The following is a 57671-nucleotide window of genomic DNA, read 5'->3' on the forward strand; positions in this document are numbered from 1 at the left end:
TTGAACTTTTAGTAACTGTTCTTTTATAGTAAGGAATTCTCCAGCTTTCTCGTGATTATGCCGAGCTTTTTCTAAGGTGTTATTCAACTCTATTATACTCCCAACTCCTGAATTAACAATGCTTTCATTTATAGATTTTTTAAAAGCAGTAAACTGTGGCTTAAACTGCTCTGGATTATCTGCATTTGAAAGTGAAAAGCCTAATTGTTTTATATTGCGAATGTAGTTATTTAGCTGACTTTTATAGAGGTTGGATTCTCCATTTTTCTTTTCTTCTTCATTTTGTAAGGCAGCAATTTTTCCTCGGAATGCTTCCAGTTTACTATTAGCATTTTCTACATCAACCGCTTCAAAAATCAATTCTGATACTTTATGCAAATAAGTTTTCTGTAACGACTCTGCTTCTTCCTTAGATTGCTGTAGTCCTTTTATATACTCTTTAAGCTGATTTTCTTCTTTAACGATTAAATCAAACTCTCTTAAATTAACTGCGTATTTAGATAGTTTCTCGTGATTCTCTAATTCAACTTTATAAGGCTTAAAAATTTCACCATCCTTTTTAAGTTCGGCTTTATCAGCTTCAAGTTGTTTTTGTTCTTTTTGTGTATTTTGAAGTTCTTGCCTTGTTTTTATTTTTTCGGCTGCATCTTGGTAAGCCTTCTCAATTGCGGGTTTAGTTTTAATTAATGTTTTTAATTCATTTTTCTTCTCTGCAATAACTTCGGGACTTAATAATTCAATTCCTTCAAGACCAGCTTTTTTAAGTTCAATCTTTTTTTCAACTGACTTATACCGGAAATAAACAGCTTTTCCAATTTCACGATAGGATTTGGCTCCAGTTATATCTTCCAACAACTTGTTTCGCTCATTGCGCGGCGCTTGAAGCAATTTACTAAACTCCCCTTGCGATAATACCATAGCTTTAACAAACTGCTCGTAGCTTAAACCTATAATAACATTGTTTTTTTCAGGGGTTTTAGTGCCAGATTCTAGAATATGTCCAGTAGCAACCTCTACCAATTCCTGTTTTCGGGCATTTAAATTATTGTTTCTATTGCGTTCTATAGACCAATGACTACGATACTCTTTCCCATTTATTCGATATTCAACTTCGGCATAGCAACTCTTCATATTTCGAGTCATAATCCCGCCATCGTCTTCCAAAATAGAATTACTCACATTTTTATCAACGCGAGCAATTCGATTATAAAGAGCCAAAGTTATTACATCTAACAATGTTGACTTTCCAGACCCAGTAGGTCCGGTAATAGCAAAGAGTCCAGCATCGGCTAGTATCCCCTCCCCAAAGTTAATTTCGTGCTCCCCTTTGAGGGAATGTATATTTTCAAATCGTATTTTTAGAATTTTCATAGCCTATAGATTCAATTCTTCTAAAATTTCACGGAAAGCATTTTTTAATTCTGCCGTATTTTCCAAACCACTTTGTAATTCAAGTTTTTTTTCAAACATCTGCATTGGCGTTACATCAGCCACGTCTGTTCCTACTTCAAAGGCATCACTAGCACCTCTAATTTTGTTTCTGAAATTTAAACGGGATTTTACAACTTCTATATTCGAATTAAACTGAGAATTGATAAGTGCCTCAAAAGCTTGACGCCTTTCTAAACTTTCAACCTCTTCGTTTACGATAATTTCGGCTAATGAAGTTAAGGTGGTTTCTTCAGAGTATGCATTTAGTTTTTCTTCCACCTCCTGCAAACTACCTTCAAAAGTTACAAGGTTTCTGTGTTTCGGAATAGGAACAGTTTCAACGTTTTCTATCTCATTATTGACTACAGTAATCACGTTAATTTGCTTGCGATCTTCCTTTTCAGAAAAACTTAGCGGTACGGGAGAACCACAATAATAAATGTTTTGTTCGCGAGAAATTACCTGCGGCTTATGAATATGTCCTAATGCGACATAATCGGGTATTTCTTCAAACATATTTGCCTCTACTCCTGCTTGATTCCCTATTTGAATATCGCGTTCACTTTCCGAAAGTTCACTTCCTTGTACATATAAATGGCCCATTACAATAAACAATTCATCAGAATAGTTTTGTAGGTAAAAATTATTGACATTGGAAAAATAAACTCTTAGCCCAGATTTAATCTGTTCGATTTTAGTGGCATAGCTTTCCCCTGCAGCCGACTTTCGAATATCTCTATCTTTTAAAAACGGTATGGCAGCTACTACAACTTTTTCGTTGTTCTTTTCTACGGTTACAAACATGTCCTCTACTCTTTCTGTAGCACCGCCAACAACTGTAATATCGAATGCCTTTAGTAATTCGGCTGGAGCGTTTAAAACTGCTGAGGAATCGTGATTACCTCCTGTAATAATTATTTTACAATCTAGGTTGATTAACTTCTTTAGTAAATCATAATACTGTTTAAATGCTGCTTGTGAAGGATTAGCTTGGTCGAAAACATCACCTGAAACCAACAGCACATCTATATCTTCAGATTTTATATAATTTATTAACCATTCAAAAAACAGGTCTAAATCTGCAGTTAAATCAAATTTAAGTAGTTGTTTTCCGATATGCCAATCGGAAGTGTGGAGAATTTTCATGCCAATTTATTATTGTGAAATATCCAAAGATATGATTTTTAAAAAGTAGAATTTAAAGAAATCGATTTCATCTTTAAATGTTAAAAAATCATTTAAGAATAAATACTAATCCAAATTAAAAATGAAGAAAGAATTTTCCGAATATTATTATTCAGGACAGTTCAGTATTAACATGGTTGAATGTTTTAAACTAAAAATATATTAGCTATTATTTTGATAAATTGTCAAACTACCATTAACATTTCTTGTTAAACTACAATTAAAAAGTTTTAATAATTGATAATCTATTATAAATTAGAGCAATACTAACTCAAAAACTACAACTTATGTTACGATGGATTATTATTTTTCTAGTTATTGCAATTATAGCTGCGATCTTTGGATTCGGTGGAATTGCTGAAGGAGCAACTGATATTGCTCAAATCATTTTCTATATTTTTTTAGTGCTATTAGTATTATCGCTATTATCCAGGTTATTTAAAAAATAATTTAGGGAAAAGTTTTTACTAATAATTTAAAAAAATAAAGCTATGAGAATTGAAGCCTACTTAGCCTTTAGAGGCAGTTGCCAAGAAGCATTTAATTTCTATAAAGATATTTTTGGTGGCGAAATTAAGAATACTGAAACTTATGAAGATAAAGAAATCGACATTCCAGGAAATTATCGTTCTAAGTGGCAACACGCAGAACTTCGTGGGAAAAATTTTACGATTCTAGGATACGATGCAGCTCCAGACACTCCACTCACCGATGGTACTAACATACATCTTGGAGTTGATATGGATTCAGCAGAATCGGCAGAATCGGCATTCGATCAATTATCTAAAGGAGGAAGAGTACATACTTCGTTCCAAGAAACCTCTTGGGGCGCTCACTATGGAAGATGTACAGATAAATATGGAATTAGTTGGATGATAAATTTTAAAGAATAATACAACTAAGTTTTAAATTTATAAAAACCCTAACTTTAATAAGTTAGGGTTTTTTACTTAAAGCAATACTTCAATATAAAGTTTATGCTTTTAATGAAGCCATATCGATTACAAAACGATATTTTACATCTGCCTTAACAACACGATCATAAGCATCATTTATATCTTTTATATCAATCATTTCAATATCTGAAACAATATTATGCTCTCCACAAAAATCGAGCATTTCTTGGGTTTCTTTAATTCCACCAATCAATGATCCTGAAATTCGTTTTCTTCCTCTAATAAGCGCTCCTCCATGGAAAGGTTCTAAGGGCTCAATTGCACCAACCAAAACCATTGTAGCGTCATTCTTTAGCAAGGAAATATACGGATCCATTTTATGTCCAACAGGAATAGTGTTAAGAATAAAGTCAAATGATTGTTTTTGTGCTTTCATTGCTTCAGCATCTTTACTAATTAGCACCTCGTGAGCACCAAGTTTCTTTGCGTCTTCAATTTTAGATGGCGAAGTAGTTATCATCACCACATGAGCGCCTAATGCATTAGCAAACTTAACACCCATGTGACCTAAGCCACCCAAACCAATTACTCCTACCTTATCCCCTTTTTTAACATTCCAGTGCTTTAAAGGCGACCATGTAGTGATTCCAGCACATAAAAGTGGTGCAGCAGCAGCAGGATCTATATTTTCAGGAATATTTAAAACAAATTCCTTGTCCACAACTATCTCATTAGAATAACCTCCAAAAGTTCTTTGACCTTGAATATGTTTATCCTCACTATTGTATGTATATGTAGCCCCCTTTTCGCAGAATTGTTCTAAATCATTTTTACATTGATTGCATTCTTGGCAAGAATCTACCATACATCCAACACCTACCAAATCTCCAACTTTAAATTTCTTTACGTTTTTCCCTACAGCAGAAACGCGACCTATTATTTCGTGACCTGGAACTACTGGATATTTTGATCCACCCCATTCATTTCTAGCCGTATGTATATCACTATGGCAAACCCCACAGTAAGTAATATCTATCTTAACATCGCTATCACCTACTGGCCTACGCTGTATTTCAAGAGGTTCTAATGGTTTATTTTCTTCCTTTACACCGAAAGCTTTTGTTGCTAATGTCATTATATATTTAGATTTAAATGTAGAATAATACGCCAACAGATAGTTAACCGTAACAAGTGTAAAAGTACCTACAGAAACTTGAATTTTGGGTTAAGGTGGTGTTAATAATGTAACCAAGGATGACAGTAAGGGCAGTAAATATAAGAACTAATCTAACCAATCTACTTTCCCATTTTCATAAATAGCCAATAATTTTAATTTCGCCAGCTTCTTCCATTTCTTTTAAAATTGAGCTGTTTTTTTAATGTTATCGATAGTATTATTGATGTGACTTTCGCAGACTTTAGCAACATACTCGGCATTAGCAGAGGACTTATCACCATCGTAATCCACATTATCTACAGCTGGTTGAATTTTCTCTAACATAGATGTTATGTTTCCAAGTTTTACATTATCTACAGCCGCTCGAATAGCACCACAATGGTTATGACCTAACACAACAATTAATTTTGAACCTGATACTTTACACGCAAACTCCAAACTACCCAACATATCTTCATTAACAAAATTCCCAGCTACACGAGCTACAAAAAGATCGCCTATACCTCTATCAAATATTTCTTCTACTGGAATTCTACTATCCAAACACGATAGAATCACAGCTTCTGGATACTGACCTCCGGCACTGTTTTTAACTTGTTTAGAGTAGTCTCTAGCGGTAAGTTCATTGTTCACAAACCTTTCATTACCATCCATAAGAGAATTTATTATTACATCTGGTGTTAAGATATCTTGTTTTGCTTTACTCATTACATCACCTACTAACTCTACTGAAGATTCTTCAGCTTGTATATGAGAAACTAGTTCATTTGTTTTATTCTCTTAATATAACATGTAAAAGCCATAAAAAACTGCTATTATAAAAATTCTAAAAGTTACTTCCATAATAATTTGACTTTTGTTTATCTAATAAAATCAATGCAGAAAACGACTAAGTAAATATAATTTTTCTAATACTTTATAAACATGAAGAGATATGTTATTGACCAAATGCTAACTATATTATTGATTCACCATTTAAATCTGTGGTTAAAACATCACTCATATAATCAAAGAATGGACGAAGTAGTAAATAGTGGTTAAGGAGTTTATCTTTAAAGTCCTTAGCAAAAACTTCTTCATCAGTAAATTTATGCGTAACGAAAAAGCTTTTAAGCCTGATTAAATCTATATTTTCATCATCTTTATTAAAACCTTTTGGAGCTGTTTTAACTGCATTTTCTTGATTGAAACCACCAAATGCCTTTTTAAATTCTTTTCTGGTTAGTATTTCACGAATTTCCTGAGAATCTAATTCAAATTCCTTTCTAATTCTAAATAAATCTTCTTTTTCTGGAGAAAAGAATCCTCCAGCCATATAACTATTACCTGGTTCTAGCCTTAAATAGTAGCCACCTCTTCTATGAGCTCCTGCTCTACTAAAGCTAACACTGCGATGAACATTATAAGGGGTATTGTTATTACTAAACCGAACGTCTCGATTTATTCTGAACACTTTTACTCTTGCAATCTCGTCGGTTACATTCAAGTTGTTCTCTACTGCAGAATAAAATTCTTTTAATAGCTTTTCATTCGCTAAATATTCTTTTTTATTTTCCTGCATCCATTCGCGGTTGTTATTTTCTTTTAGCTTCAAAAGAAACTCAAATGCAGATTTCGGGATCGTTGGATTCATCAGTAAAAATATTTAAAAGATAAAGGTACTGGTGTAAAACAGAAAATCCACCCCTAGGAGTGGATTATTCATAAATATATAACTAAAATAACACTTATTATTTCTCACCCATAGCTTCAGCTACAGCAGCAGAAAGTCTTTTGTAAGTTCCATTCTCCAAACGCTCGCGAATTGAAGAGAAAGCTTCTAAAGTTTCATTAATATCTTCCATTGTATGTGAAGCCGTAGGAATCATTCTTAAAAGAATTAATCCTTTTGGAATTACAGGATACACAACAATAGAACAGAAAATTCCGTAGTTTTCGCGTAAGTCTTTTACTAAAGCCATCGCTTCTGGAATACTTCCTTTTAAATATACTGGAGTTACACAGCTTTGCGTTGTTCCAAGATCAAATCCTCTTTCACGAAGACCACCTTGTAATGCGTTTACATTCTCCCATAGCTTTTGTTTTAGCTCTGGCATAGAACGTAGCATATCTAAACGCTTTAAAGCTCCTTCTACAAGAACCATTTGCAATGATTTAGCAAACATCTGCGAACGAAGGTTATACTTTAAGTAATTGATTATTTCTTGATCACCTGCAATAAAAGCACCAGTACTAGCCATAGATTTTGCAAAAGTTGCAAAGTAAACATCTATACCATCCTGAACTCCTTGCTCCTCACCTGCTCCAGCTCCAGTTTTACCTAAAGTTCCAAAACCGTGAGCATCGTCTACGAAAAAGCGGAAGTTATATTTTTCTTTAAGCGCGATAATTTCTTTTAATTTACCTTGCTCACCACGCATACCGAATACACCTTCAGATATAAGAAGAATCCCTCCTCCAGTTTTTTCAGCAACCTTTGTAGCACGTTGTAAATTCTTTTCGATACTTTCCATATCGTTGTGCTTGTAAGTAAAACGCTGTCCTAAATGAAGACGAACTCCGTCAATAATACAAGCGTGAGCATCCACGTCGTAAACAATTACGTCGTCCTTAGACACTAATGCGTCAATGGTAGAAACCATACCTTGGTAACCAAAGTTTAATAAGTACGCAGCTTCTTTATTTACAAACTCAGCAAGTTCTCTTTGTAGTTGTTCGTGAAGATCGGTATGACCACTCATCATCCTTGCTCCCATTGGATATGCAGAACCCCATTTAGCAGCTGCTTCAGCATCTACTTTTCTCACTTCTGGATGGTTGGCAAGACCTAAGTAATCATTAATACTCCAAGTGATTACATCTTTGCCTTTAAATTTCATTCTATTAGAGATTGGACCTTCTAATTTTGGGAATACAAAATAGCCTTCTGCTTGATCAGCCCATTTTCCCAACGGACCTTTATCTTTATAGATTTTATCGAATAGATCTCTCATCAAAATTTCTGTTAAAATGCGGGACAAAATTAATTAAATTATAATAAGATTCTAAGATTTGGACCGGAGATTTTCAGTATTGAGAATAAAGGATATAAAAAATCCCAAATACGAATCGCATTTGGGACATTTAAAGGTTTATTTATAGAAATTAGAGGAGATTAATTTTAATTTCACTTATTATTTTACGTATTCTATTTGTTCAATTAACTTAGAATCTGTATCAAAGAACCCCTGCTGATTCATCCAGTCGTCATTATAAATTTTGCTCATATATCTTGAACCGTGATCAGGGAAAATAACTATAATATTACTATCCTCGTTAAATTCACCTTCTTCATCTAATTGTTTTAAGCCTTGCATTGCGGCTCCGCTTGTATATCCAACAAACAGACCTTCAGATTTAGCTAGTTCACGTGCTGTATGCGCACTGCTTTCATCGGTTACTTTTTCAAATTTATCAATTGTATCAAAATCTGTAGCTGTAGGAATTAAGTTTTTACCTAATCCTTCAATACGATATGGATAAATTTCATTCGAATCAAATTCTCTAGTTTCGTGGTATTTCTGTAACACTGAGCCATAAGCATCAATACCTATAACTTTAATTTCTGGGTTTTGTTCTTTTAAAAACTTTGCTGTTCCAGAAATTGTTCCACCGGTACCACTACAAGCAACCAAATGAGTAATTTTTCCTGCAGTCTGCTCCCAGATTTCTGGGCCAGTAGTTTTGTAATGTGCCTCAATATTTAACTTATTAAAATATTGGTTGATATATACAGAACCTTCAGTTTCTTTATGCAACCTCTTAGCAACTTCATAATATGATCGCGGGTCGTCTGCACTAACATTTGCTGGGCAAACATAGACCTTAGCACCCATTGTTTTAAGCATATCAATTTTATCGGCAGATGACTTTGAACTCACAGCCAAGATACACTTGTATCCCTTAATGATGCTCACCATTGCCAAGCTAAACCCCGTGTTACCACTAGTAGTTTCAATTATAGTGTTACCTGGTTTAAGTATTCCTTGCCTTTCTGCCTCCTCTATTATATGTAGTGCAATTCTATCTTTGCTAGAATGTCCTGGATTGAACGCTTCAACTTTAGCGAAATAATTACCCTTCATATTCTGGGTAATTTTTTTAAGCTTTATTAATGGTGTGTTACCTATTAAATCTAACACATTATCGTAAGCTTTTATTTCTTCTTTCATAAAAGGGATGTTCGTTATAAAACAACTTAGCTTAAAAAACTAAGTTTTAAAAACTTTGCAAAGTTAAGGAAATAATTTTACTACTCCTTAATTCCTTCTAAATCTAGTAAAAATGCATAGTCCATAGCCACTTCTTTTAAGGCTTCAAATCTTCCCGAAGCCCCACCATGACCGGCATCCATATTAGTTTGCATCAATAAGATATTGTTGTCTGTTTTCATTTCTCTAAGCTTAGCAACCCATTTTGCTGGTTCGTAATACTGAACTTGACTATCGTGTAATCCAGTTGTAACAAGCATATTTGGATAATTTTTAGCTTCAACATTATCGTAAGGAGAATAACTTTTTATGTAATTGTAGTACTCCTCTATATTAGGATTCCCCCATTCATCATACTCTCCTGTCGTTAGTGGAATTGAGTCGTCTAGCATAGTGGTTACAACATCAACAAAAGGTACCGAGGCTATAACACCATTGTATAAATCTGGGGCCATATTAACGATAGCTCCCATTAATAATCCTCCAGCAGAACCTCCTGAAGCATACAAGTGTTCTTTTGAAGTATATCCTTCTTCAATGAGATACTTAGATGCATCGATAAAATCTGTAAAAGTATTTTTCTTCTTTAGCAACTTTCCATCTTCATACCATTGTCTTCCCATATATTCACCACCGCGAACATGAGCGATTACATATATAAAACCTCTATCTAAAAGACTTAAACGCACTGTTGAAAAGTACGGGTCTATGGTTGCCCCATAAGAGCCATAGCCATAAATAAGCAATGGGTTTTTACCATCTTTTTTTATACCTTTTCTGTAAATAACAGACATCGGTATTTTGGCCCCATCCGCAGCAGTTGCCCATAGTCGTTCAGTGTGATAATTATCCTTATCAAACTTTCCTCCTAAAACTTCAGTTTCTTTTAATATAGTTTTTTCTTTAGTTTCCATATTAAAATCTATTATGGAAGCTGGGGTGTTTAAAGAATTGTATCCGTAACGTAGAATCTTGGTATCGAATTCGGGGTTTTGAGTCGTAAAGGCAGTGTAAGTTTCACTGCTAAATGGAAGGTAATAATCTACATCATCTTTCCATTTTTTAATTCTAATTTTTGTCAATCCATCACTACGCTCACTAATTACCAAGAAATCCTTAAAAATATCGATATCCTCAAGTAATACACCATCACGATGGGGAATCATATCTACCCAATTCTCTTTGGTAGTTTTGTTTTCCGAAGTCATCATCAATTTAAAGTTAAGCGCTTTGTCCTTATTTGTAAGCACATACCAGTTATTTCCATAATGAGAAATATTGTACTCTAAGCCTCTTTCTCTAGGTTGAAAAACTTTAAATTCTCCTAGAGGCTTATCTGCTTCTAAAATTCTATACTCTGAAGTTAATGTGCTATAAGACCCAATTACAATGTACTTTCTAGATTTAGTTTTATATACATAGGTTCCAAAAGTTTCATCTTCTTCCGTGTAAACAAGTTCATCTTTAATAGGATCATCACCTAAAGTATGCCGGTAGATTCTATCGGCACGTAGGGTGTTTTCGTCTTTTCTGGTATAAAAAAGTGTTTTATTATCACTTCCCCAAGTAGCACCTCCAGTGGTAAGAGGAATACGCTCGGTAAGAATTTCACCAGTTTCAAGGTTTTTTATAAAGATGTCGTATTTTCTTCTACTTAAGGTATCCACTCCAAAAGACACAAGTTTATTGTCTTCTGAAACATTTATTCCCGAAAGGTTGTAATAAGAATACCCCTTGGCCATTTCATTTACATCAAAAAGAATTTCCTCATCGGCATCCAACGAACCTTTTTTACGGGTGTAAATAGGATAATCCTTACCTGTTTCGTATTTAGTTATATAGTAGTATCCATTCAGTTTATAAGGAACAGACTCGTCGTCCTCCTTAATACGCGCTTTCATTTCTTCAAAAAGATCTTCTTTAAACTTTTTAGTATGTGCCGTCATTGCATCGTAATACTCGTTTTCTTTATTAAGATAGTCAATAACTTTTTCGTCTTCTGGATTGTTTAACCAATAGTAGTTATCTATTCGAGTATCGCCGTGAGCTGTTAATTCTTTGGCTATTTTTTCGGCTTTCGGGACTGTGATTTCCATATTTTTTTCTGAAGTTTCTTGGTTTTTACAAGCAACAGCAAAAGTAAGACAAGCGAATGAAACAATAATAGAATTTTTCATAATTGAAGGTTGTTGAATAAACTTACAATGTAGTAAATTTGCGGGAAACTAAAATACACAAATTATGTTTGGAGATTTAATGGGAATGATGGGTAAATTAAAAGAAACCCAGGCTAAAGTTGAAGAAACTAAAAAGAGATTAGACACAGTACTAATTGATGAAAAAAGTAACGACGGACTTCTAAAAATCACGCTTACTGCTAATAGAAAAATAAAATATATTGATTTAGATGACAGTTTGTTAGAGGATAAAGAGCAATTAGAAGACTATCTAATACTAACGCTTAATAAGGCGATTGAAAAAGCAACAAACGTTCACGAATCAGAAATTGCTGCAGTTGCTAAGGATGGAATGCCAAATATTCCTGGAATGGATATGTTTAAATAAATAATTTGCTAAACTTATTATAAAATAGCAATGTAACTTTTAAAATATTCCAATTTTACCGATATTGAAAGCTTAAACTTTAAACCTTAAACACCTAATTATGTTTGAACTTAAAAAAAGCGGTGATAAATATCACTTTGTTTTAAAAGCTGGTAACGGACAAGTTATACTTTCAAGCCAGATGTATGCTTCTAAAGCTTCTGCTATGAATGGAATTGAGTCTATTCAAAAAAATTGTCAGAATGAAGACAGTTTTGAAATGAAGACGGCTAAAAACGGAAAATTCCACTGGAATATAAAAGCTACTAACGGTCAGATAATTGGTTCTAGCCAAATGTATGCCTCTGAAAGTGGTGCAAAAAACGGAATAGAATCTGTTCAAAAAAATGCGCCTGGAGCAGAAATTAAGGAAATAGAATAACTTTCTTTATAGCGTAAAATTTAACTACGAAATCACGGATAATATTTAATTATTATCCGTGATTTCGTGTTTTTTGTTGTATTGAGGTGAAATTATTTTTCTTTTATTCAACTGAAAATATCACCTCCAGTAATTATTCGCTGCCGCGATTGTAGCAAATTCAGTAGCTACTACCTGCCCTACAGAAATTAACATAGCCGCATCTTCAGAATAGATTGGTCGTAATTTTTCTCGAATTGCCGAATCAGGTTGGGTGGCTTTAATTACCAATCTTGCCATTTTTACTGCAAGTTGTCTCCCCTCTTCTGGAGTTTTCGTAATAAGTGAGTTTCCTGGCACCATTTCAAATTGTTCTGACATTTTCAATAATTTTAATTAATTAATTTTTAAATTTAATTAGCGCTAATCATTTTTACTCCCAACTTTGTTAACTCTTTCTTTTGAATTTTAAAAGTGATGGTATCTAATGGTTGTGATGCGTCTTCAAGAAAAAAGCACTCAAACCCTTCCTCCATAGCATCCTTTACAGAATAATACACACAAATATCGGCAGCTAAGCCGCAGAAAAACAATTGGGTAGCTCCTTTTTCTTTTAAATACCCTGTGAGTCCAGTTGATTTTAAATGACCATTATCGTAGAATGCACTGTAACTATCGATATTCGGGTCGGTACCTTTTCTAAAAATGGTTTCCCAACTATCGGTTCTAAGATCTGGATGAAAATCTGCACCCACGGTGCCTTGAACACAGTGATCTGGCCATAAGGTTTGCTTTTTACCAAAAACTTCAATCTCCTCGAAAGTCTTTTTACCTTTGTGATTGGAAGCAAAACTTATATGATTTTGTGGATGCCAATCTTGTGAGGCAACAACTAAATCAAACTTATCCTGTATGCCATTGATAATCGAAACAATCTTATCTCCATCTGGAACTGATAATGAGCCTCCAGGTATAAAATCGTTTTGAACATCTATTATTATTAGTGTTTTCATAATTTAAGACTTATGTGCGGCAATTAACTTATCACGTTGGGATTTTAGCGCTTCACTCAAACCAACCTTATATATATGTGGGTTTTCAAAACGTTTGTATTCGGCTGGTAATAGCTTTAGACGTTCCTTTGTAAATGCAGCTATTTCAGTAATTGTGTTTTTGCCTATTGTACTTTTTCCATTTACCATTACAGGTTTTAATAAAGCTTCGTGCCTAAAATCTTGTAAATCCATGTCTTTGTTAAAATCAAATGGATGGTACATTCGTTTAATTTTATCTTCTGAAGCAATTCCAATAGCATCTGCTCCTAAAAACATTTCATTATCATCAATCATTCTATACACTTGTTTTTTACAAGGTAGAGATACTTTAATAATGTTTTCTGAAACCTTTAATCTTGGGTCACCGTTAAACTCCGAAAGCTTATATACACCACCTAAGGATGCGTCTGGTTTCCCTGTTACGAGATTCGTTCCCACCCCAAATATATCGATTGGAGCATCTTGCTCATTTAAACTTTTAATTACATATTCATCCAATTGATTTGAAGCAACAATTTTTACATAATCCAATCCTGCTTCATCAAGTTGCCTACGTGCTTTTTTAGCTAGATAAGCTAAATCTCCACTATCTAATCGCACTCCCATCAACCTATCTCCTCTCTCCTCCATTTCTTTCGCTACGGTTATAGCGTTTGGAATACCACTTCTTAATGTATTATATGTATCAACTAAAAGCACACAATTATTAGATCGAATTTTCCCGAAATCTCGAAACGCCTGAAGTTCATCTCCATAACTCTGAATAAAAGAATGGGCCATAGTCCCAGAAGCGGGAATATTGAAATCCTCAGCAGCTTTTACATTACTAGTACTATTAAAACCACCAATTGCAGCAGCACGTGTTGCAAAATACCCTCCTGTAGCGTGCGCACGACGTAATCCCATATCAAGTAACACCCTATCCCCAGCACTATGGCGAATTCTACTTGCTTTTGTTGCTATTAAGGTTTGAAAGTTTAATATGTTAAGCAATACAGTTTCAATAATCTGAATCTCTATAATATTACCTTCAACTTGTAAAATTGGACTGGTAGGAAAAACTATATCTCCTTCACTAATTGAATTTATATTTCCTTGAAATTTATAGTTTTTTAAATACTCGAGAAAATCATCTTCGAAATCGTGGGTCTTTAAATATGCAATATCTGCATCGGTAAAACGTAAATTTTCAAGAATTTCAAGGATATTTTGAAGTCCCGCAAAAATCGTGTATCCACCTTTAAAAGGGTTGTTTCTAAAGTAATAATCAAAAACAGCAGCACTATCTGGTTTGGTTTTGAAATAAACCTGAGCCATTGTCAGTTGATATAAGTCGGTATATGATGCTGAAATATTTAGCATAAGTTGAATTTAATTATGAATAATTATTTATCGTTTCTAAAAATTTTGAGTGCATTTGGTCGGTATAATCCAAATGAGTAACGATTCTAAGTTTCCCCTGCCCCATCGCACTTATTTTTATGTTCTTCTGAAGTAAATCGGTCATAAATTTTTCTTCTGAAATCGCTTCAGAAAGATAAAAGATAACAATATTTGTTTCAGTAGGCTCCACATTTTTTACAAATGATTGTTTTGAAAGAACTTCCGCTATTTCTAATGCCTTCTTATGATCTTCCCCTAAGCGTTCCAAATGATTGTCTAAAGCATATATCCCAGCGGCTGCCATAAATCCAATTTGCCTCATTCCTCCTCCTAAAACCTTGCGGACACGCATTGCTTTTTTCATTATTTTTTTATTACCGAGTAGCACACTTCCTAAAGGAGTTCCCAATCCTTTACTTAGACAAACAGAAATAGTATCAAACATTCTTCCATAAGCTTGAGGGTCTTCATTTTTGGCTATTAAAGCATTCCAAATTCGCGCACCATCCAAATGAAAACCTAAATTGTGCTTATCACATACTTGTTTAATCTTTTCTATTTCTGAAAAGTCATAGCAAGCACCACCACCTTTATTCGTCGTATTTTCTAAACACACTAATGAAGATAACGGACTGTGATAAAAATCTGGAGGATTTATATTTTCTTCTACCTGTTCAGCAGTAATCATCCCACGGTTTCCGTCTATCAATTTGCAAGAAACACCGCTATTAAATGATGCGCCACCACCTTCATAATTATATACATGAGCCCATTTATCTGCTATTAATTGCTCTCCTGGTTGCGTATGCATTTTAATAGCTGCTTGGTTTGCCATACTGCCTGTAGGAAAAAACAACGCAGTATCCATCCCGAACAATTCAGCTAGCTTTTGTTCCAATTTGTTAACTGTAGGATCCTCTTTATAAACATCGTCTCCAACTTCAGCATTAATTATGGCCTGCATCATTTCCTTTGTAGGCTTTGTTACGGTGTCACTTCTTAAATCTATTATCATATTATAATTGTGAAATTCATGGGTTCAATTAGCAATCTTCGGAAAAGTATAAAATTAGCCGAAATATATATCCTACTCACGAAGTTAATGGTATTTTTGTTGAAATTCTTAATTATTATATGACTTCAACAGACCAAATAAAAGACCTTAAGACACGGTTAGATGCCTTGAGGCGCTATCTTTGACATTGATGGCAAAAACATAGAAATTACAAACGACGAAGAAAAAACTTTTGACCCCAACTTTTGGAATAACTCTCAGGAAGCAGAAGCTTTTATGAAAGTACTACGAACCAAAAAGAAATGGGTTACCGATTACGAAACAGCAAAATCACTTACTGAAGAAGCTGAAATCCTCTTAGAGTTCTATAAAGTTGGTGAAGGCACTGCTGAAAATGTTGACGCTATTTTTGAAAAAGCCGAAAACGCCATTGAAGACCTTGAATTCCGTAATATGCTAAGCGAAGAAGGTGATGATATGAGCGCTGTACTTCAAATTACCGCAGGAGCAGGTGGGACAGAAAGTTGCGATTGGGCACAAATGCTTATGCGTATGTACTTAATGTGGGCAGAAAAGAATGGGTTTAAAGTAAAAGAGCTCAACTATCAATCTGGTGATGTTGCTGGAGTAAAAACTGTAACCCTAGAAATTGATGGTGAATATGCGTTTGGATGGTTAAAGAGTGAGAATGGTGTACATAGATTGGTTAGAATTTCACCTTTTGATAGTAATGCCAAGAGACATACTAGTTTTGTAAGTGTTTACGTATATCCACTGGTTGACGATAGCATCGAAATTGATATAAACCCAGCCGATATTTCTTGGGATTTCGCACGTAGTGGCGGAGCTGGAGGACAAAACGTTAACAAGGTTGAAACAAAAGCTATTCTTACTCACCACCCTAGTGGGATTATAATTCACAATAGCGAAACTCGTAGCCAATTAGAAAATCGTGAAAAGGCTATGCAAATGCTTCGATCGCAATTGTACGAAATTGAACTTCGTAAACAACAAGCTCAACGTGCCGAAATTGAGGATAGTAAAATGGCAATTGAATGGGGATCACAAATTCGCAATTACGTCCTACATCCTTATAAATTAGTAAAAGACGTTCGTACAGGGCATGAAACGGGAAATACAGACGCAATTCTGGATGGGGAAATTGACGGTTTTTTAAAAGCCTATTTAATGATGACTGGTCAAGAAGAAAAGTCGGATGAATTATAAAAAACAAAGGGAACAAGATTTAAATCTATGTTCCCTTTGCAAATCATATTCCTTCTGCTAGCGTTACCTATCTCGAAGTTTTACGGGTATAATCTCAGCTGTTATTAAAACTTTAAGCACCCCGATATGATGTTTAGTAAAAGTATGAAATTAATTTGATATTCATGCTATTTAATGAAACATTTAACACTTTAAATGTGTTATAATCTTCTTTTTCGCTTCTTTCCTACAAAATCAAAAACCCACAAAGACATTAAAAGAACCAAAAATATTGCGAAAACAAATTGTGCAGGTTCTATTGGTCCATTTCCAATGCCTATAAATCCTATTACGCCGAACACAATAGATAAAATTATAAATATTGCTTTCCAGTGAAGCATGATAAAAAAAGGAGATTAGATGTTAATACTAAATATGCTCCTTAAAGATAACAAAATATTAACACAAATACACAAAAATTTAACATTTGTTTTATTGAATTATCATAAAATTGTTTGTTAAACAGTATAATTCTCCATCAACACCATATCCCTCAATAGAAATTTGAAAGGTTCCAGGAATATCTGAAGTGTAAAAACTATCAATAAAGCCATCTTTTAAGCTTTTAATTTGAGAATTCCATATTAGTTGTACTCTATAATCTGGAATTCGAGAACGCTTATCCGCTCCTAATTGGTAATTAGGTTTATAATATTCCTTCTCTCCTACTGCTGGAATTAAATCGAATATTTTTATACCCTCATTTGTGCTATTGGGTATAAAATCACTTTTTATGGTTTCAACAGCTATAATCCCGCTGTAGATTTTTGGTCCATATCTATACGGTTCTGTAATCACTCGTACACTTTTAATTTGGCGTGGATTGTAGTTAATAAGATCTTCATTATTTATTATTTCAATTCCATCTAACAAAACCAAAGGTGGAATATCATTAAATTTTGCAATTCTATTAGGATCGTAAGCATTGTAAACAATAAACCTGCTGTTTGCTCCGGTTCCACGAATTGCTGCAAGTGTAATAACTTCTACAAAGGTTTCTCTTAAGGTAGAAAAGCGAGTATAATCTTCTAAATTATATACCGTTCCTAGGTTATCATAAAACCTTGAATTGATTTTATGTGGTTTAACACTATCCCTTTTGGTTTCGAAATAGGCGTTTTCAATTTGTAATTGCACACTTCTTTCTTGTAACCAATTCTTCAATTTAGGGTTTAAAACCAAAGCACTTTTTTTAAAGCCATTTAATTTTAAATGTTTTTTATCAATATCTATAGTGTAATTTTCTTTCCTTGAATCTTTAGAACTCAATTGGATTATTCCTTTATTAGAACTGTAGCCTTCTGAAACTGAAAAGAAAAATCGTCCGTTTGCATCAGTAGATGTACTTTTAAAAATAAAATCTTCTCCAGGTATCGTTAAAGAAACTATTTTATTTTTAGCAGGAACATTCTCATCATTGTCGAAAATAGTACCAGAAATCAACTCTCCCCTTACCTCGGGTATATGGAAAACATCGGAAGAGTTCTCTTTAACCGATTCAGATGTTTTTCCTAAAATTTCTATTGGATTCAGTTTTCTGACGGACAATACAAAATTGCCATCAATTTCATTCGGGATTCCTACTAGTTTTAAACTCACATTTTCACGAAGGCCATAAGTAGCTTTATCAGGAACAATCTTAATTTGTTGATTACTTTCATTCGAAAGAGAAACACTGCTGGATGTTGTAGATAAATTTAAGTGAATAGAATCTGAAACATGCTTCACTTTATCCATTTTTATAAATGTATTTATAACGTAAACCGTTTTTAAAGCAAAAGCATCCAATTTGTTGTTTTTAGAGGAATTTGTATAAGAAATAAGTCTGTAAATCCCAGATTTTAAAGTTGCAGGAATAAAGAAATCTCCATTAGCTCTTCCATTATTAAGTTTTAGTTTATGATGAAAAACAATGGAATCGTTTTCATTTCGCATAGAAACATACACTACTTTGCTCAGTTTACTTATCTTACCTGCTTCATCTAAATTTAAAGTGCTGTATTGCAATAATTCCCCAGCCAACAGTATGTTAGAGTTAATTGTAAGTGCTAATTTTTCTTTAGGAAATACATTAGGTTCTACCGACAGATCTTGGTTCGGGATTTGTGAAAAAGTGACGTTTCCTAGAAGAATAAGTAATATTATAAATATGCTCTTTTTCATAATTAATCTATCCAAAAATCAGGTCTTACATTAGATGAAAAATAAATACAAACACTACATTCAGGTTGTACAACTCTATATATGAAATTAGTACTCACTGAGAGGACTTGATAGTCATTATATGTAATAAGTTGATATAGTGCTTCGCGTTCATTTGGGTCGTCATCAAGGACAGTAGCGTCGTTATAATCTAGTGTTAGAACCTCACAATCCACAAAATATGGCGGCTCTTCAAGGCCAATATCTTCGTAGTTGAAATAAATCCTTTTAGATGTCATTGATGAGGCTTCAAAGAAACCTATTACTTTGGTGTCTGGATTATCTTCAGAAGTTATATTACCTGCTACATAACCAGGTTGACTCTGTGAAAGCAAACTCTCAATACTGCCTAACTCTTTAATTACTTTATAAAATGTAAAAGCTTCTACGCTCTGTACATACTGCTTTACCAGAATGCTATACCGAGTTTGCATTTTAGCATCATTTTTAGAAAGATATTTCACTGGAAACCTATTGACTCTATTATCGTTAAGTTCCATAGTGGAAGTTTGTATAATTCCTGTTGAATACTCGGTAGTATAACATATTTCTTCAGGTTCTCTAGGCGTAAGGATAACTTCATAAGTACCACGAGTAAAATCGTAATTCACAATTTCGGCATAATACGGGGATGGATTTGGTGCAACAATTTTATAGGTTTCCTCGTATTCATATCTAAAGTACTTTGCGCTTCCTGTTGGATCTTCTGTGTTTACTAGGACATGAGCTCCATCCTTATTTTCTGCTGTGTTAACTACGCGTTCTGTATACACTTCACTTATTCCAACTGATGGCGGAAGAACAACTTCAGAAGAAGAATATCGTTTCCCGTCCTGGCTGATTATACTTAATGTATATGTAACATTAGGCTCAGCTTTAAATGGCATTTCCGAAACGTAATAGTTTTCAGAATCGTCCCATATAAAATCAAAGGTGTTCCCAGTACTTGTATTCACAACAACAGTTGCATTGTTTTCAAATAATATTTCAGGATTCTCTAGAGTTGTTGTCTTACTTAGTTTTACGATTTGAGGTTTAAATTCATCTGTAATTGTACTTTCCACGACTAAAACACTTTCAAAATCTACTGTCTCAATTTCATACGGCTCAGTACAAGCCCATAGACTTAAAAAAATGACGAAAAGAACAATATATAATTGGTTTACTTTCATAATTCCTAAAACTTAAAGTTATACGTTATTGTAGGAACTGGTATTGAAAAAATAGAGGTTTTATACGCTTTAATTTCTCCCGCTTCATTTACAAAAAACACTGAATACGGATTATTTCTACCCAATACATTATAAACTGAAATATTAATAAAACTATGTGCTAGTTTATCTCGTTTATGATTCCCTTCTATGTTTACACCTAAATCTAATCTGTAATAATCTGGAATTCGAAATTGATTTCGGTCGCTGTACAAAACTTGTTCTTCACCTGCAAAAACGTAACGCCCTATTGGATATGTAATTGGTCGGCCAGTTTGGTAAGTAAAGTTTCCAGAAAAACTAAAACGCTTAGTTAGTTTATAATTGGCAACAATCGAAAAGTCGTGAGGTTTGTCATAATTAGCTGAAAAAAACTCGCCATTATTTACACGCTCTTGCATAAGTTGGCTATCTAATTTTACTTGTGAACGAGAGTAACTATAACCAACATATCCATTAAACCTTCCACTATTCTTTTTTACTAAAAATTCAATGCCATACGCTTTTCCTTCACCTTGCAGTAACTCGGTTTCCAACTTATCATTCATTATTAATTGTGCGCCAATTTTATAATCTAATATGTCGGCCATTGTTTTGTAATATCCTTCTAAACTAAACTCAATGTCTTTTTCTGATAGGTTTTTAAAGAAACCTAAGCTGTATTGATTTGCACGTTGAGGTTCGATATTTAAATCTGATAGCTTCCAAATATCTGTAGGCGATTGTGTGGTATTGGTAGAAAGTAAGTGTAGATATTGAATGGTTCTATTAAATCCAGCTTTCACTGAAAAATCGTTTCCTAGTAAATATCTTGCTGAAAATCTATATTCTAAGCCACCGTAGGTTTTGATAGATTCATTATTGTCGAATTCTTTAACCTCTTCTATTGAGCTATCACTCTTAGGAACCCCAGAAGTATAAATATTTTGAGTTGCAGGACCTAGCGCTGAATAAAAAGAATAGCGCAACCCTAAATCCAGAAGAAACTTTTTATTCACTTCAAACAAATCGGCTAAATAAATTGCAGATTCTAACCCTTTCTCTCTGTCTATACTTTTAGCCAATACATCAGAATTTTCACCAATAGGATTTATATTACCAGGATCTATAGCGTACAATTTACTGCTTAAACCGTAACGCAATCTATGTTTATTATTTAGCTTATAATTGAAATTTAATTTCGCTTGATACTCGTTTAAATGATAATCAAATTCAAAATTTTGATTGGCGTCAGCCTCATAATTTACTTCGTATTGATATTGACTATTTACTAAAATAAGTTCAGCTTTACTTTTATCACTAAAGGCGTGATTGTATTTTAATGAAATCAATCGGTTAGAATAATCAAAAATTGAATCGGAAGTTATGCTGAATCGATCTTTACTGAAATAAACTGTTCCTTGAATAGAATTATCATTATCTATATTGTGTTTATATTTTACAATTCCATCGTAAAAAGAAGCTTCGCTATTTTTTAATTTATCTTCATCTAGACTTCTTAAAATCCAATCGGAATACGTAGCTCGAAACCCGGCTATTAATGAAGCTTTTTCTTTTACCACAGGCACTTCAAGCGCAAGGTTGGCAGTTATGGGCCCAATAGATCCTTCTCCAGCAAACTTTTCCATATTACCCGATTTGGTTTCTATATCAAAAACCGAAGAAAGCCGTCCACCGTATTCAGCTGGGATACTAGCCTTGTAAATCTCCATGCTTCCCGTTGTAAAAGGATTAACTGCCGAGAAAAACCCTAAAAAATGAGAAGGATTGTATAAAACAGCATCGTCCAATAAAATTAGATTTTGATCTGAACGCCCACCGCGAACATTAAACCCACTAGAGCCTTCCCCAACGGTTTTAATTCCTGGCATAGTGGTAGCAACTTTTAAAACATCACGCTCCCCTAATACCAAGGGAATTGTTTTAATAGATTCAATATTTATATTAGTTACCCCTACAACAGCATCGCGAACATTGGCGTCTTTATTAGACTTTACCACCACTTCCTCTAATGATTCGGTGTTTTCGAGTAATTCGATATTAAGCGAACCATCTCCATACATAATAACATCTTGACGTATTTTTTCGAACCCTAATAGGTTTGTTTCTAACTTATTTAAACCATAAGGAAGCCGAATTCTATATTTTCCTTCAGAATCAGTAATAGCATATTTACTTCTATCTACTGTAGAAATTGAAAGATTTACAAGAGGTTCCCCGGTATTAAAATTTTTAAAAACTCCTGAAAGTACATAGGTGTTATTAGAAGTATTTGGGCGTTGTTTCCCTATAGTCACCATTTTCCTTTGTTGAACAGTATGGCTATTGGCATATTCTTCTTGAAAAATTGGAGCGTTGTTTTTTCCTTCTATTCTATTTTCTTTCTGTGTCACTTCTTTGAAAAAATCTGAAGGCAATTCAGTATAAACATAAGTATTATTAAGAAGAATAACTTTGTTATCCTTAAGCACGTAATTGATGTTTGTGTTACTAAAAAGTCCTTCTAAAACCTCTCTTAAAGATTCATTTTTAAAAGTTTTTGTTACATAATATCCTTTCAGCCAAGTTTCTTCAAAATAGAATTCTTTATTAGAAATTGATTCCACTTTAAGAATGGCTTCTTTTAATGGTGAATTATTAAACGTAGCTGTAATATTCTGTTCGGTTTGACCAAACAAACCCACAGTGGAAAATAATAGTATAAGAATTGCAAGGAAATTAATTTGCATAAAGCGCGGCTTCAATATTTAAATTTTAGAGGGTTTTGAGAGTCCTTCTAAATGTGTTATAAGTTTAATCATAAAGCTATCGGGGTTAGCCTTATATAGTTTTTTATAACTTTTATAGAATTTGCGGATGTCATCCTCTCTTTCTGGCAAGGCTCTTCGCAAGTCTTTAATCGAATTTATTACCGCGTAGTTTCCATCTACCCTCAACAAGTAGTAATTGTTTATAGAAAATTGATACTGAACTCCACTCTTTAATGGTTTATCTTTTTTCCTTTTACTGTGTTTAATGTAAAGCTTGAACTGGTTTCCGAGATAAGCCTCTTCAAAAAAACCATTTCCAGCCAACGGCAAGTTTAAGGCTGCTATTTTCACAAAATTCCGGTCGTAAATTGAAAAGGAAGTAATAAAATTTGGAATAAGTTTTACATTGAAAACACTTAGTTTACCTTCAGAATGAGTAATAAGGTTATCTTCAAACAAATCGTATTTCAACAATACATTGCTGTAAAACTCACCATTATAGTTTATCGTCCCTCTTACATAATCATAACCTTTAAAATATCTATAAGTTCCATCAGTGTTTAAGAAGAGGTCGGTAAATTCTGTCCCATTAAATAATCCAGTGTTTTCTACACCAACAATATTATCATAGGCTTCATAAATTTTTCTTTCTGCAACCGTTTGAGCACGTATAAATTGAGTTGTAAATAAGAGAATAGAAGTAACTGTAATTGCGATTTTCAAAATTGGATATATGACTTATAAATTTGCCTTAAAATTAATAAAAATACAATACCCCCATTCAAATTTTACGTTAATCGTAAGACTCAATAAATATATATACATTTATTCCTATAAAACCTTGACTAACAATAAAATATTAGCAAGCGATAATTATAATTAATCTGAAGTTATTGTAACCTAAACGTTTTAATGGCATCCAACCAGTACAAAACAATTAAAGGTTAAACCCAAAATCAGACATTATGAAAACACTATCGATTATTAATACGCTTGCAATATTTCTAATTGCTTTTACTACATCCATCAGCTTTTATGCCCAGGAAACTCCACAATTAAATGATGCCGAAATTGCAAAAGTCGCGGTTGTAGCTAACCAAATCGACATCGATTATGCAAAACTTGCTATTGCCACATCAAAAGATGCAGCTGTGCGTGAATTTGCAAATACCATGATTAACGACCACCAAGCAATTATAGATCTTGCTGTAGAACTTGTTAGAAAACTTGGTGTTAAACCAAAAGATAATCCTGTAAGTAAGTCCTTGGTAAACCAAGCCGATGAAACCACTAAAAAATTAAAGTCGGTAAAAGGAAAAGCTTTTGACGAAGCATACATTAACAATGAAGTTGCATATCACAAAGCAGTGATTGATGCTGTAAATACATTATTGATTCCTCAATCTCAAAATACAGAGCTAAAGGCATTACTTAAAACTGCTGTCCCAATTTTGGAAACTCATTATCATCATGCTAAAATGGCCCAAGGTAAAATTCTTAAAAAATGAAAATTCTTAAAATATTTGCCCTAAAAAAAGTTGTATTAGTTGTCGGAACAGCGATGATTTTCCTGGTATTTTCTAGCTTAGATTCTTCTGAAACTTTTTCAGACACACCAACAAAGCATGTAGTTAGTATTTATCAGATGAAGTTTATCCCAAAAAATATTCAAGTAAAAAAAGGTGATATAATAGAATGGGTTAATAAAGACATCGTGCCACACAACATAACAGAAAGCGATAAAAATTGGGCTTCTAAAACATTGAAAAAAGGAGATTCCTTTTCAAAAAAAATCACCGCTAATTTTGATTATTTTTGCAGCATACATATTGTAATGCAAGGGTCGGTAAGTATTAATGAGTAACACTCCTTAATTCAAAAAGAGGCTCATTGTTGAAGTTGTTTCCTTATTCCACAATGAGTTTCTTTAATTTATAAAAAATTGAAACCCTGAGAAGTTTTAATTTTTATGAATCCAATGTACCTTTACTGCAAACTTTAATATGAAAGCCGCCAGCCTAAAGGAAATCAAAACCGAACTTAATCATCGTTCTACTCAAGAACTACTAGAACTTTGCCTTAGGCTTTCTAAGTTTAAGAAAGAAAATAAAGAGCTACTCACCTATTTATTATTTGAATCTGCTAATGAAGAAGCTTTTATAAGAAGTATAAAAACCAAAATAGATGATGATTTTGAAAATATAAAAACTAAAACCTTCTACTTTATTAAAAAAAGCGTTCGGAAAATCCTGAGAGAGATTAAAAAGTTTATTCGCTATTCTCAGAATAAAGAAACTGAGGTTGAATTATTGCTTTATTTTTGTCATAAACTAAAGGATTTTAAACCCTCTATTAAGCGAAATACAACACTTTCCAATCTTTACAAAAGACAAATTGATTACATTCAGAAAAAAATAGCTACCCTTCACGAAGACTTGCAATATGATTATGAAATGGAAATCGAAGAACTACTACATAGATAACATAAATTTAGTTTCAATTTTTATTTCTATTATTTTTACAAAACATGAAAATATTAAATTTTAAAGAAAAATGACCACATTATATCACAATCCTCGTTGTAGTAAATCTAGACAAGCATTGCAACTTCTTGAAAAAAAAGGTGAAACCATTAAAGTTGTAAAATATCTCGAAGACATTCCTTCAAAACAAGAGTTAAAACAGATTATTGAATTGCTAGGTATTAAACCAATCGAGCTAGTTCGCACTCAAGAACAGGTATGGAAAGAAAATTTTAAAGACATAGATTTTACCGACGAGCAGATTATCGATGCTATGATTGAAAATCCAAAACTAATTGAAAGACCTATAGCTGTAAAAGGTACAAAAGCAGTAATCGGCAGACCACCAGAAAATATCCTAGAGTTATTTTAATCTAAAACTACTATAGTTTAACATTAACGGGCTTTTCCGCGGCTTTTATTAACAGAAAATTAGCAGAATTCAACTCTAACAATATTATTTTCGTGAGTTAATTTTTTAATCCTACTCATGAAATACTTATTGCCCATTTTATTTTTGTTTATCAGCTATAACATAATAGCTCAAACCTCTGAAAAGAAACAAGTTACCATTAAGGGAACCATTCTTGAAGAAGGTACAAATTACCCTTTAGAATATTCTACTGTTTCTTTTATAAATAGAGAAGGTAAAACTGTAACAGGTGGCATTACCGATTTAGATGGAAACTATAAAATTGATGTTCCTACTGGAGTTTACACAGTGAGGTTTGAATTTATTTCATATAAAACTAAAGAATTAAAAAATCAAAATTTTACAAAAAACACCACTCTTCCTACCGTAAAACTTGATTTAGACGCAGCAAGTTTAGACGAAGTAGTTGTACGTGCCGAAACTACGGAGGTACAAATAAGGCTAGACAAAAAAATATACAATATCGGGAAAGATCTTACTGCAGGAGGTGCTTCAGTGAGTGACGCATTAAACAACGTGCCATCGGTTACTGTAGATGTAGATGGAGCAATTGCGCTAAGAGGAAATGAAAACGTTCGAATTTTAATTAATGGAAAGCCTTCCGCTATTGCTGGTTTTGGCTCTACCGATGCTTTACGTCAATTACCTGCCGAAGCTATTGAAAGGGTTGAAGTTATTACTTCTCCATCGGCTCGTTATGACGCAGAAGGAACTGCAGGTATCCTAAACATCATTCTTAAAAAAGAAAAAACTCTAGGTGTAAATGGTTCTATTAGCACTACTATCGGTGTACCTACAAATAGTAATGCCTCAGGTAACATAAATATTAGAACTAATAAGTTCAATATCTTTAATACTACAGGTGTTTATTACAGAAAAGCTCCGGGAAAAGCACATTTCGATAATAATTATTTTTCACGCAATTTTATTGATAGTGATGGAAATCCTGTAACTGTCGACCCAACTTTCGATCAAGTGATAGAGCGTAGAGATTACGACAGAATGGGGAAAGGCTTTAACACTAACTTGGGAATTGAGTACTTTATCAACGACAAGTCTTCTATTACTGCAAGTGGGTTCTACAGAAAAGGAACGGGAGATGATGTTACAACAAACAACACGCTTAACAAAAACAACAACGAAACTGAAGAGAAAATAAGAAGAATTGAATACGAAGGAGAAGACGATTCTAACTATCAATTCTCATTAAATTATGTAAATAACTTTAATGACAACGGACATAAATTAACTGCCGATTTTCAATACGACTACGGAAAGGACGATGAAAATTCATTAATTACCGAAAATCGTTTATTCCCAGAGTTCATTACACTTCCCTCTGAGAATATTCTTCAAAAAAGAACAGATAGAGAATACTTAGCACAAGCGGATTACGTATTGCCAATAGGTGAAAATGCACAATTTGAAGCAGGTTACCGTGGAAGTTTTGAAGAGACAATTACAGATTACACCTTATTGCAAGAAAACGGTATTTCTGGTGTTTATCAAAGAAATGATAGTCTTTCTAACATTTTCAACTACGAAGAAAATGTACATGCTTTCTACACTCAGTACGGAAATAAGTTTGGGAAATTCTCCTTTTTATTAGGTTTACGTCTTGAAAATACGCAACTAAAAGGTAGTGTAGATGCCGAAAATGTTGATACCAATTCACCTATCAACCTAAACTTCGATAAAGATTATACAGGACTTTTTCCAACAGTTAACTTGACTTACGAGTTGGGTGACCGTGAAAATATTACACTTGGATACAACAGACGTATTAACCGTCCAAGACACTGGTTTATCAATCCGTTTCCTTCTCGTTCAAGTGAAGCCAACGTATTTCAAGGAAACCCTAACCTAGACCCTGCCTACTCTAGTGCATTCGATTTGGGATATTTAAAGAGCTGGAAAAAGCTAACATTATCTAGTTCTGTTTACTATCAACACGAAACAGATTCTTTTGAAAGAGTTCAAGAAGAAACAGGAGAAACTACAAGTAACGGGATTCCAATTATTCGCACCTTACCTATTAACCTTTCTACCAACAAACGATATGGTTTTGAAGCAGGTTTATTATACAACCCTAATAAGTGGCTTACACTTAACGGAAGCTTCAATTACTTTATGTTTAAGTCTGAAGGGTTTTTCAATGGGGTAGACTACGGAACAGAAGATGTTAGTTACTTTGGAAGATTTAGCAGTAAAATAAAATTACCTGCAAAAATTGAATGGCAAACCAATGCTTTCTACCGTGGTCCTAGAAATAACTCGCAAACGGAAAGTGACGGAATCTTATCTGTAGATATGGCTATTAGTAAAGATATCATTAATGACAATGGTACTTTATCCTTAAATGTAAGTGACCTACTTAATACACGTAAAAGAAATAGTTTAACTACTACAAGCTCATTTACTAGTGAAAGTGAATTTCAGTGGAGAGCTAGACAAGTTAATTTAACATTCACTTATCGTTTCAACCAGAAGAAACAACGTCAACGTCCTAACGGCAGTGGTGGTGGATTTGACGAAGGTGGATTTGAAGGATAAATCCATGTCTAATGTAATAAAAAAGGGGAGCCAAAATGCTTCCCTTTTTTTGTGTTTTTAAATTCCAATTAGATAATTAAGTATTCATTTTATTATTCAATTAATAGTTATCTAATTCACCCTTAACAGGTAGAAACAAAAAAAGGGAGCTTTTTATAAAGCTCCCTTTAAATTATATAGTACAGAAAAACTACTTATTCAATTGTTTGTTTTTCTTTTCTTCACGTTTATTTTTAAAATTTTCTTGAAGTGCACCACCAATCCAATAAGGTAGTATTCCCATCAAAAAAATCATCAACCAAAATCCGATGGTAACTACAGTCATAACAGCGATGAAACCTAAAAATTGCTCAAAAGTAAACATGGTATATTATTTTTAATTGAAAGTTCAAAGATAGTACGTTTTTTTTAAAAACAACAACAAAACTTTTAGTTTTATTCACAGGAAATAAACAGCTGCGCGGGTTGACCAACTTTTTGCTTTTCGTTATCTTTGAAGCAAATTTACCATCTTATTCACTCGTATTAAAATAAATTCAAAATCAAGTATTTAAGGAGTTAGTCGTAACTCTGCTATTTTAAACAATAATTAATTCATTATAAAAATTATTACAATGCAGTATAGAATAGAGAAAGACACTATGGGCGAGGTAAAAGTACCTGCCGATAAACTTTGGGGCGCACAAACAGAGCGTTCATTCGAAAATTTTAAAATTGGCCCACGTGCTTCAATGCCTCTAGAGATAATCTACGGCTTCGCATATCTTAAAAAGGCAGCAGCATACACTAACTGCGAACTTGGAGTTCTTCCGGAAGAAAAAAGAGACCTTATTGCAACCGTTTGTGATGAGATTTTAGCAGGAAAACACGACGATCAGTTTCCATTAGTAATTTGGCAAACAGGAAGTGGTACGCAAAGTAATATGAACGTAAATGAAGTAATTGCAAACCGCGCGCACCAATTAGCTGGAAAAACGATTGGAGAAGGTGAAAAAACACTTCAGCCAAATGACGATGTAAACAAATCGCAATCATCAAACGATACTTTCCCAACGGGAATGCACATTGCAGCTTACAAAAAGTTAATCGAAACAACAATCCCAGGTGTTGAGCAACTTCAAAAAACACTTGCTGAAAAAGCAGATGCTTTTAAAGATGTTGTAAAAATTGGTCGTACTCACTTTATGGATGCTACTCCTCTTACGCTTGGGCAAGAGTTTGGTGGATATGCAGCTCAATTAGCATATGGAGTTAAAGCTTTAAAAAATACACTTCCACATTTAGCTGAACTTGCTTTAGGAGGAACTGCTGTTGGAACTGGATTAAACACTCCAACAGGATACGATGTAAAAGTTGCATCATATATTGCTGACTTTACAGGTTTACCTTTTGTAACTGCTGAAAATAAATTTGAAGCATTAGCGGCTCACGACGCATTTGTAGAAAGTCACGGGGCTTTAAAACAATTGGCTGTTTCATTAAACAAAATCGCTAACGACGTTAGAATGCTTGCTAGTGGACCTCGTAGTGGAATTGGAGAAATCAACATTCCAGCAAACGAACCAGGTTCTTCAATTATGCCAGGCAAAGTAAATCCTACACAATGTGAAGCTTTAACAATGGTTTGCTCTCAAGTAATAGGAAACGATATGGCAATTGCCGTTGGTGGTATGCAAGGTCAGTTTGAACTTAACGTATTTAAACCAGTTATGGCTGCAAACTTTTTAGAATCTGCTCAACTTCTTGGAGATGCTTGTGTTTCATTCGATGTAAATTGTGCACAAGGTATTGAACCTAATTATGAAGTTATTAAAAGACAATTGAACAACAGTTTAATGCTTGTAACTGCATTAAATACCAAAATTGGTTATTACAAAGCTGCAGAAATCGCTAATACAGCTCACAAAAACGGAACAACTTTAAAAGAAGAAGCAGTAAACTTAGGTTATACTACTGCTGAAGAATTCGACCAATGGGTAAGACCAGAAGATATGGTGTAATAATTATTATCACAAATACTTAATGTTTTAAACAACAAACCCCGTATTAGCTACGGGGTTTGTTTTTAGACTAAGACATTTTTGAAATGGTATGGATTTATTTAGCTAGTCTATCTTTAACAAATTCAATTTGTGTTTTTCCGTGAGGTGTTGGCACCCCCTTCTCGTCCAAACTCACCATTATAATTTTTTCGATACTAATAATTACTTCGTGATTCATTTTATTTCGAACCTCGCAGGCAAGTGTTAATGAAGTTCTTCCAAAAGATTTCGGTTCTAGCCCTATTTCAATTATATCCCCTTTTTTAGCAGAACTCACAAAGTTAATTTCACTTATAAACTTCGTTACTGTTCTCGGGTTTTCCAATTGTATAATTGCATATAAAGCTGCTTCTTCATCAATCCATTGTAGTAAACGACCGCCAAACAATGTTCCGTTTGGATTTAAATCTTCTGGCTTAATCCATTTTCGTGTGTGAAAATTCATTCTTTAATATAATTTAGGTTGGTTATTTAAATAAACCTACAAATCAAATCTAGTAGGTTTTTATTTTTTAATATATACTGTTTTTCTGTTTACGAATTCTTTTATTCCATCGGCGCTTAGCTCTCGTCCGTAACCACTTTCTTTAATTCCACCAAAAGGCAATCGCGGATCACTTTTTACTAATTCATTTATAAAAACAGCACCTTCATCAAATTTATGGATAATCTTCTCTGCAGCTTCTATATTCTCTGTAAATAGCGAAACTCCTAATCCAAATCGAGAATTATTAGAGAGATCAATTGCTTCCTCAATCGTTTTAAAAGTTGTAACAGACAAAGCAGGCCCAAATGTTTCTTCCTTAAACACTGCCATGTTTTCGGTAACATTCGTCAAAACAGTGGGTTCAAAATACGCACCCTTTCGCTTACCTCCTACTACAAGCTTCGCTCCAGCCTTGATAGAATCATTTACTTGCTTCTCAATATCTTTAGCCAAGTCCTCTCTTGCTAAAGTTCCTATATAAGTTTCTTTATCTAAAGGGTCTCCACTTTTTAATTCCTTTACCTTAACAACTAGTTTTTCAACAAATTCTTCAGCAATAGATTCATCTACAATCAATCTTTTTCCAGCAATACAACTCTGTCCAGTATTTTGAAAACGCGCTTGAACACATGTTTCCAAAGTCTTTTCAATATCACAATCTTTCATTACAACTAATGCGTTGCTACCCCCTAATTCTAGTACTGTTTTTTTAATATTCTTACCTGCTAGGGAAGCAACCGAAGAACCTGCTGGCCCACTTCCAGTAAGTGTGACAGCTTTTACTTTTTTATTTTCAATTATTTTTTCTACGGCATCACTCCCTATTAATAATGTAGTAAAACAGTTGTCAGGAAAACCAGCTCGTGAAAATATCTTTTCAATATTCAAAGCACATCCAAATACGTTAGAAGCGTGCTTCAAAACACAGATATTTCCAGCCATTAAAGCAGGAGCGGCAAAACGGAAAACTTGCCAAAATGGATAATTCCACGGCATTACAGCAAGAACTACACCTAAGGGTTCATAACTCACATAACTTTTATAAGCATCGGTTTTAATTACCTTATTTTGAAGATGATTTTCGGCATTCTCAGCGTAATATTCGCATACCCATGCGCATTTTTCAACCTCTGCTTCTGCTTGAGAAATAGGTTTTCCCATTTCTAAAGTCATCATTTCGGCGTATTCGTGCTTATTAGACCTCATTTCTGCAGCCGCTGCAAGCATTAGTTTTTGGCGTTTATTAAATGGAACTTCTCGCCAGCTATAAAAGCGTTTATCCGCATTGTCTATTATTTCTAAAACTTCCTTTTTGCTGTGATTTTTATAGGAATTTAATTCATCTCCATTATATGGATTTTTGGAAACAGTAACGGCCATTGTTTTTGTTTTAAAAGTATTGAAAACATAGAGAATGAGTAAGCGATTAAGACTATTTTAACGAGAAAAATATTGAAAATAAAGCTTTCAAACTTTCATTACCTTTGCGCCTATTATAATACATTTGTGAAAAATGCATTATTAAGAATAATATTAAAAAATTTATCAATATCTCTATTTAAAGCAATGCTTTAGAATAAAGAAATAAAAACATTTTTAAAATGAAAAACACTGCACTTACACACATACACGAACAATTAGGCGCTAAGATGGTGCCATTTGCAGGTTATAATATGCCTGTTTCATACGAAGGAGTAAAAGCTGAGCACGAAACTGTGCGAAATAGCGTGGGTGTATTTGATGTTTCGCATATGGGCGAATTTTTGATTACAGGTCCAAAAGCTTTGGATTTAATTCAAAAAATAAGCAGTAACGATGCTACTAAACTTACAGATGGAAAAGCTCAATACTGCTACTTTCCAAATGAAGAAGGAGGTATAGTTGACGATTTAATTATTTATAAAATTAAAGACGAAGAGTATCTACTTGTAGTAAACGCATCTAATATCGACAAAGATTGGGCTTGGATAGAAAAGCATAACACTATGGGTGCCGAAATGAGAAATATCTCGGATGATTATTCACTTTTAGCTATTCAAGGGCCGAAAGCAATTGAAGCCATGCAATCGTTAACTTCAGAAGATTTGAGTGCTATTAAATTTTACAACTTCAAAATTTCTGATTTTGCTGGGGTTGAGCACGTAATCATCAGTGCTACTGGTTATACAGGAAGTGGTGGTTTCGAAATTTACTGTAAAAACAGTGAAGTAGAACAAATTTGGAATAAAGTTTTTGAAGCTGGAAAAGATTATGGTATCAAGCCAATTGGTTTAGCTGCTCGTGATACACTTAGATTAGAAATGGGCTTCTGCTTATACGGAAATGATATAGATGAAACAACTTCTCCACTAGAAGCTGGATTGGGATGGATTACAAAATTCACCAAAGACTTTATTAATTCTGATAATCTGAAAAAAGAAAAAGAAGAAGGTATAAAAAACAAACTTATTGGTTTTGAATTAATAGACCGTGGAGTTCCAAGACAAGGGTATGAAATTGCTGATAAAGATGGAAACACCATCGGTAGCGTTACCAGTGGAACAATGGCACCTTCGTTAAATAAATCGATTGGATTGGGATATGTAACTATAAAAAACAGTGCTCCAGAAACTGAAATATTCATCCAAATTAGAAATAAACCAGTTGCAGCAAAAGTTGTCAAAACTCCGTTTTACAAAGGTTAATGTTGGATTATCAAGCTATTTTAGAAGAAATATTTACATCACTTAAAAAAACTGAAGATACAGGTGAGGTAGCTAGTTATATCCCAGAATTGGCCAAGATTCCAAAAGACAAGCTAGGAATTCACCTACAGTTAATTACAGGTGAAGACTATGCTGTTGGCGACGCTTTGGAAAAATTTTCAATTCAAAGTATTTCTAAAGTATTCTCCTTATCAAAAGCATTTCAGTTGATTGGAAATAAACTTCTTACTCGTGTTGATGTAGAACCTTCGGGGAATCCATTTAATCATCTTTCCCTTTTGGAACTTGAAAATGGAATTCCTCGAAATCCTTTAATAAATTCGGGGGCGATTGTAGTTGCTGACGTTTTGCTTTCCAATTTAAAAAATCCAAAAGAAGATTTTTTAAATTTTGTACGCGAAATGGCTCACGACGATTCCATTAACTATAATGATAAAGTTGCAGAGTCTGAAAGAGAAACAGGCTATAATAATTATGCGGCTGCCAACCTTTTAAAGTCCTTTGGAAACCTTGAAAATGATGTTGATGATGTATTAGATTTCTATTTTCATCAATGTTCAATAATGATGAGTTGTAAACAACTTACTAATGCTTTTTTCGTTTATGCCAATAAAGGAAAGTGTTTAAAAAACGTGCTACACTTAACACCAAGTCAGGTAAAAAGAATTAATGCAATTATGTTAACCTGCGGTTTTTATGATGAAGCAGGTGAATTTGCTTTTGAAGTTGGATTACCAGGAAAAAGTGGCGTTGGTGGCGGAATAGTGGCACTTCTACCCCATTGTTTTACAATCGCAACTTGGGCACCAGCCTTAAATCCACAAGGAAATTCATATTTCGGGATGCAGGCATTAGAGCAGTTTACCACTAAAACAAAGCTTTCTATATTTTAAAAAGAGGTTGAAACGGAATTTAATGAGGAAAAAAGAAGGGAAAGAACGTATTTTAATTCTTGGAGGTAGCGGTTTTATAGGGTATGAAATTTATAAAGAACTTCTGTCCTATTACGAAGTGTATTGCACTTACTGTAAACAAGAAGGCGCTTTTTCTGAGAATCAAGTGTTCTTTAAATACTGCGTGGAAGAAGACTCCTTGTTTTTATTGCTGAATGAAATAAAGCCTACTGTAATAATTTCGGCCATTTCTGGCGATTATAAAAGACTTTTTGATGCATATCAACAAATGGTGAATTATACCCAGCTTCACGAGGATTGTTCGGTTTTATATATTTCTTCTGCTGAAGTTTTTGATGGTAAATTTTCACATCCATCATATGAAAACGATTTAACACTGTCTGAAACTCCCTCAGGGAGGTTTAAAATTGCAGTTGAAAAGCTGTTATTAGAAACTATTCCGCAACAATCCGCAATTTTAAGGCTACCAATGGTGTTAGGGGTTAATTCGCCTGAAGTAGTTCATTTACGTCAATGTATTCGACATAAGGCTACATATGAAGTTTTCCCGAATCTTATAATTACAACAACTACTATAGATAAGGTGTGTCAGCAAATTCACTATATCGTTAATCACTCACTGGAGGGTATATTTCATTTATCGAGTAAAGATATGGTACATCACGAAGATCTCATCAGAGAGATAACTTTAAAAATAAGTGATAAAATGCCTATCTTTAAGAGTGTTTTTAACAGTAATGAAGACCGCTATAACGCAATTCTTCCAAAGGTAAATCAATTACCTGAACCCTATCAAATAGCTGTTGCAGAAGTAATTGATGAATCTGGTTTAAACGAAGAGATTATGTCTATACGGTAAAATATCGTACATTTATTTAAAACTAAAATTACAACTATGAAAGCATTATCAGAAAATGAAATATTAGAAAAGCTTAAAGATCTTGAAGGCTGGGAATATAGTGAAGAAGCACTTCACGCAGTTTTCGAATTTGAAAATTTTAAAGAAGCTTTTACTTCGATGACAAGAATAGCTTTTGAAGCTGAAAGATTAAATCATCACCCTGAGTGGAGTAATGTTTACAATTCGTTAGAAATCTATTTATCTACGCACGATGCAGATGGTGTAACAGAAAAAGATTTTGAGCTTGCTCGAATTATTGACGAACTTATTGGGTAAACTTTAGCCCTTAAAACGGACCCTAAATAATACTTTAAACTCCTTGGATTTTGTTCTTATAAAAATGGAGTTTATTTGAAATTTGGTTTTTGGTTTTTTTATATTTGAAGTATCAATTTTTCGATTCATTCTTAAGGTGAATTAATTAAAACACAATTTAAAGAAGTAAAGAAATGGGAAGAGCTTTCGAATTTAGAAAAGCAAGAAAAATGAAGCGTTGGTCTGCGATGTCCAAAGCTTTTACTCGTATTGGAAAGGATATTGTAATGGCTGTAAAGGAAGGAGGTCCTGATCCAGATACCAATGCCAGACTTCGTGCAGTAATACAAAATGCCAAGTCTGTAAACATGCCTAAAGACAATGTTGAACGCGCTATTAAAAGAGCGAGTGATAAAAGCTTAGGCGATTATAAAGAAGTTCTTTTTGAAGGCTATGCTCCACACGGAATTGCAATTTTAATTGAAACAGCTACCGATAACAACACCAGAACTGTTGCCAATATTCGCAGTTACTTTAATAAGTGTGACGGGAGTTTAGGAACTTCTGGTTCTGTATCTTTTATGTTTGATCACACTTGTAACTTCCGTATAAATCCTGAAGGAATGGATATTGAAGAACTTGAGCTAGAATTAATAGACCACGGTTTAGAAGAAATTTTTGAAGATGAAGATGGTATTATAATTTACGCACCTTTTGAAAGTTTCGGTGCAATACAATCGTATTTAGAAGATAAAAATATAGAAATTCTTTCTTCTGGATTTGAACGTATTCCACAAGTAACCAAAAAACTAAATGCTGAAGAAGTTGCCGATGTAGAAAAACTTCTTGAAAAAATAGAAGAAGATGATGACGTCCAAAATGTTTATCACACTATGGAAGAAGCTACTGAAGATTAATTTTTTCGAATAAATTAAACATTAAAAAAGTCGAGAACGCTAAATTTAATAGTGTTCTCGACTTTTTTTGTAACTAATTGATAAAGTTACATTATCAATAAAATCTTTTAACTAGGACAGCTCAGGCTCCTTCCCTATCACGCCGTCAAAATATTTTCTTAGGTGAACCATATCTGCATCAATATCGCCCGTTGGGTAAAAAGGTTCATTAATAGTTACAGTTTTCTTACCCCAATCAAAAGGAATACATATTATAGGAACGTTTGCCTTCATAGCAATATAATAGAATCCCGTTTTCCATTCTTCAACTTTTTTACGCGTCCCTTCGGGTGCCAACGACAAACGAAATTCATCCTTCTTTTCGAAGATTTCTGCAATCGCTTCCACTTTATTTTGCCCAGGAGTTCTATCTAATGCAGCTCCACCAGTCCATTTAAAATACCAACCAAATGGCCACTTAAAAAGCTCTTTCTTGGCTATATAGTTAATCTGAACCTTTGTAATTCTTCTTATAAATAAACCAATATAGAAATCGTGCCAACTAGTGTGTGGTACAACAATAATAACGGCTTTTTTAACTTTTGGGTCAAAGGCACCATCAATCCGCCATCCCATTATTTTATAAAAAACAAATTTTGCAATTCCCATATACAGGTGCTAAAGTAAGGTTACATTTTTAAGTATAATTCTTTCAATTTTTCTGGGGTAACAATTGATTGCCATGCCTCTCCAAAAGCATTTTCCCAAAGCGGCACCATGCTCATAGCAACGTTAATCATTGTTTCCATTTGTTCATCAGAGAGGTTTGCACATACAGCTTGAGGAATTTCTATTCCGTGTTTTTCAACCATTTTTTTGAAAAGAACAACATCTTCACCGTAATACTCTTCCAATTGATTAAATACTATACAATTTCCGATGCCGTGTTTAGTTCCCAACACATAACCTAGGCCATAACTCATTGCGTGAGCTACCCCCACTTGAGAGTATGCTATACTCATACCACCATGCCATGAAGCCATCATAAGCTTAGCGCGAGATTGTGCTTCAGAAAGAGAATCTTCCTTTAAGAAAATCTCCATACAAAGGTCGTAAGCCTTTTCGCCATAACTCTGACTAAACGCATTTAAAAAAGTGCCATTTAACGATTCTACACAGTGTATAAAGCAGTCCATACCTGTGTAAAACCACTGATTTTTAGAAACCCCTTGTGTAAGTTCGGGATCGAGTATTACTTGATCGAAAGGAGTGAAATCACTATTAATTCCGAGTTTACGAACAGGCCCAGTGAGCACTGTTGTACGAGAAACTTCGGCTCCTGTTCCGGAAATAGTTGGAATTCCTACATGATATATAGCCTTTTTCTTAACTAAATCCCACCCTTGATAATCGGCAGCACTCCCTTTATTAGTAAGCATAATTGAAACAGCTTTCGCTAAATCTAACAAGGTTCCTCCTCCTATCCCAATAATACCTGAAGGCAAATTGGTAAACTCACTTCTAATGTCCTTCACCAGTTTATCAACTTGAGCAGTTTTAGGTTCTTCTGCTGCTGAAACAAAAATTAATTTATCATTAAATCGAAGGTTAATTCGGTCTATAAACTCAGTATTTGTTTCAAAAACATCATCAATTAAATAAATAAATGGAGCCTTGTCTTTTTTATGAGAAGAAAGAATTGAAGTTAACTGATCAAAACATCCTTCCCCAAAGATTACCTTCGGCACCATTGGGAAGTTTCTAAATTTATTGTTTACGCTAACTTGTTTATTTTCTAGTAGCAATTTATTCGCTCTAGCCAAATCTTCAGGAGTATCTATTTCAACACCTGAGGTATTTGAAATAGCCATTTTTATATTTTTCCCATATTCTAAGTATCGGATGCATTCAATTTTTTCTGCGGCTTCCAATGAGCGCATAGGCAATCGATAAAAATCTAAAATAGCTTGTTTTCTAAAAGCGTAAATCCCTTTGTGTTTATAATATTGTAGGGCTACATTTTTATCTCTAGGGTATGGAATTGGAGAGCGAGAAAAGTAAAGTGCGAAATTATCTTTATCTACAATTACCTTAACTGTATTTGGATCGTTGATTTCTTTCCAGTCGTGGATTTCGGTCATTATAGAAGCTAAGTCGATCTTCTCGGCATCTGGGCCATCAAAAACGGCTAAAACTTTTTCCAAAACCTCACTATTTGTAAAGGGTTCGTCACCTTGAACATTCACAACAATATCGATATCCATATTTTCAACGGCTTCGGCAATTCTATCACTACCACAGTCGTGTTCTTTAATACTCATTATGGCTTTTCCACCATAACTTTCAATTTCCTGAAATATAATGTCACTATCGGTAACTACATATACTTCATCGAAAAGGTTTGTAGCCTTTGTCGCCTCATAAGTTCTTACAATTACAGGTTTTCCACCTAAATCTTGCATTAATTTACCAGGAAATCGGGACGCACCATATCGTGCGGGAATCATCGCTATTACTTTCAAATTGGAAGTTTTTAAAATGAAATCAAAAATAAGAAGTTTATGCTCGTGGCAGACGTTTTTTACGAAGCTTTTTATAAAATCTAAAAATTATAAAAAACAAAAATGCCACTAACACAATTGCTAAAATAGGTAAGAATATAGAAACCACCGCCATAACAATAGAAGTTCCTGTTTCCACTGTAGTTAAAACTGGGTTTGCAATTCCGCCAGTTGTCGTGCTCGAAGTAAGCCTTACCGCAGAAGTATTTCCTTTTATGGCAGCAGCAGTTCCTCCTCCAGCAATAATTGCTAAAGCCCAAGTAATTACCGGGCTCAAATCTGTAACTGTAGCAACCATTACTGCAGTACCTGCTAAAGTTGCAAGTGGCAAAGCTATGGTATCTAGTAAATTGTCTATCCAAGGGATATAGTACCCGAAAATTTCGAATAAGGTGGCAACACCCATTGTAATAACTGCTGTAAGGCTTCCCGCCCATTCCCAATTTTCGTTTAGAGTAATAATGTCGAAGTATCCGGCTAAACTTAAAACTAATAATGGCAAGAAAACCCGAAACCCAACAGCTGCTGCGAGACCGACTCCTAAAAAAGCACTTAATAAAATTTCAAAAGTTTCCATTTTTAATAATATCTAAGGTTATTCGCAACAAATCTTAAATACTAAGTTACGAACACCATAAGTTTAATTTCTATTTCTTGAATTTATATTTTAAAAAACTTCCTCCTCAAAAAACTCATCCTTAAAGCCTATTAAATACAATTTATCCTGGGCTCTAGTAACTGCAGTGTATAACCATCGTAAATACTCTTTATCAACACCATTGGGCAAGTATGGCTGTTCTACAAAAACCGTTTTCCACTGTCCCCCTTGCGATTTATGACATGTGATAGCATAACTAAATTTCACTTGTAAGGCATTAAAATACTTGTTTTTCTTTACCGCTAAAAATTTCTTGTATTTAGAACTTTCATTTGCGTAATCCTTCATCACTTCTTGATAGAGTTTATTAGACTCATCATAGGTTAAGGAAGGAGATTCAGACGTTAGTGTGTCTAACAATAACACAGTTTCAATAGGTTTCATATTTGGATAATCAACCATACGCATTTTTACTTCAGCGAAACGGAAACCGTATAATTCTTTAAAAGCGAAAATTTCTAAAATTTCAACAATATCACCATTAGCTATAAATCCAGCTTCACTAGTATTATCAACCCAAAAATAATTATTCTTCACCACCATTAAGTAATCCCCTGATGATAATTCGGAATCTTGAAATAAAATTCGTTCTCGAATATTTTGATTATAAAGATTTGCACGTTTATTTGAGCGTACAATTATTACTGTATCTTCATTTCCTAAAGCTGAATAACTATCATTAATAGCATCCATGATTTCCTGCCCATCTATTGGGCGGATTACATCTGGGAAACTCTCACCAGAAAATTTAAATGCCTCGTAAAGCTCATCATCCAGTCGTTCACGAATTTTTGTTGCATTTTCTAAGATACCGCTATCTTTTTGTTGTCGTACCACCTCGTCTAGTTCTATCGAAATTACTTCTCTATCGTATTGCATCTCTAACACTCGCGAGTCCAATGCTGGGCTTATAGCGAGGTGTACAGGAGGTAACTGGGCAGAATCACCAATTAGCAATAGCTTGCAGTTAGCTCCACTATAAATGTATTGCATTAAATCGTCTAGAAGAGAACCATTTTCAAAGAGTTTAGAGTCCTGATTAATATCGGGAATCATTGAAGCTTCATCAACTATAAATATGGTATCGCGATGTTTATTTTGTTGTAATGTAAAGGAAACAGAGCCTTTATTACTTTTAGGGAAGTATATTTTTTTGTGAATTGTAAACGCTTGTTTCTTGGAGTAATTACTAATAACCTTAGCAGCTCTTCCTGTTGGGGCTAGAAGCACAGCTCGCTTTTTAACCTTTGAAAGATTTTTTACTAATGCTCCTACTATGGTAGTTTTCCCTGTTCCTGCATATCCTTTGAGTAAAAATGTTTCATTTTTGTTCGTACTTAACACGAATTTCGCCAACAATTGCAGCGCAAGGTCTTGTTTTGGAGTTGTATTGTGTGGAAAATCGCTTTTTAAAAAATTGTAATATTCTGATACATTCATTGTTCACTACTATCATTGAGAGTTTCAAAGATAGGTATGATTTTTTGGCAATATACTTTTACGAACAAAAAAAAATTGTAGATTTGCGATAGACCTTTAAATAAATCAACATTTAATATTATCAATAATGAAATCAGTAATTCAGATTGTTCTTTGGATTGTAATCGTGTTCCTTGGTTGGAAATTATGGAGCTCTATAATGGGACCTGTAGAATTTAATAAAATTAAAGAAGAGCGTTACGCCAAAGTAATTAAAAACTTGAAAGATATTCAAGCTGCAGAGCTTGCACACAAAGAAATTACTGGGAACTTTACAGGAGATTGGGACAGTTTGGTTAGTTTTATTGATACTGCAAAATTTGCAATTACTCAACGTCGTGATACCAGTTACGCCGATGTTGCTAAAAATAAGGCTTTTGGTATTGAATCAGGATATTTCATCGAGAAATCATTGATTGATACTTTAGGATTTAAGCCGGTTAAAGATTCACTCTTTAAAAATTCAGATAGATACAAAACTATGATGAATGTACCTGTAGAAGGTGTAAACGCAAAGTTTGATCTTAAATCTGGAACTATCGATAAAAACGACGCATCTTACTCAGTGTTTGAAGCTAAAGTTTCTAAAGATGTAATTTTAGGCGATTTAGATAAAGACCTTTTAATCCAGGAAAAACAAACACAATCTGTTGATGGTGTAAACGGTCCTGATATTAAAGTAGGATCATTAGAAGATGTTAATACTTCTGGAAACTGGCCGAAAATCTACGATGCTGGGACAGACAGATAACATACAAGATAATTTACAATATAGACTGTCCGTTCAAGTATCTTTGAACGGGCTTTCTTTTTTGGTTACAAATCCCAAAAGTGAGGAAACTGTTTTCTTTATCGAAAAAACGTTAGACCACAGTACAACTCCAGAAGAATTGTTAATGGATATTGAATCCATTATGTCACAAAATAACATTTTAAATTCTTCATTTTCCGAAGTGACAGTGGTTTACTCCACGCCTATCTATAGTCTTGTTCCCGCCCCTATTTTTGATGAAACAAAAGCTAGTGAATACCTGAAATTTAATTCAAAGATTCTAGCGAACGATTATATGGCTCACGATGTAATTGAAAAACACGACATTGTGGTGGTTTATGTTCCGTTTATGAATATCAACAACTATTTTTTTGAAAAGTACGGGAGTTTCAATTATTACCACGCTACTTCAATATTGTTGAAGGCAATTTTAGAAAAGGAAAGGTATTCCCTTCCAAAAATGTTTCTAAATTTTCAAAAAAATAATTTCGACTGTATTGTTCTTAAAGATGGTCAACTTCAGCTTTGCAACAGTTATAATTATAGAACTCCAGAAGATTTTATTTATTACACGCTTTTCTGTATGGAGCAATTAAAATTAAATCCTGATACCCTACCTGTAACACTTTTAGGTGAAATTGATGAAGATGATGACAGTTACAAAATTGCATATACCTATATTCGAAATATCGACTTTGCAAAAACTGAAGTGTCTGAAATTAATTTAGATTCAGAAATTAGTACACACCGTCACTTTATCTTACAAAACACATTATAATGCGTATCATTTCAGGAACTCATAAAGGAAGAAGATTAACCGCACCAAAAAATCTTCCCGTTCGTCCTACAACCGATTTTGCTAAGGAAGCACTTTTTAATATACTTCGGGTTCGGTATTATTTTGATGAACTCAATATTTTAGATTTATTTGCAGGAACTGGAAATATCAGCTTTGAGTTTGCGTCCCGTGCTGTTCCTAATATTACTTCTGTTGATGCACATCTTGGATGTATTCAATATATAAACAAGGTATCAGAAGAATTTGAATTTCCTATAAATGCTATTAAATCTGATGTTTCTAAATATTTAGAATCGGCATCAGGGAAGTTCGATGTAATTTTTGCCGATCCACCTTACGACTTTGAGGTATCGGATTTAGAAAATATTGTGAAAACTGTTTTTGAAAAGAATCTCTTAGCTGAAGAAGGAGTTTTAATTATTGAACATTCAAAAATGAATGATCTTTCTAAAAAAAGTCACTTTATTGAAGCTAGGAAATACGGTGGAAATGTATTTAGTTTTTTCAGCTAATACCACTCTAAATATTTAAATATAAAACTGCTATTGACCTCTGAAGAAGATTACCGTACTCAAGGTTTTTACAAGTGTTGCGATATCTAGAAATAAGCCCTTATGTTTGATATAATAGAGGTCGTATTGAAGCTTTTCTAAGGCATCTTTATCCGATGAACCATACCTAGCATTAACCTGTGCCCATCCAGTAATCCCTGGTTTTACTACGTGCCTAACTTCATAAAAAGGAATGCATTCTTGTAATTTTTCCACAAATACAGGACGTTCAGGTCGAGGCCCTATAATAGCCATATCGCCTTTAATTACATTTATAAACTGTGGAATTTCATCTAAACGCGTACGGCGTAAAAATCTTCCAAATTGTGTAACACGACTATCTTTAGTTTTTGCAAATTGTGCACCTTCACTTTCGGCATTAATCACCATGCTTCTAAATTTATAAATCTTGAAGTGTTCCCCATTCTTTCCAACTCGAGTTTGAGTGTATAATAACGGACCTCGATTAGCTAGTAGGTTTCCAATTAATATATAAGGCAACAATACAAAAGCGCAAAGCAATCCCAAAACTGAAAATAACAATTCTAAAATCCTACTAAAAAAGAGATACAATTTGTTTTGATTACTTCGACTAAATGGAAAATACCTGTAAAAATCCCTATCTACATATTGAACTGGAATTCTTTGAGTTAGCTCTTCATATACTTGATTATAATCTCTAATCGGCACATTATTTTTTAATAAAGAAATTAGTTGATTGTTAAGGGCTACGGAAATTCCATAAGATAATGGAGTTGCCACAACAATTTCTGAATAGTGTTTGCTCAAATTTAAAGGTTCTAAATCTTCAAGTTTATAGGCATCAATCTGCAGGTGATCTAAATCAATTTTATTAGAATCATCTGTGTTAAAATATCCTATCACCCTATAATTTGGATCAGATTTATGAAGCGATTGAACAATCGCATCTATATCCTTAGCATGAGCAATTAAGATTACATTCTTATTAAATCTAGGAGAGGTAATTAGTGCTATATATGCATATCTCCAAAGAAGCAATGCTATGTTAATCGCCAAAAAGAAATAAACTATTTGTAAACGATTATTGGGAAGCATTGGAGTATAAAAGGGTGTAAGCAAATAGAACAACACCGTAATTGAAGTTGTCAATAACACATTCTTAACAACAACATCTAGTTTACTCGCCTTCTGCAAGTTATAGAGTTCGAAAATAGTTGCAAAAACTGTTAGATAAACAGCTAGAACTATAGACCAAATCCAATTGTCACTTGAAACTTTAAAGTAATCGAATTCAAAAATAAAACCTACTAAATACAGTCCAGATATTACAAATACAATATCAAGAATACGCAGCAGTATTTTTCTTTCAGAGATTACAAAGTGAATGTTATTCTTAGACATTAATGATTGGTATTGTAGGTAATTTGAGTCCTTTTGAAATCTTCAAAATAGAGTATAAACGCATCATTTTACGCATTCCATCATTTTCACAATTATAGTTAATAATTATCAATTAACACTAGTAAAACTATGGTTTTTAATACCGAATCTAACGTTTTCTAATTAAAAATATTACCAATTATTATCTCAATATAGAGTTCCATTTATGTTTAACTATTTGCCAATCAAGTGCTTCAATTTTTGATCGAGCATTGTTCGTTAAAGTTTTTACTAAGGCTGAATCATCTGTTAGTTTATTTATAGCTTTTACCAAAGCTGCAGGATTGTTGGAAGGCACTAAAATTCCATCATTTTCGTGATTAATCAGAAAAGGTAACCCACCAACATTGGTAGAAACCACTGGTAATCCTAATGCCATAGCCTCCATGACACTAACTGGCATATTATCAAAATTGGTTGTATTGATAAAAATATTGTAATCTTTGGAAAGTGTAATCCATTCTTCCTTTTTTAGCATTCCTGTAAAAGTTATGGGGAGTTTTAGCTCGGCCGCTACTTTTTTACATCGTGCTAAAGAACCGTCTTTGTCAGGCCCCACCATACACAGTGATACCTCTACACCTTGTTTAAGCAATAACTCTACAACCTCCAACGCCAATAAAGGATTGTAAATCTCAGAAAACGAACGTACCCAAAGGAGTTTAGCTGTTATTTTATTGCGTTGTAGAAATTTATAGTTTTCAATTTCAATAGTATTTGGAATGTGGCAAAGATTATGAATTCCATAAGTTTTAAACTGCTCCGCTAAATACTGGGATGGTACTACATTGGTAAGTGCATTAGTAAAAAGCTGTTTACTTAATATTTTATTGTTTTTCAGTCTATTAGGTAAGTTACCTCCGTGTAAAATAGGGATATACGGAATCTTTAAAAACCTACATAGACGTCCTATTACTACAGCGTAATAAAAATTTTGAGTGCTATATGTGTCGATTAATGCTATATCTATAGTTTTTCGATAGCGAATAGTTTTAGAAATCATATCCAACAATCTCGAAACCTTATTTAGTTTTGAAGATGATGCATAAACCTTAAAACCTTCCTCTTGAAATTTTACAGACAATAGATCTATCGCAGTTGGAGGCTTACCATGAGCTGCTAATTTATTTCCTATGTAGAGCAGGTTTCTTTTTGGTATCATAATCAATATTCAGTAAAGATAAAGCGTAAATGAATGCTGGTGCAGCAATACGCATAGAGGAATGAGCTATTGTTAGCCCCCAGAAAATAAGAAAAGGATAAAAGTAAATGTTTTTCCTACCATTTAATTTTGTGACTAAGGGTGCAAATATCAATACTAATAATGCAAAGATCCCTAAAACACCATGTTCTGATAGCATCCGAGAAATTTCATTATGTGTAGGTATTGAAATACCTAACTCATTTTCAAAATGTGATTTAACTCTACCTACTCCTACCCCCAAAAAAGGATTTTCTTTAAAAGCTTCAATTTCAGTCACTAATAAATCAGCTCTTCCTGTAGTTATATCCGATTTCTCCCGTCCTAAGGCATCTTCATTCGCATATCGATTTTCAATCAACCCTCCTGTTTGAAAAATAGCAAAAGCCCAAACAATTAAAGCAGCTGCTATTAGTAATAGCATCTTTAAACTTATTTTTGCCTTATATTTTAAATTTGTAGAGAAATATAAAATTAACACAAAGGCAATAGACATAACTACAGCTACAATCACCCCACCTCTAGAAAAAGTTAATAAAGCCCTATACCCCATCAAGACCAAAAATAACATCATAACTCCCTGCACTAATGTATTTTTGTATGGGATTAAAAGTCGTGTGAGTAAAATAAACACTCCTAACCCTAGAATAGTTGCAACTTGATTGGGTCCATAACCGCCAGATACAGCAGAGTTTGAAGCAGTATTAGTTATAATTTCACGTATATCTGGAGAATACAGAATAATATAGGTAGTCATACTAATAATGGGGTAAACAATATAATCTAACACTTTTAAAAGCTGTTGAAAATTAATTGTTCTCCCAAATATGAAAACGGAAGCGATAGCTAAGCAAATTGGACCACTAAGATTAAATAAAACTGCTTTTCTAAAATCAACATCATAAGAAATAACATCATACGATACTATAATACCTGGAATTAAAAGTAAAAGATATATAAGGTATGGGTATGAATTTCTTTTAAAGCCTAACAAGAACATCCCTAAAAGGGCAAACCATATAACGGAATATTTCCCTACTTCATAAAAAACATATGACTTTGTCATTCTTAAAAAAACTTCCGCCCCTGTAAAATAAGCACACGCTACTAAGACGTTGAACGCTTTATTTTTTTTCTGAATAATTTGCCAAGTAAAATATCCGAAAATGAAAACCAAATAGATAAGCATTGCATTACGATTAATCGAGGCAATAACTCCTATACCTACATGAAGGAGTATAGCGCTTAAAGGTTTTATATTTTCAAACAGTCTGATCTTGATAATAAAAGTATTTTAGGAAGTTGACTCTTTTAAAATTTCTGTTTTAATTCTATGGCGATAGTTCTCAAAGGTAAAATCTTTAGCAACTTTATATGCTTTTGAAGCTTTTACTTTTAGTTCATTCTCTTCAATTTCTAAAATATCCAATATTAATTCTCTTAACACTTCAGCTGTACAAGGATCTACTACAAACCCATTTGAAGCATTAACATATTGCGTAATACTTGAAACCGAAGAAACTATTGGCAAACACCCAAAATTCATAGCTTCTGCTATAACCTTAGGAAAACCTTCGGAAGCAGTGCTTGGCAACATTAAAAAATGAGATTTCTTATATATTTCAAAAACTTGAGCTCGGTCTAAGAAGCCATGAAATTTAACAGGTAGTTGCAGCGCTTCGCATTGCTTTCTATACACATTCATTTTATCGCCATTTCCAATAAAATGAATCGTGTTTACATTCTCCTTATTTTTCAAACTTCCAAATGCATCAATAATACGTTGCACCCCTTTTGCATCTTCCAACCTCCCAACAAAACACATTGTATAAGGAGGTTTATACACCTTAGCATTAATAATTTGCAATCCAACCAAGCGTTCTTCTTCTGTGAGACAAGGGTTCTCAAAGGTTATACAATGGCTTTTCTGCTCGGGCCATCTACCGTTAATTGTAACTTTCCTATGTTGTTTTTTCAACATCCACCGCTGCAGTGCATAACTAAAGGGTGGGTTTTTCTGATTCCAATTTCCAGCGTATTTGTACCAACCCTTTTTTTTACTGAAAAGTGATAAATACGGTATCAAAAACACACCTATTCCTGTAGGAGTACGTAACTGAAATACATCAACTTGATGCAACACCTTGTTTACAGAATTTATTACAGATGGAACATTAGCAATAATTTTAAGCTTCTCACCAATTCCTTTTCCACCAACAGGCTTCATGGGGATAAATTTAATTTTAGAAGAAGTGTATGGCAAAGAACTATGAGGTGGCATTTCGGGATGCAAAAAAGCTAGATGATAAATTTCATCAAAATCCTGAGCTAAATGATTTATTTCACTAATTGTTGGCCCCCATCCCACAATAGTTCCATCCGAATGCTTATAATGTTCTGTATGTGATATTATTGCAAGTTTCAATAGTTCTTTTTCTTTTATCTTAGTTCTAGTGTATACTTTCTAGTCTCTAGCCTCTAAAATCTGTTATCAATCTTATAATTCTTTTAAAATTGTAAGATATTTTTTAATTACTCTTTCCCAAGTATAGTTTTGCGACCAGCTTTTTGCGCCTTGTGAATATAATTCATAGTTATTTAGAATTTCTTGTAGAGCATCAGCTAGCTGATTAACATTTTTAATATTAATTAATTTCCCCGAAATTCCATTATTTATAGCGTCTTCTATACCACAACCAAAAGATCCGATTGCAGGAACTCCGAGAGCGTTAGCTTCAAGAATTGCTATACCAAAACCTTCAGCATCGCCTGACTTGGTAGTTTCGCTTAACATTATAAAAACATCTGCCTCTTGTAGTAGTTTAATTTTTTCTGTTTCAGAAACTTTTCCAAAGAAAACCACTGAATCCTCCACTTCTAAGGTCAGCATTAATTTTTCTAATTTTTTCTTTTCTGTAGGGATGCCAACAATATGATATTTTAAATCTGGGTATTTTTTTAAAAGCAAAGGCATAGCATTAATGATATTGTGCTGCCCTTTCCGCTTGGTAACATTACCCACCGTAATTAAAACCGGTACGGGTTTGGTATTGGATTGTAGAATAGTAGGTATGTTTAGTGCAAATCCATTAGGGATAACAACAGTATTGTCTAGTTTGAGGTGAGCAATTAGTGACTTTGTATAATTGCTTACTGCTATAATTTTATCAAAGCTTTTTAGAGATAGTTCTGTAAGTTTTCGCAGAAAAATATTTGGAAGTTTAAGTTCACTTCCGTGAATAATAGCCACAAATTTTCTTTTAAAAAATATAGAGAGTAAGGCTCCTAACCACAATGAAAACTTACCTGAACAAATTATCAATTCACAATTTTTAGCCAGTGAAGTCGCAGCTTTAATACGTGCAATATAACTTAAGAAAACAAAATCTTTTCTAGGAATACGTTTAACTTTAAAAGGAAGATTTATATCGTATTCATTTTCAGCTTGTTCGTTTTTAGACCGATAATCACAAAGTAAGGTTACCTCATAGCCATTCCCTTGTAATCCCTTAGCTAAATTTAAAGCGTGATTACCAATCCCCCCAGGTTGCGGTGGAAATTCGGAAGTTAATATGAGGGTTTTTGTCATTAATTTTAAAAATAGTTTTTCTTAATCAAATTTCAAGCACAAAACTATAAAAGTAGCAATGTCAGTTACATTTCCAATATTCAAATTCTATATTAAGGACTTAAAACCATACTGCATCTAGACTCTAGATTCTAGATTCTAGATTCTAAATTCTAAATTTGAACATCCCTGATTAGTGTTGACCGTTATTTATTAATTTATATTATCAAAAATAGTCATCAATTTTCTTTCTTGAGGCCTCAAGAAAGAAAATTGATTTATGAACTTCTCAGGGCTCATTCTGTCGTTATTGTTATGTAATCTTTTACTGTTATAATTCTTGACCGCTTTTGCCGTCATTCTTTTTAACTGGTTAAATGTCTGTGGTTTCCAGTGGTCAAGATATTCTTCCTTTATCGTCCTATTGATACGTTCCGCATAAACATTGTCATGGGCTGAGAGTGCCATACTTATTTGGCTTCCACTTTCCCTTAAAAGATCAATATAGCCCTTGTAGGTATACTGACTCCCCCGATCACTGTGGTGCACCAGAGGAGCATCGTTTTCTTTCAATGCCATATTCAATGCATCCACATTTGCTTGTGCTCGCATATTATCAGAGACTTTATATCCTACGATCTTCTTTGTATAGACATCTATTATAAAAACCGCATAATAATGTTTGTCACCTATAGGTATGTAAGTAATATCAGACTGCCATACCATTGATGGTCGGTCAACCTCCATCCCTTTTATCAGGTTGGGATAATAAATCTTTGAAGCAATGGTCGTTCTTTTATAGTTCTTTTTGCGCTTCAATCGGTATCCCAGTTCCATCATTAATTCAATAAACCTATCCCTTCCTATAAAGTCTGGTTTAAGTGTATAGTACATTTTCTCAACCCCACAACCAGGGTGATCCGCTCTGAGCTCATCAGCTTCGAGCATCATTTGCTTGACTTTCTTATCAAAGGCCTTTTGCCTTGTGTTATACTGGCTTACAGCTTGCTTGCTGATACCAACGGTGGCATATAGCATGTTCATTGAAAAACTCACTTTTTCTTTGTTTTTCCTGAACCAGTTGATTGTGGGGTGCCGAAGTTTTTTTTGATGTCGATATCAAGTTCTTCCTTGGCAATCTCTATCATCTTCTCCAGATAATCGATCATTATCTGCTTGCGGCCCACGGTGCTCTCAAGCTCCTTTATACGAGCTTCGAGCTCTTTCATCTTTTGGCTGCTGCTGTCTTTCATTTCTATAATTCTAAATCCTTTTTCGTTAAAGGTAGAGAATTTATAAATCCATTTATAAATTGTTGGATTTCTTATTCCATGAAGCTTCTCCAATTGGAGAACGCTAAACTTTCCGCTTTCAAAATCTGCAACAATCCTTTTTTTAAATTCAATTGAGTATTTACGTTGCTTGCGAATACTCCGTACATTTGCTTTCATAGGTTTTCACTCGTTAAGTGGTCAACCTATATCAGGGACGTACAATTCTCAAGTCTCAAGTCTCAAGTCTAACCTCTCAATCATCTCCCCTTCGCTAAGTTTCTTTGATGCTAATTTCCAGGATATCATTACTTGAATTACGATAAATGGCAATAGGAAAACAGAAATTATCGCACCTAGAATCAGCATCTTTTTATTTTTCTTAAATCGGTATGGAATTATTGATAGCGGTACACTTTTAAGAAGTGCCAATACAGCTCTCTCCCGACCAAAGTATTTTCTGAAAAAATATAAAACACTTGGGATAGGACGTGGTGCAAATAGATTTTTAGGACGAAAAGCATCCCAACTGCCCATTTGTCTTAATCCTCCAGTAGCTGCTTTTACATCAACACAAGAAGCATATGGATTAGAAATACTTTTAAAGCCGTTTAGATAAGCTCTTAATCCAAACTCACCATCGCCCATACGTTGCTTTTCAAATTGACGATCAAACAATCCAATTTTTTCAAAAACAGATTTATATAGCATTGCATTCCCAGTAGCAAATTGTGAGGCGACAGAAAAGAATGAACGTTCTTTGGGAACAGACCTTCCTTCTGGGTAAAAAACTCCTGCAGAGATTTCTGCTTTGAAAAAGTCTAAACAACGCAAATGATTTTCAAGCCAATCGGCCTCTATCCTAACATCATCTTCGGAAAGGGCGATAATTGTCCCTTTACTTTTTTTGATTGCTGAATTCCTAGCCAACCATAGCGCAGGTTCAGATTGTTGTATGTGACGTATGTTTAGGTTGAAGTCCTTGCAAAAATCTTCTTGAAACGGTTTCGACTGATCTATTATTATTATTTCAAAATGTTTATAGGTCTGTTGTTCAAAGTCTTTAAGAACGTCCTTTAAATATTCATAGCGGTTTAGGGTGGGAATTACTACACTCACTAAAGGCTTGTTAGACACTAATTTAGAATCAAAGGAAAAATAGTTTTTATAAATTATTGGTTGCTTTAGATAATCACTTCTTACTGTACTATTAGACTTGTTAAATGCTGTAATTTCAGTAATCGGATTATTAAAAGAAAACAATCGAAGTAGCAATACATAAAAAGCCCAAGCGGGGTGAAAATATTTGCGGATAAATCGGTATTCATCTTTTAAAGGCAACTTACTAAACGACGTATAGGTCTCTGCTGTACCAATATACCCTTTATTTATAGCCTGCCAACTAAGGTCATACGCTCTTGCTTCCTCACTCTTATAGCCATAATCAGGAGCTAACCTGTCGATAACTTCATTAGGTAGTTTATCGGGAATAGGGAAAATAGAGCTACCGTCTTTTTTGTAAAGTTGGAAGTAGTGAGTGGGTTGAAGATATTTTAAATTAAAGAAAACTCTCATTACCAATTATGATTCTTTACATAATTTAATTGCATTAGCTCTTTATTGGCTATTTTTTTAAAAAATGTTTTCTGAAAAATATTCCATTTATTCCATTTCCCAGTGAATTTAAAATTTTCTTTATTATCTATAGGTTCCCAATTCGGTTTTACCATTCCATTATCACTAACCCCAAAAGAACTACCCACTATTGGAGCACTTAAACATTTTTTAACAATTTCAGAATCTGTTCTTAACTCATAAAATTTGAGCAAATTTTCAATTTCTTTTGGAGAGTTTATTAGGTCTTCATATCTAATTTTTTTCAATTTAGGACTTTCCGATATTTCATGGAATAAGTTTGCAGTATTTTTCCAATCTTTAGTATGGGCGTAAAATGATCTACCAGAAAAATAGTTGAAGTTCTTTTTAAATTTAATTTTTTTAGTGTGCCATTTACGCCTATCGTTGGATGCCTTGACAGATGAAATAACATTATCACGACCATCTCTACATAAAAGAGCTATTTGACTATTTGGAAAAGCTAGTTTCCACAATTCAACATGCTCAATATATGGTGATTTTATAAATACGACTTTATCTTGAGGTAAGTTATATTTTTTTTCTAAAAAACTTTTCCATAATTCACCATAATATTTCATAAATTCTGGAAAGTCCTTGTCTGTGAGACGTGCCCCAAAACTCTTAGATACCTTATTATAAATTTGTGTTTTTATTGAAGCGTCTTTAAATATATTCATCTCACCTGCAGAAGTATTCACAGGGACACAAACTACATCGGGGTGTTGTTTAAGAGTGGTACCAATAAAATTAGTACCACTTCTAACACGTTGCCCTAAGAGTATTATCAATTTCATTTTAATTTTCTTTTACGTTTATAGAAGTTAAAAACTTTCTAAAAAATCCTCCTAGAGTCAACTTCTCTTCCCACAATTGCCTATTCGAATATTGTAGGTCTAGAAAGTCCTGTTTAGATAGTTTATTATGAAAATCCAATACTTTTTGTACAACTAAGTGACGATCTTTGTACTCTACCCAAACTAGATGCTTCTTCCAATCTATACTATCATCAAAAGGAAGAGAACAATCTGTATTTATAAATACTGGTATTCGTCCCATTGCTAAAGCTTCATAAAATCGTACGGAAAAGTTTCCAGCCCCTCTTATACATACAATATAATCTGAGTTTTTTAAATTGTTGTAAAACTCTATCGTAGTTAAATGCGTTTCTTTATTTTTTGTTACACCTGCCCTGTATTTTTCTCTAAAAATAAAATTTGAAACAATCTTTTCAGATTTCTGAAAGGTATTTAAAACTGACGCTCTTAAATAGGTAGTGGAAAGAATTTGTTGAGGCTCTAGACGGCTTAATCCCACGTAATATTTTAAATTGCGAAAGACAGTATAACATATCTCCATTTTAGCGTTAAAAAGTGAGGAATTTGCTTGCCCACAAAAACCTATAATAGGTATTGAGTTATAAGGCTGAAGGAATACCTTTGATGTATTAAAATATTTTTTTAAAGGATCAGTAATAAAACTGGGAAGTGAATATTCATTATGCTTAAACTTTGATTTATATCCACTTCTTCGCAGAATAATTGCATTTTCAAAAGAAGGTATTTTTATTCCAAAATCTGATAAATTCCAAATTACAATTTTTTTACCAAGATTTTTGGCTTTATTTACCTGTGAAATTGCCAGGCTAGTATTATTAGAATTAACATAGTAATTCCAAGCCATAGTCAGAATAGTTAAATCCGCTTCTTCTAAGCTATCAGTAAACTCAAAGTCTTTGTCCGAAACCCCATAAACTTGTATTCGCTCAGCATCTGTAAAATCATCTGCTCTAATAAATGGTTTTAGCAATGGGAATACCTGTCCTCTTTTTGATTTATCATAGTGAGATTTTGGGTAGTATAACTTCAATTTAAATTTTCTTAACTTATAATTCTTAATTTTTTTTTAACTACAAAGAGCTTGTATATGTACTTATTTAACCACATAAATCTTTGTACACTCTGTGGCATCTTGCGCACTATGTAGTTGCCCCATAAAATTCCAAAAACTCCATATGTTGTTTTTCCAAATTAAACTCGTCTCTCACCCGCTTCATAGCATTTTGAGTTATTCTCAACTTCTCTCCCTCCACCATCAAAAGTACTTTCTTAATTTGTTCTGCCAAAAGATGAGACGAATATTTAGGCACTACCCATCCAGTTTGGTTATGTAGCACATTTTCTGTTAGTCCCTCTGCGTCACTTACAATACAGAGTTTACCCATTGCCTGCGCCTCTAATACCGCATTACAAAACCCTTCTTGAATACTGTATTGAAGATAAATATTAGCCTTCTCCAATTCTTTTTTCACCTCAGCATGTGGCAACTTCCCTAAGAACTGAACACGATCTGTAAGTCCAAGTTGATAGACCGTAAATGCCATACGTTCATATTCTTTCCCTTCACCTATTATTTTATAAGTAAAATCAATTCCTTCCTCTTTAAGTATGGCTAAAGCTTCTAGGGTTGATGAATATCCCTTAATCCAATGAAGACGTCCTGTTGTTATCAAAACATGGTTATGAATTGACGCTGATTTCTGTACGGTAGAATTAAACAAGTCGATATTAACAGCTGGGGTTATTTTCTTAAAAGGAGTGTCTTTTGGCATTCCGTGTTTAACTGCAAGGCTTAAAAGATAATTAGAAATGGTGTGCACTTTGTCGATGTGCTTCCACAGCATTTTATAACACCCAGGATTTTTGACTGGGTAAACTACCATATCAAACCCACGAAAACTCACCGCCATTTTAGCGTCTATTGCCTTAGCCACTGTTTCGCTCCCTAGAGCCATAGTTGCAAAGCCAAAGTGCAACCAATCTAATTTTGACTTCAGCAAGTGAGCATTGAGATAAACCTTTTTGAAAACTTGCACCCATCCCGTTCCTTCAGCTCTTTCTATTTTCACAAATCGTATTACCGTTGATATATATGGTAATAAGAGCACAAACTCTTTTATAAAAAACCAGACTTGAAGGAACGGATTTTTACTCACCTTCGGACTAACTATAACGGGACAAAGTGTAAATTCATCGTTTGTGTTCTGACAAAACAAATGAACTTCTACTCCATTCTTCTGAAGCCCTCGAATCTTGGAGCGGAAGAAAGTTTCGGAATAAGCAGGGGGTTGAGAAAGTACAATTCCAATTCGCATAACTAAGCTTGAATTCGAGGGTATAGATTACATTTAAAAATATCTAGCAAAGTATTTATTTCATTCAATTCTTCTACAGTAAACCTTAAATTATTTTTTTCTTTATTTATAATTGCGCTTTTGGGATGTGTTTTAGATGATGGACGCTGATATTCTTGTTCGATTTCTGATAGTGGCTCAATATCAAACTCTTTACACAAATTTAAAAAAACTTGAATATCACTTCGTAAATCTTCGTGTTTTACAATACGATGTTTATATTGATATGGCTCCAATATTTGTAAGGGTAAAACATTCTCAAGACACCATCGCACGGTAAGTATATCTAGAGGTGTAAAATATTTAGTATCTTCAATAAGATCGAATTTAAAATTCTCTTTTACCAACTCTACTAAATCTGATTGTTGCTTAAAGTGCTCTAAATTGTACAGCCAAGGAAACTTAACCCGCTGTTGTGAATTAAGAACATCGTAAGGGTTCCTAATGATATGTATAAGAGGCACCTTAAAATTTTCATTAATATGTTTAGCTGCAAGATTAGCACGAACAAATTTAATGATGTATTTTTTAGGAAGAAAGGGCCACATGTGCATTTTATATTTTCTATTACTTATCTGCCCTATCCAATCGCTATCAACTTGGTTCTTTAATACTTTTTTCAAATACCGATTGGCCTCAACAGAACTCACTTCCTGCCTAAGCCATTTATCGCAAATTAACTTTCCTTTCTTAGTATTGAATTCATGCTCTGGTTCAAAAAGCAATCTATAACGAAACTGTCTAGCTATTACTTCACTTAACCAACTCGTCCCACTTCTAGCTGAACCAACTATAACAATATGTTTATTGAACCTACTCACTATTATTTCGTAATATTTAAATATACTTTTTCATAAGATGATATTTCACCCTTTACTGAAAAATTTGCTTTTATATTATTTAATCCTTCTATAGAGAGTCTTTTCATTTCTTCTTTATCGGTAGCCATCTTCTTAAGGTTATCTGCCAAGCTATTAGGATTATCTAAATGAAATACATACCCACCACCCCTTGAAAGAATGTAGTTTGCGCCACCTCCAGAGTCTGAAGATAATACCGGCAATCCACAAGCTAACGCTTCTAATATAGACACAGGTAACCCTTCTTGGTATGAAGCTAACACAAATAAATCCATCTCTCTATAAACTTGAGGTATTATCTTATTTGCTAAAAAACCATGAAAAAGTACTCGCTCCTTTATAGTGTTCAATTCTATAAAATCGTCTAGTTTTTTTCTGTACTCTTTATCTTCCTTACCATATAAATGCAAAACTATATTTTGAGGTAAGTTTTTCAATGCTTTTAATATAAATAACTGATTCTTATTATCACCAATGTTTCCGACACAAACAAGATTAAATGTAGCGTGATCAATTGGTTTTAAAGCTTTAAATACTTTAGTATCAACCCCATGTGGAATGAAAGAAATTTTATGTCTTAAAAGGAATGAGTTAAAAAATCGAGCTTTCATTTCTGGGTTATCATAAGCAATATGGCTAGACAACCAACTTTTTAACAACCAACGCTTTGACCAAGCATTATTCTTTTTGGTATATAAATATTTAACTCCGGCTAACCTACATGCAAGCGCTTCAGTATAATTTGATTTATAGTCCCATGAATGCAATATATCGATATTATGTTTCTTTAAAACGGATCTAAAATCTAGCACATCACGACTCATCTTGCCTGACCACTCAAATAGTATGAGTTGATTTTTTAAAACATCTTCAGGAACAGACCCTGGAAATTTTTCTATACAGATGAAAGGCTCAAAAACAGTTCTATCGATATTCCTAAACAATGACAACAAGACATACTGACTTCCAGCCGTTTTAAAATTTGGAATCGTATATAAAATCTTGATTTTTGACATTTGTATATTAACTATCTGTAATTTTCTAATATATATATGTGTTTCTCGCAGAGACCGCCGAGAACAACGCAGAGGCCACAGAGTTTTTAAATACTCTCAACATACTCCATGCATCTCACCTCCACTTCGCACTTCCAACTTCGCACTTCCCACTTCGTACTTCTAACTTCTTACTTTCCACTTCGTACTTC

General features: G+C 33.7%; 56 protein-coding genes and 1 pseudogene (2 of these 57 running past the window's edge). 19 read left to right on the forward strand and 38 right to left on the reverse strand.

The genetic code is table 11. The features are described 5' to 3' along the window. Nucleotides 1-1371, reverse strand: partial view of an SbcC/MukB-like Walker B domain-containing protein gene (locus tag RT250_RS07660; protein WP_313113639.1) — the start only. It extends 1665 nt beyond the left edge of the window; only the first 1371 of its 3036 coding nucleotides appear in the window; the start codon lies at nt 1369-1371; the stop codon falls past the left edge of the window. A gap of 3 nt (nt 1372-1374) precedes the next feature. Next, nucleotides 1375-2577: an exonuclease SbcCD subunit D gene (locus tag RT250_RS07665; RefSeq protein ID WP_313113641.1), complete on the reverse strand. Its 1203-nt coding sequence runs from the start codon at nt 2575-2577 to the stop codon at nt 1375-1377. A 326-nt stretch (nt 2578-2903) separates the two neighbouring features. Here RT250_RS07665 and RT250_RS07670 point away from each other — a divergent pair, with 326 nt between their 5' ends. Further along, a complete protein-coding gene (locus RT250_RS07670) occupies nt 2904-3065 on the forward strand; it encodes a DUF1328 family protein (protein WP_139854751.1) in 162 nt (53 codons plus the stop codon). A gap of 42 nt (nt 3066-3107) precedes the next feature. Then, the gene (locus RT250_RS07675; protein WP_139854752.1) at nt 3108-3509 is read left to right on the forward strand and encodes a VOC family protein; all 402 of its coding nucleotides are present in this window, start codon (nt 3108-3110) and stop codon (nt 3507-3509) included. Between the two features lie 82 nt (nt 3510-3591). On the opposite strand, the gene RT250_RS07680 is transcribed toward RT250_RS07675, so the two are convergent. The 6 genes from RT250_RS07680 to RT250_RS07705 form a co-directional block, all read right to left on the reverse strand. Then, nucleotides 3592-4647, reverse strand: a complete 1056-nt coding sequence (locus RT250_RS07680) for an NAD(P)-dependent alcohol dehydrogenase (protein ID WP_139854753.1) — start codon at nt 4645-4647, stop codon at nt 3592-3594. 222 nt (nt 4648-4869) lie between these two features. After that, nucleotides 4870-5397: a carbonic anhydrase family protein gene (locus RT250_RS07685; RefSeq protein ID WP_313113644.1), complete on the reverse strand. Its 528-nt coding sequence runs from the start codon at nt 5395-5397 to the stop codon at nt 4870-4872. Between the two features lie 247 nt (nt 5398-5644). Continuing rightward, nucleotides 5645-6322, reverse strand: a complete 678-nt coding sequence (locus tag RT250_RS07690; protein WP_313113647.1) for a DUF2461 domain-containing protein — start codon at nt 6320-6322, stop codon at nt 5645-5647. A 97-nt stretch (nt 6323-6419) separates the two neighbouring features. Beyond that, nucleotides 6420-7682 carry a cysteate-C-fatty acyltransferase gene (capB, locus tag RT250_RS07695; protein ID WP_139854756.1) on the reverse strand — a complete coding sequence of 421 codons (1263 nt, stop codon included), beginning with the start codon at nt 7680-7682 and terminating at the stop codon, nt 6420-6422. A gap of 180 nt (nt 7683-7862) precedes the next feature. Continuing rightward, entirely contained in the window at nt 7863-8900 is a 1038-nt protein-coding gene (capA, locus tag RT250_RS07700) for a cysteate synthase (protein WP_313113649.1), read from the reverse strand. 80 nt (nt 8901-8980) lie between these two features. After that, nucleotides 8981-11116 (reverse strand): S9 family peptidase, encoded by a 2136-nt coding sequence (locus tag RT250_RS07705; RefSeq protein ID WP_313113650.1) that lies wholly within the window; start codon nt 11114-11116, stop codon nt 8981-8983. 64 nt (nt 11117-11180) lie between these two features. Here RT250_RS07705 and RT250_RS07710 point away from each other — a divergent pair, with 64 nt between their 5' ends. Both RT250_RS07710 and RT250_RS07715 read left to right on the forward strand, forming a co-directional pair. Next, nucleotides 11181-11504: a YbaB/EbfC family nucleoid-associated protein gene (locus RT250_RS07710; RefSeq protein WP_313113652.1), complete on the forward strand. Its 324-nt coding sequence runs from the start codon at nt 11181-11183 to the stop codon at nt 11502-11504. A 100-nt stretch (nt 11505-11604) separates the two neighbouring features. Then, complete coding sequence (locus RT250_RS07715; RefSeq protein ID WP_313113653.1) at nt 11605-11925, forward strand: YegP family protein; 321 nt, start codon at nt 11605-11607, stop codon at nt 11923-11925. A 120-nt stretch (nt 11926-12045) separates the two neighbouring features. Here the strand turns inward: RT250_RS07715 and RT250_RS07720 are convergent, their stop codons facing one another. Genes RT250_RS07720 through RT250_RS07735 form a run of 4 tightly spaced genes read right to left on the reverse strand, consistent with a single transcriptional unit; the run spans nt 12046 to nt 15357 of the window. Then, on the reverse strand, nt 12046-12285 hold the full coding sequence (locus RT250_RS07720; RefSeq protein ID WP_139854761.1) for a hexameric tyrosine-coordinated heme protein: 240 nt from the start codon (nt 12283-12285) through the stop codon (nt 12046-12048). Nucleotides 12286-12317: 32 nt separating this feature from the next. After that, nucleotides 12318-12917 (reverse strand): bifunctional nicotinamidase/pyrazinamidase, encoded by a 600-nt coding sequence (gene pncA, locus RT250_RS07725; protein ID WP_313113655.1) that lies wholly within the window; start codon nt 12915-12917, stop codon nt 12318-12320. Between the two features lie 3 nt (nt 12918-12920). Beyond that, entirely contained in the window at nt 12921-14321 is a 1401-nt protein-coding gene (locus tag RT250_RS07730; RefSeq protein ID WP_313113656.1) for a nicotinate phosphoribosyltransferase, read from the reverse strand. Nucleotides 14322-14334: 13 nt separating this feature from the next. Beyond that, a complete protein-coding gene (locus tag RT250_RS07735) occupies nt 14335-15357 on the reverse strand; it encodes a threonine aldolase family protein (protein ID WP_313113657.1) in 1023 nt (340 codons plus the stop codon). A gap of 119 nt (nt 15358-15476) precedes the next feature. Here RT250_RS07735 and prfB point away from each other — a divergent pair. Then, a protein-coding gene (prfB, locus tag RT250_RS07740; protein WP_313113661.1) for a peptide chain release factor 2 occupies nt 15477-16584 on the forward strand; the annotation gives its coding sequence in 2 pieces (ribosomal slippage) (nt 15477-15539 and nt 15541-16584; 1107 coding nt in all). Between the two features lie 471 nt (nt 16585-17055). Here the strand turns inward: prfB and RT250_RS07745 are convergent. Genes RT250_RS07745 through RT250_RS07760 form a run of 4 tightly spaced genes read right to left on the reverse strand, consistent with a single transcriptional unit; the run spans nt 17056 to nt 23509 of the window. Further along, nucleotides 17056-18786, reverse strand: a complete 1731-nt coding sequence (locus RT250_RS07745; protein ID WP_313113663.1) for a hypothetical protein — start codon at nt 18784-18786, stop codon at nt 17056-17058. Between the two features lie 2 nt (nt 18787-18788). Continuing rightward, nucleotides 18789-19997 (reverse strand): DUF4249 domain-containing protein, encoded by a 1209-nt coding sequence (locus RT250_RS07750; RefSeq protein ID WP_313113665.1) that lies wholly within the window; start codon nt 19995-19997, stop codon nt 18789-18791. 5 nt (nt 19998-20002) lie between these two features. Further along, nucleotides 20003-22765, reverse strand: a complete 2763-nt coding sequence (locus RT250_RS07755) for a carboxypeptidase-like regulatory domain-containing protein (protein ID WP_313113666.1) — start codon at nt 22763-22765, stop codon at nt 20003-20005. 18 nt (nt 22766-22783) lie between these two features. After that, nucleotides 22784-23509, reverse strand: coding sequence for a hypothetical protein (locus RT250_RS07760; RefSeq protein WP_313113667.1), 726 nt, complete (start codon nt 23507-23509; stop codon nt 22784-22786). Nucleotides 23510-23751: 242 nt separating this feature from the next. On the opposite strand from RT250_RS07760, the gene RT250_RS07765 reads away from it, so the two are divergent. From RT250_RS07765 to RT250_RS07785, 5 genes are all read left to right on the forward strand, one after another. Beyond that, on the forward strand, nt 23752-24294 hold the full coding sequence (locus tag RT250_RS07765) for a DUF4142 domain-containing protein (protein WP_313113669.1): 543 nt from the start codon (nt 23752-23754) through the stop codon (nt 24292-24294). Then, on the forward strand, nt 24291-24650 hold the full coding sequence (locus RT250_RS07770; RefSeq protein WP_313113671.1) for a plastocyanin/azurin family copper-binding protein: 360 nt from the start codon (nt 24291-24293) through the stop codon (nt 24648-24650). The genes RT250_RS07765 and RT250_RS07770 overlap by 4 nt, the downstream gene beginning before the upstream one ends. 139 nt (nt 24651-24789) lie before the next feature. Further along, entirely contained in the window at nt 24790-25269 is a 480-nt protein-coding gene (locus RT250_RS07775; protein ID WP_313113672.1) for a hypothetical protein, read from the forward strand. 70 nt (nt 25270-25339) lie between these two features. After that, entirely contained in the window at nt 25340-25681 is a 342-nt protein-coding gene (gene arsC, locus RT250_RS07780; RefSeq protein ID WP_313113674.1) for an arsenate reductase (glutaredoxin), read from the forward strand. Nucleotides 25682-25798: 117 nt separating this feature from the next. Next, nucleotides 25799-28294 (forward strand): TonB-dependent receptor, encoded by a 2496-nt coding sequence (locus RT250_RS07785; protein WP_313113675.1) that lies wholly within the window; start codon nt 25799-25801, stop codon nt 28292-28294. 190 nt (nt 28295-28484) lie between these two features. On the opposite strand, the gene RT250_RS07790 is transcribed toward RT250_RS07785, so the two are convergent. Continuing rightward, a complete protein-coding gene (locus tag RT250_RS07790; protein WP_165148063.1) occupies nt 28485-28658 on the reverse strand; it encodes a hypothetical protein in 174 nt (57 codons plus the stop codon). Nucleotides 28659-28908: 250 nt separating this feature from the next. Between RT250_RS07790 and fumC the strand changes: the two genes are divergently transcribed. After that, a complete protein-coding gene (gene fumC, locus RT250_RS07795) occupies nt 28909-30294 on the forward strand; it encodes a class II fumarate hydratase (RefSeq protein ID WP_313113677.1) in 1386 nt (461 codons plus the stop codon). A gap of 97 nt (nt 30295-30391) precedes the next feature. Here the strand turns inward: fumC and RT250_RS07800 are convergent, their stop codons facing one another. Beyond that, a complete protein-coding gene (locus RT250_RS07800; protein WP_313113679.1) occupies nt 30392-30781 on the reverse strand; it encodes an acyl-CoA thioesterase in 390 nt (129 codons plus the stop codon). Between the two features lie 60 nt (nt 30782-30841). Further along, complete coding sequence (locus tag RT250_RS07805) at nt 30842-32203, reverse strand: NAD-dependent succinate-semialdehyde dehydrogenase (RefSeq protein ID WP_313113680.1); 1362 nt, start codon at nt 32201-32203, stop codon at nt 30842-30844. Nucleotides 32204-32424: 221 nt separating this feature from the next. Here RT250_RS07805 and gcvT point away from each other — a divergent pair, with 221 nt between their 5' ends. The 5 genes from gcvT to RT250_RS07830 all read left to right on the forward strand — a co-directional run bounded on the left by gcvT (nt 32425) and on the right by RT250_RS07830 (nt 36515). Continuing rightward, nucleotides 32425-33507, forward strand: coding sequence for a glycine cleavage system aminomethyltransferase GcvT (gcvT, locus tag RT250_RS07810; RefSeq protein ID WP_313113682.1), 1083 nt, complete (start codon nt 32425-32427; stop codon nt 33505-33507). After that, nucleotides 33507-34421 carry a glutaminase gene (locus tag RT250_RS07815; protein WP_313113684.1) on the forward strand — a complete coding sequence of 305 codons (915 nt, stop codon included), beginning with the start codon at nt 33507-33509 and terminating at the stop codon, nt 34419-34421. The genes gcvT and RT250_RS07815 overlap by 1 nt, the downstream gene beginning before the upstream one ends. 22 nt (nt 34422-34443) lie before the next feature. Beyond that, nucleotides 34444-35301, forward strand: a complete 858-nt coding sequence (locus tag RT250_RS07820) for a sugar nucleotide-binding protein (RefSeq protein WP_313113686.1) — start codon at nt 34444-34446, stop codon at nt 35299-35301. A 36-nt stretch (nt 35302-35337) separates the two neighbouring features. After that, nucleotides 35338-35619, forward strand: coding sequence for a 4a-hydroxytetrahydrobiopterin dehydratase (locus RT250_RS07825; RefSeq protein WP_313113688.1), 282 nt, complete (start codon nt 35338-35340; stop codon nt 35617-35619). 173 nt (nt 35620-35792) lie between these two features. Then, a complete protein-coding gene (locus RT250_RS07830) occupies nt 35793-36515 on the forward strand; it encodes a YebC/PmpR family DNA-binding transcriptional regulator (protein ID WP_313113690.1) in 723 nt (240 codons plus the stop codon). A gap of 111 nt (nt 36516-36626) precedes the next feature. Here the strand turns inward: RT250_RS07830 and RT250_RS07835 are convergent, their stop codons facing one another. The 5 genes and pseudogenes from RT250_RS07835 to RT250_RS07855 form a co-directional block, all read right to left on the reverse strand. Then, nucleotides 36627-37130 (reverse strand): 1-acyl-sn-glycerol-3-phosphate acyltransferase, encoded by a 504-nt coding sequence (locus tag RT250_RS07835; protein ID WP_313113692.1) that lies wholly within the window; start codon nt 37128-37130, stop codon nt 36627-36629. 53 nt (nt 37131-37183) lie between these two features. Beyond that, entirely contained in the window at nt 37184-38245 is a 1062-nt protein-coding gene (locus RT250_RS07840) for an iron-containing alcohol dehydrogenase family protein (protein WP_313113920.1), read from the reverse strand. A gap of 48 nt (nt 38246-38293) precedes the next feature. Beyond that, nucleotides 38294-39001 (reverse strand): annotated as a pseudogene (gene kdsB, locus RT250_RS07845) (3-deoxy-manno-octulosonate cytidylyltransferase); the annotation flags it as partial. Nucleotides 39002-39053: 52 nt separating this feature from the next. Next, the gene (locus RT250_RS07850; protein WP_313113695.1) at nt 39054-39632 is read right to left on the reverse strand and encodes a DUF4126 domain-containing protein; all 579 of its coding nucleotides are present in this window, start codon (nt 39630-39632) and stop codon (nt 39054-39056) included. Nucleotides 39633-39722: 90 nt separating this feature from the next. Then, on the reverse strand, nt 39723-41153 hold the full coding sequence (locus RT250_RS07855; protein ID WP_313113696.1) for an ATP-dependent DNA helicase: 1431 nt from the start codon (nt 41151-41153) through the stop codon (nt 39723-39725). Between the two features lie 127 nt (nt 41154-41280). Here RT250_RS07855 and RT250_RS07860 point away from each other — a divergent pair, with 127 nt between their 5' ends. The 3 genes from RT250_RS07860 to RT250_RS07870 are packed head-to-tail and all read left to right on the forward strand — an operon-like array spanning nt 41281 to nt 43275. Beyond that, a complete protein-coding gene (locus RT250_RS07860; protein ID WP_313113699.1) occupies nt 41281-41943 on the forward strand; it encodes a hypothetical protein in 663 nt (220 codons plus the stop codon). Beyond that, the gene (locus RT250_RS07865; RefSeq protein WP_313113701.1) at nt 41888-42742 is read left to right on the forward strand and encodes a DUF3822 family protein; all 855 of its coding nucleotides are present in this window, start codon (nt 41888-41890) and stop codon (nt 42740-42742) included. The genes RT250_RS07860 and RT250_RS07865 overlap by 56 nt, the downstream gene beginning before the upstream one ends. Next, entirely contained in the window at nt 42742-43275 is a 534-nt protein-coding gene (locus RT250_RS07870; RefSeq protein WP_313113702.1) for an RsmD family RNA methyltransferase, read from the forward strand. Before RT250_RS07865 ends, RT250_RS07870 begins: the two co-directional genes overlap by 1 nt. A gap of 30 nt (nt 43276-43305) precedes the next feature. Here RT250_RS07870 and RT250_RS07875 read toward each other — a convergent pair whose 3' ends face one another. The 14 genes from RT250_RS07875 to RT250_RS07940 all read right to left on the reverse strand — a co-directional run. After that, nucleotides 43306-44697, reverse strand: a complete 1392-nt coding sequence (locus RT250_RS07875) for a sugar transferase (protein WP_313113703.1) — start codon at nt 44695-44697, stop codon at nt 43306-43308. Between the two features lie 181 nt (nt 44698-44878). Continuing rightward, complete coding sequence (locus RT250_RS07880; RefSeq protein WP_313113705.1) at nt 44879-45898, reverse strand: glycosyltransferase family 4 protein; 1020 nt, start codon at nt 45896-45898, stop codon at nt 44879-44881. Next, a complete protein-coding gene (locus tag RT250_RS07885; RefSeq protein WP_313113706.1) occupies nt 45861-47003 on the reverse strand; it encodes an O-antigen ligase family protein in 1143 nt (380 codons plus the stop codon). Before RT250_RS07885 ends, RT250_RS07880 begins: the two co-directional genes overlap by 38 nt. Before the next feature lie 228 nt (nt 47004-47231). Further along, nucleotides 47232-48362: a glycosyltransferase gene (locus RT250_RS07890; RefSeq protein WP_313113708.1), complete on the reverse strand. Its 1131-nt coding sequence runs from the start codon at nt 48360-48362 to the stop codon at nt 47232-47234. A 72-nt stretch (nt 48363-48434) separates the two neighbouring features. Beyond that, nucleotides 48435-49526 carry a glycosyltransferase family 4 protein gene (locus RT250_RS07895; protein WP_313113711.1) on the reverse strand — a complete coding sequence of 364 codons (1092 nt, stop codon included), beginning with the start codon at nt 49524-49526 and terminating at the stop codon, nt 48435-48437. 192 nt (nt 49527-49718) lie between these two features. Then, nucleotides 49719-50561 (reverse strand): IS3 family transposase, encoded by an 843-nt coding sequence (locus RT250_RS07900; protein ID WP_313113713.1) that lies wholly within the window; start codon nt 50559-50561, stop codon nt 49719-49721. Continuing rightward, nucleotides 50558-50956, reverse strand: coding sequence for a transposase (locus RT250_RS07905; protein WP_313113716.1), 399 nt, complete (start codon nt 50954-50956; stop codon nt 50558-50560). The genes RT250_RS07900 and RT250_RS07905 overlap by 4 nt, the downstream gene beginning before the upstream one ends. Nucleotides 50957-51004: 48 nt before the next feature. Then, a complete protein-coding gene (locus RT250_RS07910; RefSeq protein ID WP_313113718.1) occupies nt 51005-52351 on the reverse strand; it encodes a glycosyltransferase family A protein in 1347 nt (448 codons plus the stop codon). After that, nucleotides 52351-53208, reverse strand: coding sequence for a sulfotransferase family protein (locus RT250_RS07915; RefSeq protein ID WP_313113719.1), 858 nt, complete (start codon nt 53206-53208; stop codon nt 52351-52353). Before RT250_RS07915 ends, RT250_RS07910 begins: the two co-directional genes overlap by 1 nt. A 1-nt stretch (nt 53209) precedes the next feature. Then, on the reverse strand, nt 53210-54280 hold the full coding sequence (locus RT250_RS07920) for an exostosin domain-containing protein (protein WP_313113722.1): 1071 nt from the start codon (nt 54278-54280) through the stop codon (nt 53210-53212). Nucleotides 54281-54389: 109 nt separating this feature from the next. Continuing rightward, on the reverse strand, nt 54390-55565 hold the full coding sequence (locus RT250_RS07925) for a glycosyltransferase family 4 protein (RefSeq protein WP_313113723.1): 1176 nt from the start codon (nt 55563-55565) through the stop codon (nt 54390-54392). A 2-nt stretch (nt 55566-55567) separates the two neighbouring features. Further along, nucleotides 55568-56425, reverse strand: coding sequence for a sulfotransferase domain-containing protein (locus RT250_RS07930; protein ID WP_313113725.1), 858 nt, complete (start codon nt 56423-56425; stop codon nt 55568-55570). A 2-nt stretch (nt 56426-56427) separates the two neighbouring features. Then, a complete protein-coding gene (locus RT250_RS07935; RefSeq protein WP_313113727.1) occupies nt 56428-57480 on the reverse strand; it encodes a glycosyltransferase family 4 protein in 1053 nt (350 codons plus the stop codon). 170 nt (nt 57481-57650) lie between these two features. Beyond that, on the reverse strand, nt 57651-57671 hold the final stretch of the coding sequence (locus RT250_RS07940) for an asparagine synthase-related protein (protein WP_313113730.1). Its footprint extends 1374 nt past the window's final position; the window shows 21 of its 1395 coding nt (coding positions 1375-1395); its start codon lies beyond the right edge, outside the window; it ends in the stop codon at nt 57651-57653.

It is taken from the genome of Aequorivita sediminis (assembly GCF_032080575.2).
Classification (GTDB): Bacteria; Bacteroidota; Bacteroidia; order Flavobacteriales; family Flavobacteriaceae; genus Aequorivita; species Aequorivita sediminis.

Bases quoted from the DNA above. Each gene is read 5' to 3' on its own strand.
- fumC (WP_313113677.1), top strand. From the start codon at position 28,909: ATGCAGTATAGAATAGAGAAAGACACTATGGGCGAGGTAAAAGTACCT.
- RT250_RS07730 (WP_313113656.1), bottom strand. From the start codon at position 14,321: ATGCTAAATATTTCAGCATCATATACCGACTTATATCAACTGACAATG.
- RT250_RS07840 (WP_313113920.1), bottom strand. From the start codon at position 38,245: ATGGTGCCGAAGGTAATCTTTGGGGAAGGATGTTTTGATCAGTTAACT.
- RT250_RS07925 (WP_313113723.1), bottom strand. From the start codon at position 55,565: ATGCGAATTGGAATTGTACTTTCTCAACCCCCTGCTTATTCCGAAACT.
- RT250_RS07915 (WP_313113719.1), bottom strand. From the start codon at position 53,208: ATGAAATTGATAATACTCTTAGGGCAACGTGTTAGAAGTGGTACTAAT.
- RT250_RS07865 (WP_313113701.1), top strand. From the start codon at position 41,888: ATGTTAATACTTCTGGAAACTGGCCGAAAATCTACGATGCTGGGACAG.
- gcvT (WP_313113682.1), top strand. From the start codon at position 32,425: ATGAAAAACACTGCACTTACACACATACACGAACAATTAGGCGCTAAG.
- RT250_RS07800 (WP_313113679.1), bottom strand. From the start codon at position 30,781: ATGAATTTTCACACACGAAAATGGATTAAGCCAGAAGATTTAAATCCA.
- RT250_RS07720 (WP_139854761.1), bottom strand. From the start codon at position 12,285: ATGTCAGAACAATTTGAAATGGTGCCAGGAAACTCACTTATTACGAAA.
- capA (WP_313113649.1), bottom strand. From the start codon at position 8,900: ATGAAAGAAGAAATAAAAGCTTACGATAATGTGTTAGATTTAATAGGT.
- RT250_RS07690 (WP_313113647.1), bottom strand. From the start codon at position 6,322: ATGAATCCAACGATCCCGAAATCTGCATTTGAGTTTCTTTTGAAGCTA.
- RT250_RS07670 (WP_139854751.1), top strand. From the start codon at position 2,904: ATGTTACGATGGATTATTATTTTTCTAGTTATTGCAATTATAGCTGCG.
- capB (WP_139854756.1), bottom strand. From the start codon at position 7,682: ATGAGAGATCTATTCGATAAAATCTATAAAGATAAAGGTCCGTTGGGA.
- RT250_RS07805 (WP_313113680.1), bottom strand. From the start codon at position 32,203: ATGGCCGTTACTGTTTCCAAAAATCCATATAATGGAGATGAATTAAAT.
- RT250_RS07675 (WP_139854752.1), top strand. From the start codon at position 3,108: ATGAGAATTGAAGCCTACTTAGCCTTTAGAGGCAGTTGCCAAGAAGCA.
- RT250_RS07680 (WP_139854753.1), bottom strand. From the start codon at position 4,647: ATGACATTAGCAACAAAAGCTTTCGGTGTAAAGGAAGAAAATAAACCA.
- RT250_RS07665 (WP_313113641.1), bottom strand. From the start codon at position 2,577: ATGAAAATTCTCCACACTTCCGATTGGCATATCGGAAAACAACTACTT.
- RT250_RS07815 (WP_313113684.1), top strand. From the start codon at position 33,507: ATGTTGGATTATCAAGCTATTTTAGAAGAAATATTTACATCACTTAAA.
- RT250_RS07755 (WP_313113666.1), bottom strand. From the start codon at position 22,765: ATGCAAATTAATTTCCTTGCAATTCTTATACTATTATTTTCCACTGTG.
- RT250_RS07910 (WP_313113718.1), bottom strand. From the start codon at position 52,351: ATGAGAGTTTTCTTTAATTTAAAATATCTTCAACCCACTCACTACTTC.
- RT250_RS07735 (WP_313113657.1), bottom strand. From the start codon at position 15,357: ATGATAATAGATTTAAGAAGTGACACCGTAACAAAGCCTACAAAGGAA.
- RT250_RS07835 (WP_313113692.1), bottom strand. From the start codon at position 37,130: ATGGGATGGCGGATTGATGGTGCCTTTGACCCAAAAGTTAAAAAAGCC.
- RT250_RS07770 (WP_313113671.1), top strand. From the start codon at position 24,291: ATGAAAATTCTTAAAATATTTGCCCTAAAAAAAGTTGTATTAGTTGTC.
- RT250_RS07685 (WP_313113644.1), bottom strand. From the start codon at position 5,397: ATGAGTAAAGCAAAACAAGATATCTTAACACCAGATGTAATAATAAAT.
- arsC (WP_313113674.1), top strand. From the start codon at position 25,340: ATGACCACATTATATCACAATCCTCGTTGTAGTAAATCTAGACAAGCA.
- RT250_RS07860 (WP_313113699.1), top strand. From the start codon at position 41,281: ATGAAATCAGTAATTCAGATTGTTCTTTGGATTGTAATCGTGTTCCTT.
- RT250_RS07745 (WP_313113663.1), bottom strand. From the start codon at position 18,786: ATGAAAAAGAGCATATTTATAATATTACTTATTCTTCTAGGAAACGTC.
- RT250_RS07880 (WP_313113705.1), bottom strand. From the start codon at position 45,898: ATGATACCAAAAAGAAACCTGCTCTACATAGGAAATAAATTAGCAGCT.
- RT250_RS07885 (WP_313113706.1), bottom strand. From the start codon at position 47,003: ATGACAAAGTCATATGTTTTTTATGAAGTAGGGAAATATTCCGTTATA.
- RT250_RS07790 (WP_165148063.1), bottom strand. From the start codon at position 28,658: ATGTTTACTTTTGAGCAATTTTTAGGTTTCATCGCTGTTATGACTGTA.
- RT250_RS07710 (WP_313113652.1), top strand. From the start codon at position 11,181: ATGTTTGGAGATTTAATGGGAATGATGGGTAAATTAAAAGAAACCCAG.
- RT250_RS07855 (WP_313113696.1), bottom strand. From the start codon at position 41,153: ATGAATGTATCAGAATATTACAATTTTTTAAAAAGCGATTTTCCACAC.
- pncA (WP_313113655.1), bottom strand. From the start codon at position 12,917: ATGAAAACACTAATAATAATAGATGTTCAAAACGATTTTATACCTGGA.
- RT250_RS07820 (WP_313113686.1), top strand. From the start codon at position 34,444: ATGAGGAAAAAAGAAGGGAAAGAACGTATTTTAATTCTTGGAGGTAGC.
- RT250_RS07830 (WP_313113690.1), top strand. From the start codon at position 35,793: ATGGGAAGAGCTTTCGAATTTAGAAAAGCAAGAAAAATGAAGCGTTGG.
- RT250_RS07785 (WP_313113675.1), top strand. From the start codon at position 25,799: ATGAAATACTTATTGCCCATTTTATTTTTGTTTATCAGCTATAACATA.
- RT250_RS07775 (WP_313113672.1), top strand. From the start codon at position 24,790: ATGAAAGCCGCCAGCCTAAAGGAAATCAAAACCGAACTTAATCATCGT.
- RT250_RS07750 (WP_313113665.1), bottom strand. From the start codon at position 19,997: ATGAAAGTAAACCAATTATATATTGTTCTTTTCGTCATTTTTTTAAGT.
- RT250_RS07705 (WP_313113650.1), bottom strand. From the start codon at position 11,116: ATGAAAAATTCTATTATTGTTTCATTCGCTTGTCTTACTTTTGCTGTT.
- RT250_RS07935 (WP_313113727.1), bottom strand. From the start codon at position 57,480: ATGTCAAAAATCAAGATTTTATATACGATTCCAAATTTTAAAACGGCT.
- RT250_RS07850 (WP_313113695.1), bottom strand. From the start codon at position 39,632: ATGGAAACTTTTGAAATTTTATTAAGTGCTTTTTTAGGAGTCGGTCTC.
- RT250_RS07765 (WP_313113669.1), top strand. From the start codon at position 23,752: ATGAAAACACTATCGATTATTAATACGCTTGCAATATTTCTAATTGCT.
- RT250_RS07870 (WP_313113702.1), top strand. From the start codon at position 42,742: ATGCGTATCATTTCAGGAACTCATAAAGGAAGAAGATTAACCGCACCA.
- RT250_RS07715 (WP_313113653.1), top strand. From the start codon at position 11,605: ATGTTTGAACTTAAAAAAAGCGGTGATAAATATCACTTTGTTTTAAAA.
- RT250_RS07825 (WP_313113688.1), top strand. From the start codon at position 35,338: ATGAAAGCATTATCAGAAAATGAAATATTAGAAAAGCTTAAAGATCTT.
- RT250_RS07875 (WP_313113703.1), bottom strand. From the start codon at position 44,697: ATGTCTAAGAATAACATTCACTTTGTAATCTCTGAAAGAAAAATACTG.
- RT250_RS07905 (WP_313113716.1), bottom strand. From the start codon at position 50,956: ATGAAAGCAAATGTACGGAGTATTCGCAAGCAACGTAAATACTCAATT.
- RT250_RS07895 (WP_313113711.1), bottom strand. From the start codon at position 49,526: ATGACAAAAACCCTCATATTAACTTCCGAATTTCCACCGCAACCTGGG.